Here is a 57,671-nt window from a genome sequence, read left to right as displayed (position 1 = left end):
TGAGCAGCTTAAACTACGGTAGTTGGGGAGGAAGTTTTATTTTCCTTGGTTCAACACGACCACTGCAATGGTATGACACAGCCTCAAGCCTACGTGGACAGGTAAACCAAGATTTCGCATTCATTTGTCCGCCGAATGGTTCTATTTACAAAGTATGGGGCACTGACGTTTATACGGACGATTCCTCAATTTGCAATGCCGCTGTACATGCTGGACTAATCACAACTAGAAATGGCGGACAAGTGACAATTAGAATTCGTCCGGGAGCAGGGGCTTACAATGGAACGACTCGTAATGGAGTGAGCAGCTTAAACTACGGTAGTTGGGGAGGAAGTTTTATTTTTATTAGATGATGACTATCAGTAATTCACTGGAAAATTACTGTGGCAGACAACGGCTTTGCCTTGGAACATAAAAATCAAGTTGTTGAGTAGTTCCTGAACAGATGCCAGAGAATTTACGCTAGCACTAATACCAACTAAGCTGATGTGCAGCTAAATTTCATAACACGAAAACGCAAAATTATTGTAGTGTGGGCATCTTGCCCGCTTCCAATATACAAATTAAATAGGCAACAGCTAAGTATTGCAAGGCGTAATTCCAAATTCATAATTCCCGGAATACTACGATCGCTGCGATCGCACAACCTCTTTTCTACCAGAGGCTACGCCAACAAGTTACTCTTCCTCTAAATCCCCTTCTCAAATAGCCAATAACTGATACACTATATTGTAAGAGGTATCTGAAGTGTAATACTTAGTAATATCACAAGATAGTCTTTGCATCATTAACACGTTTTAACGTGTATAACCCATGAAAACTACTTCAGATTTAATTCCAGAATTTGAAAAACTATTCAGACAAAAATTACAACTAAATAATTGTAAACTCAGAAAGAAAAGACAAGAGAATAATTATGAAATTATTACTCCAGCTAAAGACATTTTTTTGATGTATTGGTCTGAATTCCCAGAAATTAGTTTAATATATCAGGCTGTAGGGGTACGCAATCAACAGACTGGAGTTTATGAACGAGCTATCCGTTCCCACATTAGTTCCTGTTTGACTAGTATACAGGAAAATCCTACCTCTGAATCACCATTACTGGTGAAATAACTAATAATTTACTAAACTCTCGCCATTTTTGTCATCTAACTGACGAGAGTTTCTCAGCAAAAATCTGTTGATCAAGAGATAAAAATGGAATCCGAAAAAAATCCAGATCAGCCAGATTATAAAACTTTGTTAGCCAATGCCAAGCAAGCCTTAAAACTTGAATACCATAAATCAACAGCTTTAGCTTCCCAACTGCAAGCCATAAAAACTCAGTTAGAGCAAGTTCAGGCTGAAAATAAAACTTTAAGGGAAAGTGCTTATGAAGATGTAATTAAGCACTTTGAGGCGCGGACTCAAGCAGCAGAAGCATTAGCACTAAAAACAGAAGTGCGCCAAAGATTCCTTGAAGCCAATGGTTGCAATGATGATCAGAGCTTCGATAATCTATGGGATAGCATTAAAAGTAAGATCCAGATCCAAGACGGTGAAGTGAGAATCGTTGCTCAAAATGGCACTCCTAAATTCACCTTAACAGGCAACATGATGACTTTGAGAGATTTTATTCAATCCCTCAAACAAGACCCAATCGCTGGAAAATTTTTCTTGAACTAGAGAGCCAAATTAAAATAAGCTGTTCCACAAATAACCTTGCATAATTAGGGCGCTCATGTTGCCCACCCCACAAGAGTTATATTAATTTTCAATATGCAAACTAGATGTGGTTTAGCTTAATTCGTAATCCGTAATGAAAGTATCTCGCTAGAAGCCGAATAAGGATTATAGCAGAAAGCTATTCATCTTCGTCTCCTGGTGGTCGTTCACTCTCGCTTTGTTGGGCATTCCACTCCAAAACAATGCGCTCCAACATCTCAGATTGCGTACAGTTATTAACATCAGCGTACATTTGAATCAACTGCCTCACCTTTGGGCTAATGTGGCAAATCTCTAGTTGGTTACTTTGTACCATGTCCATTAACTTTTAGTGTGTACTAAATATGTTGAACTATGAAAATCGCTTAACCTGGCGGGGCTGGTTCTTCAAAGGGACGGATAATCGCAGGGGCTGGTGTAACCTCCGGTTTAAAGATTCCCTGTAATGCTTGTTCTAAGGTTTGTGCCATGACAATCCGGTTTTCGTAAGCTACCACTACCCTGACTAAAGTCGGTAGGCTATTCTGTGTAGCTTCTAGATAGATTGGCTCGACATACAGTAGCGATTGCTCAATAGGAATTACTAGTAGATTGCCTTGAATGGCTCTCGACCCTTGGCGATTCCACAGGGAAATCTGCTGGGAAATTACTGGGTCTTGGTTAATTCGCGCCTCGATTTGCTCTGGGCCGTAAACCAGGCGTTCTTTAGGAAAGACATATAGAAACAGCCTACCATAGTTATTCCCATCTGATCGCGCCGCTAACCAAGCGATTAAATTAGTCCGTTGTTTGGGAGTGTAGGGCAAAAGTAGGATAAATTCTTCTCTCCGAGAGGCTTCTCTTTCAGAGACGCGATCGCGATCGCCAACAAAGGATACCGTGGGTAGACTAGTAATTAAATAATACGGCTCTACCGGACGGGCTTCACTGCCATAGATTTCGTTGGGGATTTGCCACTGGTCTTCCCGATTATAAAATACTTGGGGATCGGTCATGTGGTAGGTCATCAACCGCTCCGATTGAATTTTGAAAAAGTCTACTGGATACCGAGTATGACTGCGGAGATTCACTGGCATTGTACTGAGCGCTTTGAACATTTGGGGAAATATCGCTGACCAAGTGGCAATGATCGGATCGCTCTGATCGGCAATATAAAATTTAACAGTGCCGTGATAGGCATCAATCACTACTTTGATAGAATTGCGAATGTAGTTAATACCATCGCTACCAGTGTCAGAGTAGGGATAGCGATCGCTCGTTGTGTAGGCATCAACAATCCAGTACAGATAACTGGGATTACTGGGGAAATCTTGATTAGCAGCAGCAGCTACTAAATAGGGATCGCTGTCAAACTTGAGGAAAGGTGCGATTGCTTGAATTCTTTCCTTGACATTTCGCCGGAGTAGCACCTTTGTATCTGGCAAAAAGTCCCGCGTCAGCAACATCTGCCAATCTTTCAAATACAGCGCAAATAGCCAGCGCCGCCATGTTGAACCGATTTCAACGCCACCCAGACCATCGTAAGAGTTGTAAACATTGTCACTACCACTTGGGTAGTCTAGCTCTCTAACTCTTGTGCCAGTCATGACATAATTATTCGTAATTTCACCGTAATAAATTCGGGGTTGTCCAATAGGAATACTTTGCCGAATGGCTTCGCTAAAAGTTGTGAGGGCGCTAGTATCACCGCTAATATCTTTGACAAAATATTCTGGTAGTCCACCCGGGCCAACGGTATTAACTGGGCTAACAGTAAACCCAAAACCGTGGGTATAAATTAAACGCCGGTTAATCCATGTTTGAGCTTCCTGTGGTACTGCACTGTAGTCTAATTCTCGTGCCGCAATCAATACCTGTCGCCGTTCTGTTGGTTCAACTGATTCTGGTGGCTTTTGGGTGGCAGATGGTCTGCGGGAAGTGACATCTTTTACTAGAGTATATCGATCAATATCGGCGTCGGGGAACCGATAATACGGGCGAATTTGTTGCAGTTGACGGTTGGTTTGTAATAGTGGTTGCTGATCCCAAAGGCGAATATTCCGAATTGTCAAGTCATTCTTTTGAATATCAGCTTCAGTCAACGTTCCTTGCGGGTTGAAAGTTCTGGCATCGATCGCTTCTAAATCGAATGCTTGGCGAGTCAAGGCGATAGTACGCTGAATGTAGGGTTGCTCTCGTTGCAACTCATTAGGTTGGACAATTAAATATTGCACCACAACAGGTAGAACAACGTTAGCAGCTACAACCATTACTAGATAAACCGCCAACCCGTAAAATACCAAGGGATGATACTGAGATTTGGGTTTCCAGAAAAGCGTTCGCCAAAGTAGGTAAAAGGCGATCGCAACTGCCAGGATGCACAAGATGGTATAAGCTGGCAACTGAACTGTCACATCCGTATAACTGGCACCATAACTTACTCCCCGGCTAGAATACACCAGTTCATAGCGACTCAGCCAATAACTCAGAGCCACCACCAGCATCAACAAGCCACCCATACCGTATAAATGACGCTGCTGCTGAGGCGAAAAACCGGGAAAAATTCCCTGACTCAAACTATTCCCTGACAGGAGATAAGTGAGAATAACGGCGACGAAGCCATATAAACATAATCCCATCAGCCAGAATTCTAGGAGTTCACAAAATGGTAGTGAAAATACGTAAAAGCTGATATCTCGACCAAATAAAGGCTCAGTGCTGTTGAAAAGGGTAGGGTGGAAATATTGCAGCACCTTTGGCCAATGTTGGAAGAGGATGAAGGCAAAAATGGGACTGAAGAGAATTGCGATCGCAGTTAATAAAAATTGGGGATAGATTAAAATTGCGATCGCTCCTCCCCCAATTAAACCGAGATACCAGACTTGAGAGACAATTTGCCTCAAAAGTTGCCAGATTGTCTCCGGTCGGAAGAGGCCGGGAATGGGTAGAATACCCTTATTAACTGGAGAATGCCAGTAATAAAGAGCAATTTGACCATAGTGAGCCAGCATTAACCCGATCAACAAACTCAGTACTAGAGTTAGGGGTAATAACCACCGCAATTTTAATGATTGAAAGCCTTGCGGCGCAAATATAAGGGTTTCGTTGCCTCTTGGATAATTAGCACTGAGAAAATTTGTTAATTCACTGCTTTGTTGTGCGTTGTCAATCTTCAAAGACTGCGGATATTTTAACCGTTGTGCTAGAGCCAGATTTAGCAGTAGATAGACAGAAGTTATCCCAGCTACCACCACCCACAAAACCCCACGAGTCACTATCCTCAACAAAAATACTTTGAGGTAGCCGACTTCCTGGAACCAAAAAATCTCTGCTCCCAGGCGGGAACCCAGATCCAACAGTAGCCACAGCCCCAATAATCCGATTAATAGTCTAAAGCCCCATTTCCAATACATTCCGTGGCAGCCAAACTATCTGCAAAGCAAACCTTACTGCATTAAGGAAAGTATTTGATACTTTTCCAAAAATTATTACTTTATTACTACTTTCCACAATAGCTGAATTCAGCAACGCTGTGGGTTGGCAGACTCAATGAAATTTTCCTCCATTTTCAGACAGAGGGCAGCCTAAACCTAGACTTTCCTCAGTCAATATACTTATCCCTACCTCATTTGATAATTTCATTTAGGGACTGACAAGAAATAAATTACCCAAATAAACGTAGACGCAAAGCGGCTTGCCGCAGGCTACCACTCCAGACACAGAGAAGCCAGTGCTGACCAGACTTGTACCCCTTTGGGGATCTTGCTACGCGCAGCGTCTCCCCCTGGGAGAAGCAACTGGTGCAACACAGAGGAATAAGGAGGAGAGAGTTTTTTCGCCAGTTTTTTGAGTATTTTTTTATTTGTCAGTCCCTTACCTAAGAAGCGAGCTTTTTTTTACAAAGTTATTTTGTTGCTCAAAACCCTTGCCATTGATTCACTTCGCTTCATGTACCCAACTCTTGGAGACGCTACACCGACGGGAACACCAGGGGCGAACACAATGACATACTGATAAATTTTCTCGCCTACCTACTTAATATCCGTAATCTTCATCTTTCCTTAAAGAAAGCAAGAATAAAAATACAGTTTCTTTATGTAAAGTATCTCTTCTCACGAAAATTTCATAATTGGTTGTAAAGCATAGACATTATCTTCATTTTTCTGTCAGTATAAGTGACTTGTTTAACCTGAAACCTTTTTAAAAAGCTACTCAACCTACTTTTTTGAGCATTAAGCATAAATCTAGTGATTTTACCATGTCATTTAGTAGTAAATGAATCACATACTTACTGAAGAAGGAAGAAAAAACTGCAACTACTACAAGAATTATGTTTTTCAAGAAAATTGCCTTAATCGCTGCTCTCTCTACAATTGCTTCTGTTAGTTATGGTGCTTCAGCAGATGCTTTCTCATTTACATACGAGCCTGGATCTTACCGCCAAGCTACAGATGTAAATGAAGGTGTTTTTTCTGATAATGTTAATATCAATGGTTATACAACCTTTGACTTTAATAATGGGGGAACACCAGGCAATCAACTAGTAAAATATTCTTTTTCTCAAGGTAGCTATTCCACAACAGCTTATTCTGGTCAAACTGGTATTTACTCAGATGTTTGGGCACCTTCTGGAGCTAGCGCAGAAATCAATAAAAGTGATTACTTAGCAGTTTTCTCTAATAGTAATGTCACTATTCAAGCTCAGGGCAATAATACTTTTACTTATTTCGGTTTTGACGCAGGCGCTCTCAGCGTAGGCAATACTTTGCAATTTTTCAACGGAACCACTTTAGTCAAAGAGTTAACATATAATGTATTAAACTCAATGGCTACTGTTGAAGCTTTCCAACATGGTGAGCAAAAGAATGGCTTCTTTCAGTTTTTCTCAGAGGGTACGAATGATACCTTTAATAAAATTGTAATTTCTCAGACAGATGGTGGCGGCTTTGAAAGTGACAACCATACATTTCGTGTTGAAACTGTGCCTGAACCAAGTCTTACTTTTGGTATGCTAGCTTTAGCTGGGTTATTTATGTACAAACGTCAGAATAAAAAATTGCAAAACGCCAAGAAATCTGCCTAAACAAAAGTTTAGTTTAGGTGATTTAATCAAACTTTGTCTAAAACAGTTCTTATATTCTTAGATATAGTATGTAGCGAAGGATCTCTAAAATCCTTCGCTTTGTATTTACGTTAACTTTTGCTCAGGTTACGGTTGATATTTTGGTCAATTAATGGGTAAAAGCACACTGATTAAGATGACCAAACAAGCTGGTGAGTATGAATTAGGATTAGGACTTGCAAGTGCGATCGCCAGAATCAAGGTAGTATTCAAGTACAAAGTCAGCTGGCAGTACCTTTACACTCATGCTGACTCTGCAAGACTAAGCCGGTTACCCGAAAAAGCTTGTCAGCGATCGATACATACTGTATATATCTATCTTTAGGCATAGGAAAATTTTATGCTGATTTCATCTTTTTGTGAAACGCTATGGATAGGGTGAACGGTAAGACATTTCAGACATTTATATACCTTCATTGATGACAAGTGATTGCTAAAAATATGTTAGCCAGGGGTAAAATTCTGTGGTTGAGGCTTTCCCGTCAGATGCTTCGACCCAGACGCTTGGCTTTCGTGGAAGCTTGCCTGATTGGTCTAGTTTCTGGGCTAGCGGCAGTTCTGTTAGGACAGGCGGTGGATTGGGCTGGTGCATGGCGAGTGCGTGTTTCTTACCTTTGGCCTGCATACTTGGTGCTACCAGGTATTGGGTTAGTAGGAGGAATCTTAGCTGGTTGGCTAGTAGAACGCTTTGCACCAGAAGCATCAGGTAGTGGGATGTCGGAAGTGAAAGCGGTATTGGCTCGCGTGCCGATGCCCTTAAATCTGCGGATTGCTTTGGTCAAGTTGATCAGCGCTACGCTAGTGCTGGGTTCGGGAATGCCTTTGGGACGGGAAGGACCAACTGTCCAAATTGGTGCAGCTTTGGCAAATCAACTTAGTAACTGGGTACCGACTTCACCAGAGCATCGTCGCCAACTGATCGCCGCCGGAGCCGGGGCTGGGTTAGCTGCGGCTTTTAATGCACCTATTGCCGGTGTCCTTTTTGTAGTTGAAGAATTACTGCAAGATGTGTCAGGTATCACCCTTGGCACTGCGATTTTGGCTTCCTTCATCGCTTCAGTGATCTCCCGGCTCTATGGTAGTCACAGCCTGGATCTAAACCAGACTTTAGCATTTTCACATACAACTTTCTTTGCTCAAGAAATCCCTTTCTACTTAATTTTGGGACTGCTGGCAGGACTTCTAGGCATTCTGTTCAATAAAAGTGTGCTTGCGAGTCTGGCATTTAACCGTCGTTTGGTAAGCTTGAGTTTACCCTGGCGAATTGGAATTGTTGGGTTAATCAGTGGTTTGGCGATCGCTTTATTACCTGTTGCCTTTCGCGATCATGCTGGGCTGAGAGACATTTTACTTGTAGGCAGTGCTGACTGGTCATTTGCAGCGATCGCTTTTTTGGTTCAGTTTGCCCTAATTATTTTAACCTACGGCTCTGGAGCGCCAGGAGGTTTACTAGTTCCCACTCTGGGCTTAGGAGCTGCCCTTGGCTACTTAGTAGGCGCTACCGAACATAGCTTGCTGGGAATGAGTGCTGCAACAACTTATGCTCATGTGGGCATGGCTGCCTTTTTTAGCGCCGTCTCTAAGGTCCCAATTACAGCAGTGATCATTGTGTTTGAGATGACAACAGATTTTAATCTGGTGCTACCGCTAATGATTGCGTCTGTGGTTGCGTATTTAGTAGCGGAAAAAATTGACCATCGATCGCTCTACGACCTTTTACTAGAGTGGAAAGGGATTCACATCACCAAAGAGCCAAGTACAGAAGGCATTCTAGCACAACTGAGTGCGGCAGATGTCATGCAACGACGTGTCGAAACTCTCTCCAGTCAAATGAGTACTGATGAAGCTGTACAGGCATTTTCTGACTCTCACCATCGCAACTTCCCAGTTTTAGAAAATGGTAAAGTTGTTGGCATTGTGACTCAGAAAGATTTAGTTAATATTGCTTCGCAACAGTTAGGTGGAGATACGAGTATCAGTGAGATTATGACGCCAGAGCCAGTAACAGTAGGTATTACGGCTACACTGGCTTATGTACTGCACATCCTCAATCGTTATAACCTGAGCTGCTTACCTGTTACAGAAGGTCGCAAGTTAATCGGAATTATTACCCGCAGTGATATTATCCGCGTAGAAGCAGAGAGACTGAGTGGCAATACCCAACAGGTGGAACCGAAATCAGAACCTTCTTATGTGATTTACCAAACTCGCGCTCCGGCTACAGGCAAAGGACGGTTACTCATACCACTTTCACATCCAGAGACAGCCGAGACTTTACTCAAAATGGCATTTGCGATCGCCAAAGATCGCAATTACGAAATAGAATGCCTACAAGTGATTATTATTCCCTCTAGCCGCATCCCATCGGAAACACCAGTGCAAATCAGCAAAAGTCTGCAACTTTTGCAACGGGCAATAGTGTTAGGAGAGAATTCGCGGATTCCAGTTCACACCCAGATCCGAGTTGCCCATAATGTTGCTGGGACAATTTTGGAGACTGTGAAAGAGCGGCATATTGACTTGGTACTGATGGGTTGGAAAGGCACTACCTTAACTCCTGGTAGAGTTTTCAGCCGAGTGGTGGATACCGTAATTCGACAGGCAGGTTGTGATGTTATCTTGGCTAAATTAGATGATAAAAGAGCTTTTGATCGTTGGTTGTTGCCAATGGCAGGCGGCCCTAACTCCAGCCAAGCAATTCAGTTATTACCTGCTCTGGCTTCTTTAAGTACATCACCCCAAATCAAGCTATGTCAGGTTTTCCAGCCGAATAACTCCATTACTGACACAACATTGCTAGATAAATCTGTCCACTTTCTCCAACGCCGAGTTAGTGGTAAAGTGATCGCTACTCCAGTTCGTGCCAATTCTGTTTCTGAGGCTATTCTTAAGTGTGCAGAACTTGATAATAGTGATGTGATTGTGCTGGGAGCTAGCCGTGAAAGTCTCCTGCAACAAGTGATTCAAGGAAATATTGCCGAGAATATTTCTCGAAAAAGTAATTGTACAGTTATCATGATCAAAACTTAATTACCCAAGGGTCTGGTTTCGCTTTCGATAGTTGGAAAAAAGCGATCGCTATTCCCACAATTAAACCGAGATACCATTTATTACTGAACTAGTAGGAGTTGGCTAAACTCCTTTGCCGGTATGGCGTGACTTGATGGTTCCGTCTACAACAAACCGACGAACCGTGATTGGACTGCACCAGATTTCATGATGGAGGGACAATTTTGTTGAGGATGAGCAGCAAGGTGTAAGGGCACGGCAGTGCCGTGCCCCTACGGGTGTACCTCACGTAAACGAGAACCGCTATACCCAAACTTCTGCGTCTGAATCCCAAAATGCTTCAACCTTAAATGTGATTTGTGCCATCATTGAGTGCTTACAACGTAGTTCCAATTTAGAACATCTGAGTCATTGTAGGGGCACGGCAATGCCGTGCCCTTATCATGTGTTGCATCCCAACGCGAATTGATATTTATGACATAACACAGGGTTTGAAATCAAAAAGGGATGTCAAACAAGAAATCTCCATCGTCAAAATTACAGCACTTACGGCAGCTATGAGGTACATCCTCAAAGCTGAAAGCTATGCTAAAAGAGGGGCAAGGAGAAAACTGTATTGCATAATAGCGGGAAGCGCTGTATGTTGCGGGTTTTCTGGATCATCTGCCCAACGCTGAGGATTATTTAAAATATATTCTCGGATATTATCTATAGATTTTTGCTCTCTTCCAATGTGTTCATAAAAATTGCGTTGCCAGATTGATTGTCCTTTGGTCTGCCAAATTATATTAATGCGTTTGGTGACAACACCTTTATAGCTACGAATAACTGTAGAAATTGAACCATGTACAGGTTTAACGAATTTTTATCTGTTGCAATCAAGATGTTGATTGAAGGCACAAAATTGTTGTTCCCCAGCGTGTTTGTCAGTCATGATTAGGATGCCATGTAGATGGTTAGGCATGACTACAAAGGTATCTAATTCAATATGGGGAAAATGATCGGGTATTGTTTGCCAGTAGTTGAAGGCAATATGACCCAAACAATTTAACTGCATTTCGCTCTTAACCACATTACCAAATAAACATTGCCGCGCTTTGGTGCAAATGGTGATGAAATATGCGCCAGGTTGGGTGTAATCGTACCCTTTCAAGCGAATAGAATGGCGATGATGTATTTGTGGATCATAAGCCATGAATTTTTATATTTAGTTATTAGCAATATGTGTTTATTTTAATCGATGATTTTTATTTGCACCCATATACACAACGTAGGGGCACGGCAATGCCGTGCCCTCGAACCCATTTGGCATCTCAACGATAAACAATATTGTTTTGCACGATGCATATTAAATTTGAATAATACTAATTCCTTTACGGGAAATTACAAATAAATTCTTGGCTGGGGTGAACAGTTCTATCAGGGCACAACATTGTTGTGCCCCTACGCAAGATATTTGTGGTAGCTTTAGTTTGCAGGTTTGTAAAGATGGAATAATAAGGAAAATATTCGCCTTTGAATTACCAGCATTTACCTTTGGATCTCGGTTGTTGCAGTTCAGAGGTCGAAGTTCCGAGTTCAAAGGTCTAAATTCCGAGTTCAGAGGTCGAAGTTTCGAGTTCAGAGCTCGAAGTTTCGAGTGCGGAGGTTGAAGTTCCGAGTTCGGAGGTCGAAGTTTTGAGTTCAAAGGTCGGAGTTCCGAGTTCTGAAGGTGAAAACTGGAGTTCTGAGCCTAAATGGTGGAGATAATAAGTACAGACCATTGTAAGGGCACGGCATTGCCGTGCCCCTACCCATGTTCTTTACTCCAAACATATTTACGGCAGACTTCGCAGGCGGCTTTTGCTTCCTCAGTTTGCGGATTGGTGAAGATGGGATGGTAACGCAACCTGTTGCAACAGACTTGCAACCATGCACGCCAACCACCGCGCCACAACCGCACCGTGGTGTCACCACCGCCACTGACAATTTTCTGCCCATACTGGCTAAAGGCAACTGCATAGACATCACCCCTTTACTCACCTACATTAACTGCTTTAATCGGCAGATTAACAATAAATGTCGCCCCCTGTCCTTCTCCTAGACTTTCACCAGAAACACTACCACCGTGCAATTGTACCAATTGGCGCACGATTGCTAACCCCAATCCCAGGCCACCATACCTCCTTGGATTGGAACTGTATTCTGGACGAAATTGCTCGAAGATGTAGGGTAGAAAATCAGGTCTGATACCCATACCTGTGTCCTTCACGGTAATTGCAACATGGGAATCAATATTCTGTAAGCTAATTTGAACACGCCCACCCTGGGAAGTAAATTTAATAGCATTAGATAGTAAATTCCAAATTACCTGCTGCAAACGTGCTGAATCGCCCAACACTGCATCCGGATTTGGGTCAAGCATAACCTGGATTTGAATGTTCTTTGCCTCAGCAGCTAGGCGTACAGTATCTATTGCAGCCTCAATAATAGATACCAGATCGCAAGTACCGACATTGAGAAGCATCTGTCCTCTTGTGATTCTTGATATATCCATCAGGTCTTCTATTAGTTGCGCTTGAAGTTTAGCATTGCGTTCAATAGTTTCCAGGGCTTTTGTTGTCTGAGTTTCGCTAAAATTGCGAGATTGTAGCAATTTTGACCAGCCCAGGATGGCATTGATTGGAGTTTTTAACTCATGGGAGAGAACACCTAAGAACTGATCTTTCATACGACTGGCTTTTTCTGCCTCAGAACGTAGCATCTGATTATGGGTTCGCTCTGCGTCGATGCTTTCTTGGCAGAAAATTACCACAGTGGGAGATATATTTAGTTTTAGTTCTTGCCATTGTTTCCGCACTTGATACAGTAATCGCCCCATCATTAAATTTTCATCTTGCGGATTTTTTATCCATTCCTGAAAAGCATCTTCAACTAAGTTAATCAGTCGTCGCAATGGTCGGTTTTCCTTCCGCCATTCAGCAAACTGCTCCCAAGCTTCCATTAAAGCTTCATGGGCTAAATCAATCCAAGCTTCTCCCTTTTCATCTTTCCCTGTAACCAACAAGCGTCCTTTAACTAATCCCGCTTCCCCATCTATTAATTCACTCAGTTGTTGCTGTTGATTGGGGTCATTACCTGCAATATTTAATATTGTCGCTTTTGCTTGGCGCTGTCTGGTGTCTTTTTCTGCTTCTCCAGTCCGCAATAAGCGTAAAAAAATCAGCCTAATCCATTCTTCCTCCTGCTGAGTGCGTTGTTGAGTAGGCGATTCCTCTTCAAAATCTTGGTAGTTATAAACCTTTTGGGCATGGAGATTCAACGCCCCAGCTAATCCCTCTAATTTTTCATATTGTTCTAGGGTAAGTTGATGTTTTTCTTGGTCGCGTTTCTCCCAGAGTTTAGTTAAAGCAAACTCCAACAGAGGCAAAAACCCTGGTTCTTGTTTCACATCTTCAAAAATCTTCAGTATTAGCCGTTCTTCAACAGTATGACCTTGAAGTTTGGCTGGTTCGGCGATCGTGTCCTTTAAATCAACTCCGGTTAAAGGTGGCATATAAACAGCCTGGGTTTGAATTAACTGAGTCAGGGAGGGATATTGCAAACAGAGTTCGAGAAAATCCGCTCGCATGGTAATCACAACTGCTAACCGCGAATCGGTAATCTCTACTACCTGAGTCAGTAAGTCAATAAATCTCTGCTTTTCTTGCTGACTAGCACCGCCAGTAAATACTTCCTCAAACTGATCCACTACCAATAAAAGTTTTACTGAACTAGGGAGATTTTCGAGAATTGCAGATAACCCATTCTGCTCATTGTCAATTAAATCCTTCAGTTGCTTCTCTTTTCTAGCCCCTGGAAAAAATTGTTGAAAAGCTCCACGTAACTTAATTAAAGGTTCAAATCCTGGTTTAATTGGTTCTAAGACTTGCCACTCACTATCATCTAATTGTGGAATCAAACCCGCCCGCACTACTGAAGATTTGCCACTCCCCGATGCGCCAATGATCGGGACAAAATTAGCCAAGTCGAGTTTCTGTTGAATATCGTTAACTACTTTTTTACGACCAAAAAAGAATTTTGCGTGTTGCTTGTCAAAAGCTTCTAAGCCCCGATAGGGACATTCGTCAAGTACTTTTGTAATAACTACTAAATTCTTGGGTGGATACCAAACCAAAGGAATTGACCTACCACCGCCCATGTAAATAGGTTCTTGTCCACTCTGTTTGAGTTCTCGTGAAATGAAGCTGATCAAGTCATTGACATTAATTTCTCCGGTAGCTTCATCAGCTTTATCCTCAGCAAGTCCTTTAAGAATTGCTTTGGTGAAAATTCCACCTTCGGTATCTTCACGCGCCCTTTCAAAGGCACGAGAGGCTGTAATTAAGCTGTAGTCTTGTTTGCTGTTGAAAACGGAGAAACCAGATTTGATAAAACTCTTCTCTAGAAAAGACCCCGCATAGCAGCAATCCAGCAATACTACTAAGCTGCTGAGTTGAGATTTAGCAATTAAAGTGTTGAGATCATCAAAGGCGATCGCATTCTGTCCATCAACTTTATGACAATCCGAAGTTGCCAAAAACCCTTCCGGTTCACCTGTGAGGCTGAGTGCTTCAAAGCCATGTCCGGCAAAATAAATCAGTGCCTCGCTACCTTTCGCTTTCTCCAACAGAAATGTTCTCAGTGTTTGACCGAGTTCTTTACCAGTTAACTTTTTATCCGGTGTCACTTGCCAGCGATTTTCACTCTCGATTAGCTTACCTGGTAACGGCTGAACATCAAACCTACCATGTTCACGCAGCAGCTCTGCTATTTTTTCTGCATCGTTGACAGCTTTTGGTAGGTTTGTAAAATTATCATACTTAGCAATGCCAATCACCAGGGCATATCGAGGCATAGCGTCTAATCAGGTATCTGTTTTTACGTAATATTACAAGAGTAACAACTCAAACATTAACTGAGGCTACTAATGTCACAAGTGCAACGCCTGATTGTCAAAGAAGATGATCAAGAGTACGAAATCTATGTGGAATCAAACACAGCCGCAGACGTTCCAGAAGAAGAGGAACCGGGATACCGTGATGGTTTACCTACGGTTAATATCAGAGAATTTCAAAACAAAATTCGTGATTATGCCAAGTTAGCAGTTGGGGCATTTAAGAATTTACCTGACGCTGAGGAGATAACAGTTAAATTTGGCATCAAGCTGGGTGGTAAAACCGGCATTCCCTTTTTAACTGAGGGTTCGGCTGAGAGTAACTTTGAGATTGAGGTTAAGTATAACTTGGCGCAGAAAAAACCATAATTTGACGCATTCTACATATTGATTATGAGGGCACGGCAATGCCGTGCCCCTACAATGTGTTGCGTCTCAGTGCGAATTGATATTTATAACCAAGCACATGATTTTTGATTAAAAAGGGATATCGAAAATGTAATTTAGAGCGTCAGAATTAGATGTTGTGTTTTCTGGATCGTCTGCCCAACGCTGGGGATTATTGACAATATATTCTCGGATGTTATCTATAGATTTTTCTTCTCTGCCAATGTGTTCATAAAAATTGCGTTGCCAGATTGATTGTCCTTTAGTCTGCCAAATTATATTAATGCGTTTGCTGACAACGCTTTTATAACTACCAATAACTCTAGATATAGAACCGCGTACAGGTTTACCGAATTTTTCTGTGTTGCGTTCGGGATGTTGATTAAGGGCAAGGCAATGCCTTGCCCCTACAGGGTTGTCGGTGATGATTAAGATGCCGTGTATATGGTTAGGCATAATCACAAAGGTATCTAATTCAATGTGAGAAAAATGAGCGGGTATTGTTTGCCAGCAATTTAAGGCAATATTACCTAAAAAATTTAATTGCATTTTGCCATTAACCACATTAACAAATAAACATTGCCGTCCTCTAGTGCAGATGGTGATGAAATATGCACCATGTTGGGTGTAATCGTGTCCTTTTAAGCGGATAGAATGCCGATGATGTTTTTGTGGATTATAAGGCATAATTTCCTATATTTATTTATGATAATTTTTTATTTATTTTAATGTTGATTTTTACGTTCACCCCATAAAAATAACGTAGGGGCAAGGCAATGCCTTGCCCTCCAAGAAATTTCGCATCTCAACGATAAATAATATTTTTCCATCCAGCACCTATTACATTTAAATAATGCTAATTCCTCTATAATAAATTACAAATAAATTCTTGGCGGTGGTGAACATTTCTATGAGGGCACGGCAATGCCGTGCCCCTACGTCAGATATTTGTGGTGGCTTGATTTTTTAGGTTTATCAAGAGAGAATATTAAGGAAAAAATTCGCCTTTTATTCACCATCATTTACCTTTGGATCTCGGATGTTGCTGTTCAAAGGACGAGCGATCGCCTTTTATTCACCATCATTCACCTTTGGATCTCGGATGTTGCTGTTGTAAGCATGAAGTTCCGAGTTCTGATCTCGAAATTCCGAGTTCAGAACTCGGAACGTCGAGCAATTTACTCCAACATCCGAGTTCTGAACCTCAACATTGCACCTTAGAAGTGCGATCGCCGAGCTATTTTCTACAACGCTGCTGCTTGAGGCTTGACTTTCCGAGATTTACGGGCGAACCTTTGCCCCATTTCTTCAACTACTGTATCTAAACCAGCGCCTTGTCCACTAGCTTTGGCATAGTTATACACCTGCAACGCGGCTGCATAAGCTTCACTACCCACAGCTAGCGAAGTATCATCCACCAACTCTTGTAATTGTGTCAAAGACAGCAATACTGGATACAAAGCTTCAAATAATTTTACGTCTTTCCGCATCTCATCGAGGTCAAACGATCGCGGTAAAAACTCTGGGTTCTGTGTCGCCACCTCTAATGCTTTGCTTACAAAGGCGCGGCTTTTATCTCCCATCTTGGGTAAAGCTTTCCGCTCCTCGTTACTTAAATCAATCAAAAATGGTAGTTTTTCTTTTATTGTAGCGATCGCTTGCAACACAGCATCTCTCTCTGATTGCGCTAGTGTTGCACTAATTGGGGCTGTGGACATAGAAATTAGTCTCCAGTATGTTGATTAACTTTAGAGTGCCCACATATACAATTTGAATTTCAATGACACAAATAAAAATTCCCAGTTCAAAGGATGAGCGATGTCTACGACAAGCCGCTTCTTTACGCCACACTTTTAACAATCAAAATTCTTCTTCCTCGTCAACTTCCTCGCCTATCAGTGGAGCTTGCGAGCTATGACGTACATGAAGCACAAAAACAGTATCTTCCCGAATAGCAAACAAAATTCGGTACTTATTTCTTGACTTACCGTAAATAAGTTGACGGATTTCTTCAATAAGTGCATCATTTTCTGTAGCTAGAGCGCAACGTAGAGGCTTTTCTTGCAGAGTCGCAATAGTATCCATCAACTCCCGAAACCATTTATCTGCATAAATTGGGTTACGCTCTCTCAACCAAGAGTAAGCAGTATCTATTTCAGCTTTTGCAGTCTGAGTCACCCTAACTTGAAATGCCATACTTTTGCTGCATTTCTTGCTCAAACTCCCTAAGAGTATTGGTTCTACCAGCCTCTACATCTTCAAGTCCCTGCTTAATTCCGGCGATTGCTTCCAATCTTTCCAATGCATCCAGCAGTTTTTGGTAAGACTCTGCATCCTGAACCACAAGTTCGGCTTTGCCATTAACTGTCAGCACTACGGGTTTTCCTGTCTGCTTCATCTGCTGTAGGAATTCCAACGTATTGCGTTTAAAGCTAGAGAGTGAATGGATGTCTCGACTAATATTTAGCATAGGGTTGATCATGCATTACAATTGCACTCAATTTAATGCTATCTCAATAGCTTCCGTCCAGTACAAAGTTAATTGTTACGCCAGTACCGCGTTTTACTTGAGAAAAATCACACATCGCGCTAGTCTTCATTGACGTAACTGCACAATGTAACATTAAGCGATGACAAATCAACTCTCTCCGAAAATTCCCTCTTGCAGTTGGAGCCGTCCCATCGGCTTAGGCTGGGACAAACCTTATACTGTCCGCTACCCAAGTAATATCGATGATGGTCCTTGGCATGGCATGCCTTTGGGTGGCTTTGGTGCAGGTTGCATCGGTCGTTCTTCACGGGGAGACTTTAACCTGTGGCACATCGATGGCGGTGAACATACCTTCAAAAACGTTCCCGCTTGTCAATTCAGTGTGTTTGAATCCAATAGCACATCTTCCCAAGCCTACGCTTTGTCTACCCAACCACCCGATGATGGCACTCTCAAAGCTTGGCAATGGTATCCAACAACTCCCAGTACAGAGGGAACAGGGACTTATCACGCGCTATACCCACGTAGCTGGTTTGTATATGAAAATGTCTTTCAAGCACAGTTGACTTGTGAGCAGTTTTCCCCAGTCTGGGCAGGGAATTATCAAGAAACTAGCTACCCTGTGGCAATATTCCTCTGGAATGCTCACAACCCCACAGATGCACCGATTACGCTGGGCATTATGCTGACTTGGCAAAATATGGTGGGCTGGTTTACAAACGCTCTCAAATCTCCCGAAGTGCGGGTGCGCGATGATGGTAGTCCGGTTTATGAATACCAACCGCGCTGGGGCGAAAGTCAAGGAAACTATAACCAGATAGTTGAAAATACACAACAGTTTGGCTGTGTTTTCGGTCGAGTTAGTAGTGATGAACCTTTGCAAGAAGGTGACGGAACTTGGTGTATTGCCACGCTGAAGCATCCTCAAGTGGAAGTATTTCACCACAGTCGATGGAATCCTGAAGGAACGGGTGATGAGGTGTGGCAAAGCTTTGCTAAAGATGGTTCTTTACCTAATTATATAGATGCAAATCCAGTAGCAGAAGGTGAACAATTAGGGGCTGCGATGGCTACGCCGGCCGCAGGCATCGCAATCCGTTTCACTCTCCAACCAGGGGAAACTCTCGAAATCCCCTTTGTCCTCGCTTGGGATTTACCCATCACAGAATTTGCTACCGGAGTTAACTATTACCGCAGATATACAGATTTTTTTGATAAAAGTGGTAACAATGCTTGGGCGATCGCATCTACTGCTTTAGAAGAATACCAAAGTTGGCGATCGCAAATTCAAACTTGGCAAAAACCGATTCTCGATCGCGAAGATTTACCCAACTGGTTTAAAATGGCTCTATTTAATGAGCTTTATGATCTCACCAGTGGCGGTACTCTCTGGAGTGCAGCATCAGAACTTTATCCCATCGGTCAGTTTGCGGTGTTGGAATGCCTAGATTACCGTTGGTATGAAAGTCTAGATGTGCGGTTGTATGGCTCTTTTGCCCTGCTGATGCTATTTCCAGAATTAGAAAAATCAGTGATTCGGGCATTTGCACGGGCGATTCCTCAAGGTGATGATACTCCCCGAATCATTGGCTATTATATGACAATTAAGGCAGAAAGCCCGGTTGCCGTTCGCAAAGTTGTAGGTGCAACACCGCACGATTTAGGCGCACCCAATGAACACGTTTGGGAGAAAACCAACTACACCAGCTATCAAGACTGCAATTTGTGGAAAGATTTAGGTAGTGATTTTGTCTTGCAAGTATACCGAGATTTTCTGCTCACGGGTGCTGACGATGTAGAATTCTTAGCAGATTGCTGGCCTGCGATCGTTCAAACCCTCGACTACCTGAAAACCTTTGACCTTGATGGCGATGGGATTCCTGAAAATTCTGGTGCGCCCGATCAAACCTTTGATGATTGGCGGTTACAGGGTGTAAGCGCCTATTGTGGTGGGTTATGGATGGCGGCGTTGGAGGCTGCGATCGCCATCAGCGATATCTTATTAACTTACCACACAGGTAACACAGCAGAGTTGGCGGCGCAAAAATTTATCTATGAAACTTGGTTACAACAATCTCTGCCTATTTACCAAGAAAAACTCTGGAATGGGCAATATTACAAACTTGATAGTGAAAGTGGTTCCGATGTGGTAATGGCAGATCAACTGTGCGGACAATTTTATGCTCGTCTGCTGGACTTACCAGATATTGTACCGAGCGATCGCGCCCTTTCTGCCCTGAAAACTGTTTATGATGCCTGCTTTTTGAAATTCTGCAATAGTAAGTTTGGTGCTGCTAATGGTGTTCGTCCTGACGGTTCACCAGAAAACCCCAAAGCGACTCATCCCCTAGAAGTTTGGACAGGGATAAACTTTGGGTTAGCGGCTTTTCTCGTGCAGATGGGAATGAAGGATGAAGCCTTGAGGTTAACGCAAGCTGTGGTGCAGCAAATTTATGACAATGGTCTGCAATTTCGCACACCTGAAGCCATCACCGCAACTGGTACTTTTCGCGCTAGCACTTACCTACGGCCAATGGCGATTTGGGGAATTTACTTAGTTATTAATTGATTGGCTATCAAAGCGGTTCTCATTTTTATCCAACACACGTAGGGGTATACAGCTACCCATTGGTGTCAACTTAGGGTGAAAGTCAGCCTAGAACAAGCTTTTAGAGATGATCTCATTTCCAGCCAGAGGCTGGAAACGAGGTTTTAAAGGGGTTTTATCTTAATTTGACACCAATGACAGCTACCCTTACCAAACAGTGATATTTAACGTCTAGTATGGGCGTTGCCAAACTTAGCCCGTCTTAATCTGAGAAAGCAGAGGCTAGATTTGTGATTTTATTTTCCGACTGTTTCCGGAAGCGAAGGAAAATTTCAGTAATGGTAAGAGTTGAAGGATTGAGAATTCAAGACTACTGTTTCAAAAAATGCAAATATTACTAGCTTTAGCTATAAATATTGCTAATATTTCCCACATTACGTTCACAATCAAAAGCTAGGTTATGACGTGGTTATTCCTTTATTCAACAGCAAAGGTCATCAGATTGCAGCGCTCCGTCTTTGGCAATGATTAACCAATACTGGGGCTTATGCTTAAACCTCTACAATTTGCCTAACTTCAGATACAGGTGCATCTTTCCAGGTTTTAGCAGGAGCAGCCCAAACTTCGGGATTATGAAGCGCTATCAGTGAGGGCAGTCTTAGTAAGCTGGACTCATATTATAACCCATCGATAGCTTATTGGCAAGTAATCCATTATCTAGTTGTTTGGAGAGTTAAAGGCGATCGCATATCGCAGTATTGATTTCTGATCCAGACTTATGCAAAGTGTGGCTTTCGCGTCCAGAGTTTAAAACTAGCTGCACAGCTTATCACCTACTTTTAGACCCTACGGAAAACTTGCTAACACTGCATTTTTAATTTCAACTTTATATATCTGCTATAGAATTACTATTTGATTGGGTTTAGTGCCGTACTCTGCCAGATATTTTTTAGTCAAAGCATCCATTCATGGTTGTTTTACTTTACTTAGTTGATGATCATTAAAACTATATATATAGGAATCCTAAATGAGTTGTGAAAATGTGCGATGTCCAGATACCCGACTTCTTCGAGAAGTCGGGTATCTAATTTTCTAGGAATGATTTAGGATTGCTGTATTAATAGCACCGCTAACCAGTAATTTTATTTCATAACTGGGCTATCTATGATTACTGACTGATAATCATGAAATATTCACGCTCAGTTGACGGCGATTTAATTTAGATACGCTGAAGCTGTATTTCTGGCAAATCAAGAAATACAAGGCTAATAAATATAATTATCTAATTTAACTTACCTAAAAAGTAGGTTCAACACTATGGCTGTGAACGTTTTCGCTCTCTATTTTTTATTATTTTTAGAAGTTGTTTTACATTATAGTTAATGGTAATATTTTCTAGTGACTAGACAATAATAAAGGTTTTAAATTGATGCCGGGTGAGGGGTAAGACCCCTCATAAATTAGTAAAGAGGGGACAAAACTAAAAGTTGCACAATCCGCACGTAAGTATAGGAATGCTTCAGTAAATTTCACTTATAAATCTACTAATTTAGTAGATGACATTAAAGACAAAAAATAGTATAAATACGAATGGCACTGTTAACACTCAAAGATAAATAAATTTTCTATCCTAGCCCAAAAAAATATGCGAACTTCCCGGAAAATGCCTAATTCAACAGTAGTAAGAAATACAAGCGCGTGAACAGATAGCAATTATTGAATTAGGAGTTGAGAAAGTTTAAAAAGACAAAACTGTATCTACCAAGATCCACGCCAAGACTTTTGTCCTATCAGTTATATGACAAGACAAAAGATAAACTTTTACCTTTTACTTACTAACAAGCTATAAGCAAAGTTTCCTCCATTCATCGGAGTGAATCTTGACAATGAGGACTGAGCCGCTAACAAACTTGATTGCTTTTAATCAAAGGTCAGTTCGTGGAAAGAATTATCAGGTCATCAATTAAAAGACCAACAATCGCAGAAATTGAACTAGTTTACTTCATCCAAGATAACTAAACACTATGATGAACCAAGACATTGCTGGTATTAGTAGCAACTTAGATAACACAGTAAAGGCTCAACAATTTGACAAAGTAGTTGAAGCAATTCTGGCTGGAAAGTATTCCTGGGCATGTGTTTTAATGCTGCGATTTGGTGGTTATAATCCTCTACATTACATTCCATACCGCACCTACAATCGATTGCTCAAAGAAAACTCTCAAGCCAACAGGACAAAACAACAGCAAAGTGAAAATCTCAAAATGCTGAATGATTCCAGGTCTGATAGTAATATGTCATCAAACTGCTTAAGCAAAATTAAAGACCGAGCTTATCTGGAAGTAGTTGGAAAGCAAAAAACAGAAATCCGTGGGAGTAGTTTAGACCAGAGATTGGCACACCAAATTAACGAACATCAATCAAGCAAATCGTCATTAAAGCCAGAAAAGTCTCAAGATATTTCCTTGAAATCTTGTGGATTCAATTAAAACGTATTTTGAATCAAGAGCTTCTGCACTACAGTTGATTGAATCTCTGAGAACCTGCTCTGCTAATTTAAAATAGCATGGCAGGTTTTCTATAGCAGTAACTAATTTGATAAGTTTTTGCAAAAATCTGCCAGAATGGCAAATATATACTGACAGTATTGGTAAACTAATAACAACTACAACTTAAGCCCAAATAGAGGTGATTGCCAAGCAAGCTAAGTTTAAAAAATAAAATCAATGATTAGTTCTGACTATGAAATAAATCAAACTGATTACAAAAGTAGTCAGTATTTCATGGAGTAAACAACTCCTACACCAAGACCGATGGATGATGCAACCGTTGCTACTGGTGGTTCTATTTTTGAGGAAGTCTGAGCAAAGAGAATTTGGGGAGGTGGATTCCCCCAATCCAAATTTTACACAGCTTTTACCAACTGCAGACGGTAAAAGTAATGCTTATAAAACTTCTTGTGCTGTGATTGGTGTTGCTTTAGTTAAATATTGCAAACGCTTAACATCAATCCCAGGAACGGAAATAGAAAAGTTACGGTGAAATCTTTGTCATGGCTGGTAGAACTAGTAGCTGAGATGCTTCTCTTTCCACTATTGTAATCCTAGTCCTCCCAACCGGGATTATCTCTAGTTTCTAAATTTTCAATTTATATACAGCAGATTGCGCTCTAATCGAATACAGGTAGAGACGTAGCACTGCTACGTCTCTACAAGGTTTTAGGTTTTATATATGTACTTCATTTACCTGAAATCTGCTGTATTAATTACTGGAAGTTCAAAACTTGAAGAGCTTCCAGTTTTTTTATGTGTAAATAAAAATAAGGTAGGCAAATTGCCCACCCTACTTTTTGTGGAGAATAGTTAATCCAAAAATGAATTAAACCTTGGCTAATTCTGGGGTAGGACGCTTGCTGTTGCGAATTGCTGTAATAGCTTCAGCATAATCCTTAGTGTTAAACACAGCTGAACCGGCGACGATCGCATTTGCTCCCGCTTCTAAAACTTGCCAGGTATTATTTGCTTTCAGTCCCCCATCCACTTCAATCCAAGGATCAAGACCGCGTTCATCACACATTTGGCGCAGCTTGCGGATTTTGGGTAACACACCAGGGATAAAGCTTTGACCACCAAAACCAGGGTTGACGCTCATAATCAGTACTAAATCGCACAAATCTAGAACGTACTCAATTAGCTCTAGAGGGCTACCAGGATTCAGCACAACTCCAGCTTTCTTACCAAGCTCTTTAATTTGCCCCAAGGTGCGGTGCAGGTGCGGGGAAGCATTATGCTCACAGTGTACGGAGATAATATCGGCACCCGCTTTAGCAAATGCCTCTACATACTTTTCCGGCTCTACAATCATCAAGTGGACATCAAGTGGCTTGGTTGTAACGGGACGAATCGCCTCCACAATCAGAGGGCCTATCGTAATATTAGGTACAAAGCGACCATCCATTACATCAACGTGAATCCAATCCGCTCCAGCTGCGTCTATGGCGCGAATTTCGTCACCCAGACGACTAAAATCGGCTGATAGTATAGATGGAGAAATTACAATGGGCTTTTGAGATAGGTTTTGGGTCATGGCTAGTGGGTTTTAAGCGTCCTCGTCTGTATGCATTGTAACAAAACATTGAGCAAGACTCATAATTTTGATCCCGGCTTTTTTGGGAATGGGGAGTGGGGACTGGGGACACTTCGACAAGCTCAGTGCATCGCTGGGGACTGGGGACTGGGGACAAGGAGAATAACCAGTGACTAATGACTAATGACTAATGACTAATTAACTAATGACTAAAAAACTAACCTGGATAATTTGGGGATTAAGCGCTTCTTGTCTGAGTGCGCCGGTAATTGCTTCAGCTTTAGAATCTGCACTAGGAACTAACGGTATTGATGCCCTGAAGCTACACCAAGCTCCTTATAATTTAATCGGTCGTAAGATTGCTATTGGTCAAGTGGAAATTGGCCGACCGGGAATGTTTGGGTGGGATAAGGCGGTGTCTAAAAACCGTGCCATATCTTTAGCGGCGGTGTTCTTACGCAATGGGCCAGCTAGGTCTAATAGCGGTGTTGACCCCCACGCCTACAATGTGGCTGGTGTGATGGTGAGTCAAAACAAAGCCTTACCGGGAGTTGCTCCAGGAGCGCGGCTGTATTCGTCTGCGGTGGGTTCGACTAAAAACATGGGTCAGCCAGAAGAGTGCTTATCGGCACAACATATAGCGCTACAAAATGGTGGCGATGTGCGTGCAATTAACTTTAGCTTTGGTGAACCTCTGAGCCGCGATCCTAGACCAGATGCGGCTTTAGATGGCAATGCTTTACTAACTTTATGTGTTGATTGGTCTAGTCGCGTCCATGATGTTTTGTATGCGATCGCAGGCAACCAGGGTAAGGGCGGTATTCCTATTCCTACAGATAATTTTAACGGAGTTAACGTTGCTTTTTCATCTAGCCGAGGGGGAGTTTTTAACAAAGTAGACGTGGCTAATCTGGCTGCTGCTAATCAAGGAGTGAGTGGAAGGCTAGCTGGAAGGGAATTTGATCTTGGTGGGCGACGCGCTATTAGTTTAGTTGCTCCTGGAAATAACATTCCTTTGCTCAATCCAGATGGCAAATTCAACAAGGTTACAGGCACAAGTTTTGCAGCGCCTCAAGTTACGGCTACTGTTGCTCTGTTGCAGGAACTTGCTGACCGACAGATGCGGACAAAACAACCCCACTGGAGCATCGATGCTCGGCATCATCAAGTGATGAAAGCAGTATTGCTGAATTCCGCAGACAAAATTCAAGATAGCGGTGATGGCTTGCGGTTGGGAATGACTAGGACGTTAATTGATAAACAAAATAAAAACTGGCTAGATTCTGATGCTTATAAAGATCCAAAGATTCCCTTAGATGCCCAAATGGGAGCGGGTCATTTGAACGTATTTCGCGCTTATCAGCAATTTAGTGCTGGTCAATGGCATTCATCATCTGTGGTTCCGGCTATTGGTTGGGATTATCGCACAGTTGATGTTGGAGCATCTGTTGACTATATATTAGCAAAACCGTTAAAGCCGGGAAGTTTTGTTGCGATCACCCTGACTTGGGATCGATTGGTGGAACTCAATGATAAAAATAAAAACCAGCAATATGATGTAGGCGAAAATTTTAGCGATCGCGGTTTGAATAATCTCGACCTATACTTAGTAAAAGCCGATGCACAAAATTCAGATACTGGTGCTGTTTGCTCTTCAATCAGCCAAATCGATAGTGTAGAACATATTTTCTGCCCCGTTGCTGCTACTGGCAATTACAAAATCCGTGTCCAGTTTCGTCAAAAGGTCAATGAAGCGACTCAACCCTATAGTTTAGCTTGGTGGAGTGTACCTATCAATTGAAATAGGGTAAGCCGTTAGTCCCTACAAAAGTTCTATATTTAGTGCAACTGAGAAACCTTATAGCACTTCTCGGTCAAGTCCAATACAGACCTAACCCCCAGCCCCTTCCCTTCAAGGGAAGGGGAGTAAGATTCAAAGTCTCTCTCATTTTAGGAGAGAGTAATGGAAGTGAGGTCAGAGTGTATTCCATACAAACGAGCGACACCGATAGCGTTCGCGTAGCGTCTCCAAGAGTTGCGTTAGCGAGTCCGCGTACCCTTACAGGGAAGCAAGCTACGCTTTTAGCGTCTCGTAGAGAGCGTCATAGCCCGTCGTAGACATCGCTATATTTTATCTATCAAACTCCAACAGAAGTGGTTATTTTGTGACTACGTAGCTTACAATACTTTTATATATAAATAGGAAAATTCCTAGAAATCAAAACTTTTCATAAATCGTCTGTATAGCTGCCTAAATCAGGAATTGGCAACTATCACAAGTTGTCTTTAGTTCTTCTGAACTACTAACTGGCTGTTACCGTTTCTGTAACAGTCTTATTATTTTATTGGAGCAAATGCAATAGTTAATCATTGACACAGTATCTGCGTCAACTCTAAGCACAGATCGGGAATCTTTGGCAAGTGAGGTAGCAGAATGAATCGGCAGAAACTTAGTGATGCAAAAGAAAATTTCCTGCAAAGACGTTATGGTGTGAGTCTGGGCAGACGTTATGCTCTGGCGGCTGCAAGTGTTGTTCTATTTAGTGTATTAGGGTGTTCTCAAGTCGATAGTAATAAAAGTGTCCTTGCCCAATCTAGTTTACCTCAACCAGAAACTCCATTGCAAAAAAAAACACTCAAGACTGATAAAAAAATCGTTGAGTCTAGCAATAAATTTGGTTTCAAACTGTTTTCAGAAGTTCTGAAAAATGATCGGGGTGAGAAGAATGTTTTTATCTCACCTTCGAGTGTGGCGATCGCTCTGGCTATGACCTACAACGGCGCTAGCGGCACGACTCAACAAGCAATGGCAAAAACCCTAGAATTACAGGGATTGAATCTACTAGAAATCAACTCTTCTTATGCGGCAACATTAAAGCACCTTGTAGACAATGCCGATGCGAAAGTGCAACTGAATATTGCTAACTCTCTTTGGGCAAATCAAGATTTTAGCTTTCAGCCAGACTTCCTTCAGAGAACACAGTATTTCTATAAAGCCAAGGTTAGCAATTTAAACTTTCAAGATGCCGCAGCACCTAGTATTATCAATAACTGGGTCAAAGAAAATACTAACGGCAAAATCAATAAGATAGTTGACACAATTCAACCAAATCAAGTGTTGTTTCTGATTAATGCCATATATTTTAAAGGTAATTGGAGTAAGGAATTTGACAAAAATAAAACCGCTCAATACCCTTTCTACATTACATCTGCTAGGCGAAAACAACAGCCAATGATGTCACAGAGCGGTGACTATAGATACTACGAAAACAACCAATTTCAGGCAGTTAGTTTAGCTTACGGTAAAGATGGTAAGTTCAGTTTTTATATATTCCTACCCAAACAAAACTCTAACCTCAAAGCCTTCTATCAAAATTTGAATGTTGAAAACTGGGAAAGATGGATGACTCAATTCAGCAAACAAAAAGGGTTTATTCGCCTACCCCGTTTCAAAACAGACTATGAAGTTACACTCAATGATGCTTTAAAAAGTTTAGGCATGGAAGAGGCTTTCAGCAACAAAGCTAATTTTTCCGGTATGGGTAAAAATTTTGCCATTAGCGAAGTTAAACATAAAACTTTTGTGGAAGTGAACGAAGAAGGCACCGAAGCAGCTGCGGCTACTTCAGTAGGAATAGTAGCAACATCTTTGAGACAAGAACCAGAACCATTCCGAATGATTGTTGATCGTCCCTTCTTCAGTGCCATCAGGGATAATCAGACGGGAAGTGTTTTGTTTATGGGTTCGATCATTGATCCACAGTAAAAAATTAAAAATTTCTTCATTTTGAATTGAGTTCTAGGGTAATGTCGCTTCAGAAATACTCAAAGTGTTTTTAGCGTCAGCTTTTGGAGACTCGTTTGCTGCAACAGGTGCAGTTGTCTCCCCAATGGTGCTGTCGTTGATCTGGCTACCAGGACGCAAGGCGCTTAAAGCAGTCTTAATTACAACAGCTGTGGGTACTGCCACAATTACACCCAATAGTCCGCCAATTCTTGCCCCTGTTAAGACTGAAATTAAAATCCAAACTGGATTTAAGCCAGTAAAGCTGCCTAAAATTCGGGGGGCAATTAGGTTTTCGAGAATTTGCTGGACAATTACTGCTGCGATCAAAACTCTTACACCCATTGAGAAATCTTGCAAGGCTACCAATAATGTAGTCAGAGCGATGCCTACAGAACCACCAAAGGGGACGAGAGCCATCAGCCCAATGGTTAGTCCGAATAGCAGGCCAAATGGTACTTTCAGCCACAAAAAGGTAGGAATCAGGGCTGAAGCCATACAAGTAGATAAAATCAACTGGGTGATGAAGAAATTTTGGAAGCTGAGGCGGACTGTTTTGGAGAAAGGATCGCGGAATTTAGCGGGTAGCCATTCCACTAAACTTTGCCAGAGTTCAGCCCCATGCTGTAAAAGATAGAAAGTCAAAACTATCGTCAAGAGAATATCTAGCAGACTAGTGACTGTGAGGACAGCCAGATTTAAAACTTGTCCAGCGATCGCTTGCAATTGTCCCTTGACGCGATCGTTGATTTGTACTACCAGAGCATCAAGGTTAATCGGTAAGCCAAAAATCTCAGCTTTTTCGTTTAAGATCATTAACTGAGAGCGTCCAGAGTCGATTAACTCTGGCAAACGAGCCACCAGTTGTTGAGCTTGGGTAAGGGCCAGGGGAAAAAGTGTCACACCCAACGCCAATAAAATCGATAAAGCCAAGAGAAATACTAAAATAGCGACTTGCTCTCGCCTCGCGCCATGATGCTCCATCCAACTTACGGGGTAGTTGAGCAGAAATGCTAATACTGAGGCTCCGACTAAAATGACTATGAGAGAATGGAAATAATTAAAAAATACCGAAATTGCCCAACCATTGATAACTAGCAACGGAGCGAATAGCGCGATCGCCCCGATTCGCGCTATTGGAGTGAATGTTTGCCACCAGTCGAGTAGCTTGCGTGTCTGCATTTTGAGCTGATTGCGGGATAGAACTAAGTTAAATCTTTCTTTACAGCTTATTATCTCTAACTATATGAGTCTTATTCATCCTTCTAGTTTAGGAGTTGGACTAACCCCAATGGATAATTTTGAATCGAAAGAGAGTGGGAAGTGGGGAGTGGGGGGAGAAGAGGGAGAAGGGGGACAAGGAAGAATTATTGAAGAAGTCTCTCCTTTGTCTCCTCCCAACCCCCAATCCCCAGTCCCCAGTACCCAGTATCTTTTACATTTAGTTCCGATTATCGGCTTTTTTCCATCCTTGTGGACTCTCTATCGGGGCCAGGGTAGTCGGGAACAACTTGCTATTAGTCGTCTGTCTATAACTTTGGCACTTACTTGGCTGTTGGGTTATTTATTATTAACTACCGGAGCAGCAACTTCAGATTATTTTCCGCTACGTCTATTTATCCTGAATAGCTTTCTCACATCAGGTTACTTTTTAGTCAGTGTTTGGTTGATTTTGCGCCTGACGCAGGGCAAATCTGGGCGTTTAACAGGGTTTAGTACTTTAGCAGAACGAGTACTTGGCAAGTATTTATCTTAATTTTTTCAGGTGATGATTTGTCAGTACTTTTACTTATTTCCTAAAAATTTACAGTTGATTTATCCATATATCTAGTCAAATCCAGTTTATTATTGCCATACTTCAATAAAACATCTCTAGGTTGGCCCAAAAGAAAGAGAAATGCTGCTATAAATGTTGTGGTTGACACTACATTAAAAAAGTTAGCACTGATAATTAAGAGTTAGCTATTATGGGTTGATTTGTTTGGATGTTTTTAGTCTGCAAATTTACCGAATTTGATTAGTGAGTAAGTGTGAGGAAGTCTGTGACCATTCAAAGAAGTTCGGCGGAAGAAAACCAGTCGGGAAAAGCCTCAAAGTCCAGTAAACAACAAATTTCCCAGAACTCGAAATCAGGACGTTGGCTGTGGTTTTGGGTAGGTATGAGTGGGATTGCGATGGTGTCAGCAACAGCAGGGGCGCTTTTGGCAGTGTCTTTAACCAGCACGCCTTTGCAACAAGCCCAGCTAAGTCCAAAGGATGAGGCGGCCTTTGATGGCGATCGCATTTCTGGAGGTGTGCTGCGATTTTCAGAATTAACTCGCCCGGTAAATCTCTTGGTAATGGGGATGAGTGTACTTCCCCCAGATATCCAAAACCCTCCCCCAGAAACTAAAAACCTCAAATACCAGCCCCAGGTAAACTCCTTTGATGGTCTTTCGGATGTGATGCTCTTGCTCAAATTTGATCCAGAGACTAAAAAAATAATCATGCTGTCTATTCCCAGAGATACCCGCACAGAAATAGAGGGGTATGGGGTGAAAAAAATTAATGCTGCCAACGTTGATGGTGGACCAGCTTTGACTGCCAGAACCGTCAGTAATCTCTTAGGCGGCGCGGGAATTGATCGCTATATCCGAATTAACGTTTTGGGAGTTGCCAAGCTGATTGATGCTTTGGGTGGCGTGAGTGTTTATGTCCCCAAAAATATGAAATACCAAGATGATTCTCAGCATTTGTACATCAATTTGAAGGCTGGTAAGCAGCATCTAAATGGCGATCAGGCACTACAATTGCTGCGTTTTCGCCATGACGAACTCGGTGATATTGGTCGGATTCAGCGCCAGCAAATGGTGATTCGCGCTTTGATGGATCAAACACTCAACCCAGGAACTGTTGCTCAATTACCTAAAGTTCTTGATGTAGTGAAAGACCACATCGATACCAATTTGACGGTTGAAGAGTTAGTAGCACTCATGGGTTTTGGGGTGCGGACAAATCGCTCTAATATGCAAATGTTAATGCTGCCAGGTCGCTTTAGCGAGAAAGGCGAGTTTGATGCTAGCTATTGGTTGCCCAACAAAGATGGTATTGCTAAACTGATGGCTCAACACTTTGGTTTGGACTCAGAACAGGAACAGCTAGCAACTACGACTAACCCACACTCTTTGCGGATAGCAATTCAAGATAGTACAGGTGGCGATCGCTCTAACCTCCAACCATTAATTAGAGCCTTGGAAAAATCTGGATATCGCAACGTCTATATAGCCAAGGCATGGGGTGAGCCTTTAGATGTAACTCACGTTGTCGCCCAACAAGGAGATGGTGACAGTGCCGAATCAATTCGCAACACTTTGGGATTTGGAGAAGTGCGCGTGGAAAGTACTGGCAACCTTGGCTCAGATATCAGTATCCAAGTCGGTCAGGATTGGTTGCAACAAAAATCTATTTTGGAGAAGTCGAAATAATTTGTAATTCGTAATACTTCGGCTACGCTCAGTACAAGTTCGTAATTCGTAATTAAGTATCTAGGCATAAATAAATTTAAAGTTTGTAGTAAGGACTTTAGTCCTGATAATCCTTGCTCTGAGCGATAAATCGCTCACTACAAACTAGGAGTTTATTTTATATTTAATTATGTCTACCTACTTACGCTCGTTCCTCTTAACGCTGCGCTATCGCTAACGTAATTCGTAATCTGTCTTTAATTACACTGGCAGAAATGCTGATGACACTGAATTTACTACCTGGCTCAGTTCTTGGAGTTTAGCTGCTACCACACCATTGGTTAATAATTCTTCTGCTTTAGCTAAACCCTCTGACATATCTAGACAAATACCACTGCGCCATAGATAAAACCCGCCATTCCACAAGGCTGTTTGCATTAGTTCACCTGGTTTACCTGCTAAAACCTCCTGAATCTCCCCCACCAGTTCTTCAGTAGTTCCCAAGGCTACGTTTTTGGTAGTAAAGCCGTAATCACGGGGTACGAGGTGCAATCTTTCTACCTCTTGGGATGCTACAGATGAAGATAAGCTGATAATCGCAGTGCGATCGCGCGGTAAGTCACAACTACCTTCCAATCCTTTGACAAATGTAAATTTTGTGATTCCCCGCAATCCCAGAGCTATCTGAAACATCCCTTCTGTCGGCGGATGGACAAACCCAGCAATTACGTGAGCATCCCCAGCATAAGGACACCAAATTAGCTCCATTGTCGCCAAAGGCGGACGTTTGCCCAGTTGATCGCGGTACTCCCAAATGCTTCTAGTTAAGGGAAAATGCTGAGGTAGATAAATAAAGCCGATTCCCGTTTGCTCAAACACTTGCTGAGTTTTTGCTAGTGTTAGGGTAGTCCAATTTACTCCTAAACCCTGCCAAATATCTATCAGAGGTAAGCCGTATTTTGTTGGTAGGCGATCGCCTCCATGCATTACCACTGGTTGTCCCACTGCGGCGAGTAGTAAAGCTGTTACCGGACTAATTGGTGCTGTGCGGGTTCTCCCATCATAGGGGATGCCAAGAGCGATCGCTGGTCGCCCAGAGGCTATTGGTTGCAGTTTTGGCCCCAATTCATAATATGCATCCAACATTCCCGCTAACTCTTCCCCCGTGGGACGCTTGATCCGATGAGCAATCAAAAACGCTCCAATTTGGGCTGGTGTAGCTTCACCCAGCAGCATCATTTTAGTAGCGGTGGCTGCTTCAATCCGAGTTAAATTCTCAGATGTATGGTTTCCGCTACCTACCTTTTGCAGGAATTCCCGAAATACATTGCTCATTTAGTCATTGGTCAATTCTCAAAAAATACTTTTACTACACAACATATATAGTGAAATTAACTAGGTTATCCTGACCGAATCGCAGTAAATCACCGTTAAGTAGGCGATATTGCATACCAGGAGTTAGAGGATTGTTGTTTAAAAAAATACCATTTGTACTCATATCAACAATCATGTATGAATTTTGCGACCAGTCCCAATCGATTCGCGCATGACGACGAGAGACTATTCCCTCACTGGGGATGCCAGTCAAGTCAATTTCTGGCGGCGCTATTCCTGGACTCTGACTGCGGCGACCAATATAACCACCTTCTCCAACCAGGTGAAATTCTCTTCCAGTGCTATGAATCAGCTTTAAGGCTGGCGCTCTTTGAGGCGGGGGAGTATAAGCAGGCGGTGTTGGTGGATAAGAAACCCGTGGCTGATAGACTGTTGAATAATCAATAGGGGCTTGTTGGGGAACCTGATAGTTAGGTTGTTCTGTTGCTGGCCGCTGATACGGAATAGGTGGTTGTTGACTGGCTGGTGGTTGACTGGGTTGCTGTTGAATAGGTGGTTGTGGTGTAGTGGAAACTACATTACCAATCGGAGTGGAACACCAGGGACAAACCTTAGCATTGTTAGGCAGGGCGCGGTTAAAATATTCGCAACTGGGATTAGGGCACCGATTTGCAGGCATAGGAATTTATCACATCAGGCGGCATAGGTTGTAAAGCTACAAGGCCTACTTTACTAAGTAAACATTGGCCTTGCTGAGTAGTTAGCATCGCAGCAAATTTAGAACCACCCGGCAAGCGGCTGGTGTCTCTAGGGTACACTACAAAAATAGGGTATCCTAAGGGGTAGCTTTTGAAAGTTGGAACATCAACATAATAACTATTATCATGCTGACAGAAGTCATCTGAGAGAGTAATTGAGCGGTGATAGCGCAGCTGGAATAGAGGTTGACTAGCTGGCTTGTTGCCATCCACTATAGCTAGGGGATAGCCAGCACACTGTTTCCAAGTTTTACTGATAATACCAAAACTGATAATACCAGACCCTTCTAAAGTCTCGCTGCGTATCTTGATCTGGGTGTCTCCTGTCCTCATCTTTTTAACAGTATTATCAAATATAGCTTTGTCCTGAGGGTCATCTTGGAGAACTATTTCTTGAAATTTAATGATTGCTTCCGGTTCAGTTGGGGCAAAAGGTTGGATTTTAAGAGATGGAAGTTTAGAATTAATCTGCTGCCAATTAGTAATTTTACCTGTGTAAATTTTACGCAATTGATCAAGACTTATTTGCCCGCCAATATCATTGGCAAGACTTGAGCCGCTCTGATTAAATGCGACATAAACAAATAAGCCATCATAAGCAAATTGTTTTTTATCAAGTTTATCTGTAATATTATTTACCAAACTAGTAATTGCAAAGTCTTTTTTACTTGTTTGGAATTCTTCTACACTTTTAATCGGATTATTTGCATCTGATGACACAACAGGTTTATAGTTAAATGTTGCGGCTGCATCTGGCTTTGGTATGGTCAATAATTCTCCTAAACTACTCTTGTCCACTTTTAGGCTCAAAAGATAACTCCAGGTACTCTCTGTTTCTCCTGTGTAAGTAAATTGTCCAGAAGGAACGTTGGGGACTTCTGAGAAATTCCGCAAAAGTTTAGACCATTCTATATATTGATTAGGGTTATCTGTTTTCCTACCCAAAAGCCAATACCAAATTCCCCCACCAAGTAGTAATAAGGCCAGAATTCCTAGCAAAAGAAAAGGCATTGGGAAACGCTTTTCTGATTCTTGAGAAGCTATCGATCGCACTGAACTATTGCTATGATCTTCTTTGGGAAGTTGTAGCAGTGCTTGACGGGCTGCTTCTGCATTCTCGAAAGAGGTTTCCAGCCCAATTAGTCGATAAATAAACTGTTTTAAATGGCTATCTGTATCTGGCCATTGTTGATTATCTCTAGGATCGAGAGGCTGATTGGAGGATAAATCAGTTGTCCGTCCTACCCATAAATAAAAGGCTACCAATCCTAATGATTCTAAATCTTGTTCAGGTCTGACGGGTGCCGGTTGAGGAATAATGGGTGGAATAAATAAGTTTTCCCAGATAGCTAAATCACAAAAGTATATAGAAAACTTTTGATTATTTTCTACTTTAATTAAAGTACTATCTAAACTGATGTTGCCGTGAGTGATACCCAGTTGGATTTGATTTGAGGGAAAACGCAGCTTTTGGGTATGGAGAAACTGGAGAGTTTGGAGACTTTGATTTAGTACCTCACGCACATCAGTAGATGTCATTGCTCCCTTCTCTATGAGATACTTACCTAAAGTTTGGGATGAATCTATTCCTTTAGTGATTAAATAACAGCGTTCTCCTTTATCATCCGCGATCGCTTCTTTACTTTCCACCAGACGGAAGTTTTGAATTCTACTATCGGCTAAACTTACCCCACCCACCCGTTTGAAGGTGTCTTTCCGCTTCTGAGTTTCGCTTTCATTAAAACAACGATTGGGTAGCAGGTATTCTTTGATGATTACAGGCTGTTTGTCTTTGAGTTGGATACCTGAGTATAAGCGGCCTAAACCCCGCACACCGAGAAAACTAGCTATTTGATAAGTACCCTGATTTCCTTTAATCTCAGCCTCCTGCGGTAAAGTGGCGGGAAAACCACATTCCAAGCAAAACTTAGCGCCCTTAATTTGTTGCGCCGTTTGGAAGGGGCGATCGCAACTTAAGGGAGAATTGTACGAGCAGGGGTATTCTTGATAAAAAGATTCAAATGAAGGCATATACAAAGAGTTTCATTAATTGCGCCGATTACTTCTGTCGCGCTCAAGCGTGAACTAATCCTAACTTGAGGGCAGCCACAATAGCTTGAGTCCGACTAGTAACCTTCAATTTTTCAAAAATACTTGTGAGATGCGCCTTAACAGTAGCAACTGTTACATATAAACGTTTAGCTATTTCTTCATTAGAAGCACCTTGAGTTAACCAGTACAAAACTTCTTGCTCTCTTTCGGTTAAATGTACCCTATGACATGCTTTCACACAAGAGTCTGAATAAGCCTGAAAAAACCGGAAAAATCGACTAGCAACCTCCGAAGGTAGATAAATTTCCGATCTGGTAACAGTATCAATCGCTTCACACAGTTGCGTAGCCAAACGATTTTTAAACACATAACCGGCGGCTCCCGCCTGCATTGCTCTAAAAATCCAGTCGTCTTCTTGATGAGCCGACAATACTAAAACCTTACCAGTGTACGCAGTTTCTTTGAGACGTGCCAAAACTGTAATTCCATCACATCCTTTCAATTGCATATCCAGCAAAATTAAATCTGGACACTTCTGGGTTGTAAACTTTAAAACCTGCTCAACCGAATCTGCATCACCGATAACTTCTACAGGTAATGCAGAATTAATACTATAAAAATTCAATAGAGTACGTAAACCTTGACGGAAGCGTTCTTCGTCATCTACCAGTAAAACTGAAAGTGTTTTATTATCATTAGTCATCTTTTTAATTACAAATTACGAATTACGAATTACAAATTAATTATCCACTCCTTGGTCGAGGCAAAATTACAGAAAATTGCGCTCCACTTTCTGATAAAACTTGTGCCCAGACACTTCCTTGATGATCCAGAATAATTTTTTTAGCAATAGTTAAACCTAGTCCTGTACCTCCTTTACGCCGGGAATAAAATGGAGTAAATACTTTTTGTAAATCCTCTTGAGATAGCCCTGGGCCTTGATCAGAAATTTTAATTAAAACTTCATCTTGAAAAATTTGCCAACTACAGGTGATAGTTCCTGAATTAGGACTGAAATGAGCAGCATTACTGAGTATATTATCAAATACTTGTTTCATTTGTAATCTGTCTATCTTCAGTAGTGTCGATGTATCAGGAATCGATATATTAAGTTTTTTCTGATTAATCAAAGGTTGTAAATTTTTGATACTTTCAACTACTAAACTTCTTAAATCTTGAAGTGTTACCCTTAACTTTGCACTTTGTCCACAATCAATAAGTTCGTTTAAATTAGTATCTAAATCTTGTATACCTTCGCCGATGATTGTTGCTTGCTCTTGCCAAGGACTATCCTGTAAACCTAAACATAAGTTATGTGCATACAATCCGATAAGTCCTAGAGAGTTACGCAATTGATGACCGACTCGATGCAGAATATCTTCTAAGAGTTGAATTTCAGTTTTTTGTCTTCCATAGTCTAAGTAAATATCCGCATACTTACTCAGAAGCATAGCAGAGCGTTTTATATATAATTCCAAACTCGATGATAGAGGTTCATGAGTAATGATTTGAATATATTCAGGTTTTTGATTTCTATAGGATATAGGGCAAATATAAGAAATGGATGAAAAACCTTTCAGTCTAACTTTATACAACGTCAATACCTGTGGAAAATCTGTCAACCATAATTCTGACCGCAAATAAGCTAAAGTTTTCTGGGAAAAAGGAGCTTGGTCTTGACCATAATTTATAACCTCCTGATTAGCTCTCAATGATGAATCGTGATAGACAATCCGAGCGAAAAAAATTGGATATTGACTAGTTAACTGCTCGGATTCAAGCTGACAAAAGCTCTGAATATCTGAGGAATTCAAATAATTAGAGTTTTTGTCTAGTTTTTGTACAGAAAAGCCTAGTGTCATAGCTATCACTCGCTTTTTGCAACTAAATGTTTTTACTCTTCTGCTGAACAGTATAAATTTATGCAGCCTAAATAATCTTTATTTTTTTGTTAAGTTATCTTGCTAGATAATTTATACAAAGAATTATTAAGTTGGCATTCACACGGATATCTCACCTGCCTAAGTATACGTTGGTGCTTATACAGTATTATTTACAACATCTTAATGAATAAGTTTGTAGTGAACACGGAAGCGCTCAAGGTAAGGACTTTAGTCCTTACTACGAACTTATTCATCTATCAAAGTTGCTTTGGTGGGAGTAAAGCGGGCTTTTCGTCCCACCGCACAAGAAAAAAATCTAGTGCATCCAATGATCAGAACTGCTCTAGACTAATCTACAAACTGAAGTTACTGCTTTTCGGATTCTTGAAAAGCTAATATTTTCCAGCCTTCTCAATCATTATTTTGGGGAGATGGGGAGTTTGAAGTTAGGAGTTAGGAGTTAGGAGTGAGAAAGAGTTTTTCCAATGCCCAATACCCAATACTTCTCTACGAGAGGCTGCGCCAACGACTTCGCTCAGTACAAGTGCCCAATGCCCCATCCTAAAATATCGACAAAAGTCTAATTACCTTTAGAAGACTGATACATATACTCTAGATGCATCTGGATTAGCTACCAGCACTAACACCTTGATGCTTATCTTCGTTCTTCAAACTTTAGCCGAAATTCTAGCTGGAGGAACCTCACTTACCAGTACAGAGCAAATTGACTTTAGCCATCCTGGTAATCGAAGGGAAGAGGGAGCAGGTCCAACTCTCAATTTATACATTTTTGATATACGTGAGAGTAAGCAGGTACAACATTCTGGTAGGCAAGTTGAACGCAAGCTAACACGCGCTCTACAACCTGCCACTGTAAATTGGGCACCGGCTTGGTTTGATGTTTCACTGCTATTAACAGCCTGGGATAGAACAGCTTTAGGTGAGCATCACTTTATTAGTGAGGCGCTGACTGTGTTGTTACGCCATCGCACTTTGGAAGAGGGGTTTTTGGTTCCTGAATTACGGGGCTATGGTAATTTGAACATGACAGTTGCCCTAGAGCCGCCAATTGAGATTGGCTCTTTGTGGAGCGCTCTCAATGTGCCATTGCGTTCAGCCTTATATTTGACAGTTACAATACCCTTCGAGCCACAACCTACTCCAGTACCTTTGGTTTGGGAGCGAATTTTCGATTTGCGAAATCAATTGTCTCGGGATAGTGACAGTTTAGTATTAACCAGGCGAGTTGCGATCGCGGGTATTGTCAAAAGTACAGTCACAAATCTGCCGTTGGTAGCGACAGAAGTGGCTGTGAGGGGCACTGAAAAGTCCGTATTAACCACTAAAGAAGGGCTGTTCTTCTTTGAAGACCTTCATTTAGGTAATTATGTTTTGACTTTGAATCATCCTGGCTATTTACCCCAGAACGTCAATGCATTGGTAGATAACCAAAGTAATACTTTCAAAGAAATATTTCTAACTCCTGAATAATTAGATTTTTACTGACTTGGAGAGACTTTCATGGCTAGACTTGATTACTTTGCTCCCGGTGTCTATATTGAAGAAATTGACCGGGGTAGCCGACCAATTGAAGGTGTTAGCACGGCAGTTGCCGGATTTGTCGGCTTTACTGAAGATGTTCGTGGTGGGGCTGAATTATACAAGCCCATGCTAGTAACCACTTGGACGCAATTTCTCAACTACTTTGCCCGTCTTAACTCTGATGGGTTCACCGATTTCAACGCCTATTTACCCTTTTCAGTTTACGGCTACTTTATGAATGGTGGCGGTCGCTGCTGGGTGACGAGCATTGGTACTCAGTTACCAGGCGCACCCAGACCGGCAACTCCAGAACCGGCTGCTCTCAGAATAAACTCTAGAGGTAATCGTCCAGCCCTCCGATTTACTTTGCGTGCGGAACAAGCAGCAGGCGGATTAGTAAATATTGTAATTATTGATGGTTCGCCTCGCGCCTTACCTGAAGGTACTGAAGGAGAAGCGCCTCCAAATACAGGTGAATATTTCACAGTTCAAATTCGTCGCGGAGATGAACTTCTAGAGCAATACGAGAATTTGACAATGAACCGCGAACCGGCTGGTCAAACAGCAACTTATGCGCTGGCGGCATTGAGAAGTTCGATGTATATCACTGTAGAAGACATCACTCAAAGTGGACAGCCTTTAGCTCGTCGTCCGGTGAATGGTCAATATGAACTAGCACCGCCCATTGTTGCTACCCCACCCGATAGATTTTCGCAAAATTTAGAAGGGGTTCGAGACGATCGCACCGGGGTACGCGGTATGTTTGAAATTGATGAAATCACCATGCTAGCCTGTCCTGATGTGATGCGGGCTTATCAAGAGCAGGTACTTAATTTAGATCAAGTCCACGGCATCATCGAACTGATGATTAGTATGTGTGAGGGTTCTGCCAGTGGCGATATTCCCAATCCGCCCAACCGCATGGTTGTACTTGATGCCCCACCGGAAGCCGTCAAACCTCAACAAGTTGTGGAGTGGTTGAATAGGTTTAATCGCCGTTCGATGTTTGCGGCCCTTTATTATCCTTGGATCAAAGTACCCAATCCACGCGATCGCGGTAATCCAATTTTAGTACCTCCTTGTGGTCATGTGATGGGCGTTTGGGCCCGCACTGACGAAACCAGAGGAGTTTACAAAGCCCCTGCCAATGAAGTTCCCAGAGGCGTAATTGGTTTGGGCTATGATACAAATTTCCGCGAACAAGAACTATTAAACCCTCTGGGAATAAATTGCATTCGCAGCTTCCCCAACCGAGGTATCCGCATTTGGGGGGCACGCACTTTAGTTGAGCCAGATAAAACAGAGTGGCGTTACATCAGTGTCCGTAGACTAATTAGCTATATCGAAAAATCCCTAGAATTGGGGACTCAGTGGGTAGTTTTTGAACCGAACGACCAAGATTTATGGGCACGTGTAACCCGCACCGTCAGTAATTTCTTAGAGCGTATCTGGCGTGAAGGTGCTTTATTTGGGGCATCTCCAGCCCAAGCATTCTATGTCAAGTGCGACGAAGAATTGAACCCACCAGAAACCAGAATTTTAGGACGTTTATACATCGAAGTTGGAGTTTGCCCAGTCAGACCAGCAGAATTTGTTGTTTTCCGCATCAGCCAATGGAATGGTATTGAAGATAGCTAAAAGCGTGGGGAGTAGGGAGTGGGGAGTAGGGAGTAGGGGGAAAGACTTCTTCTATTCAGCCATTCCCCATTCCCCATTCCCCATTCCCCATTCCCCATTCCCCATTCCCCATTCCCCATTCCCGAATTAATTCACAAAGGAGTCTAAAAGTATGGCAGGCGAATTTTTAACCTCTTGTAAATTTTACTTTGAGGCTGATGGAATTACGGATAAATTCATCAAAGAGATTAGTGGATTAGGCGTTGAAAATACCCCAGCCCAAGAAGTCCACGGCTCATCTAAAAACGCCAAACTGATGCGCCAAGCTACACCAACTGTTGTTAAATTTACTAACATCACAGTAAAAGTCATTGCCACTGATGATATAGACCTTTATACTTGGTATCAAAAGTGTAACGAAGATATGGGAGACCCTCGCCAGTGGTCACAAAATCGTAAAACTGGTTCGGTAGTTGCTTACGACCAACAAGGTTCTGAAAAGGCACGGTGGAACATTGTCAACTGTTATCCCTGTAAATATACTGGGCCTACCTTAACTGCCTCTGGTGGTGATATGGCTAATGAAACCATTGAATTGGTTCACGAAGGAATTAAACGGATTAAATAATTAGTTTATGCAGTAATTAACAGTGGTACAATCTCCGGCTCAACTTCAAGATGAAATTCTTACGGCTCATCGGTTCTACTTAGGACTCACACTAGAAGGTCAAAACGATGCCAATTGCTTTTTTTTGGAGTGTCAAGGCTTCAAAAGAACACAAGAAGTAATTGAAATTTCTGAAGTCACTTCTCAAACCTGGGGTACAAAAGGGCAGTCAAAAGGTCAGGTAGTGAGAACTAAGCTTCCTAGCAATCCTAAGAGTGGTAATCTCATTCTGCGTAGAGGTACTACCAAATCTATGGATTTTTGGAATTGGTTTGAAAAAGTCCAACAGGGTAAGTGGTCCGAACAACGTAGACTTGTGGCTTTGTCTATTTATAATCAGGCAAATCAAGAAGTAGCTAGATTTGAATTAGCCGGTGCTTGGCCTGCAAGTTATAAAATTGCCGATGTCAACGCCCGCAGCCATGATATCGAAATTGAGGAGGTGGAGGTTGCTTTTGAGGAATTTAAACGTGTGAAATAATCAGGAGAACTATGTTTCCAACAGAGTTTGAATTTATACTGCCAAAGGGATATCTAGACTCTGAAGGCAACCTCCACCGTAAAGGTGTAATGCGGTTATCAACGGCGATAGACGAGATTGCACCCTTGCGCGACCCACGCGTTAAAGCTAATCCCGTTTATGCCACAATTATTATCTTGTCGAGAGTGATTACCCACTTGGGGGCTTTATCGGAAGTGACTCCTGCAATAGTGGAAAACTTTTTTGCCCAAGATTTAAATTACCTCCAAGATTTTTACCGTCGAATCAATGGATTGGAAGGTGAAACTTCTATACCAGAAGATGCAATAAATTCCCCCGAAGCAATTCTTCATAATTGAATGGGGAATGGGGTATGGGGTATGGGGCATGGGGAATGGGGAGTTAGGAGTTAGAAGTTAGAAGTTAGGAGTTAGAAGTTATAAGACTTCTTTCCCCAATTCTCAATACCCACTTGCCCTGAGCGAAGCCGAAGGGATGCCCAATGCCCAATTCCCAATCCCCAGTCCCTAATCCCCAGTCCCCAAAATACCTATGCGCCGTAAGAAAGATACTCTCTGCACAGAATTTGCCTTCACTCTTCCTAGAGGGTTTAGTGATGGTGAACACCGAGTACATCGTCATGGGGTGATGCGTTTAGCCACCGCCAAAGATGAAATTTTGGTGCAACAAGAGCGCAGGGTTCAGGAAAATCCAGCTTACGGTGTTTTGGTTATGCTTGCACGGGTTATTACTCGCTTGGGGAGTTTCAACTCTGTTAGTCCTGATTTACTCGAAGGACTGCTTTTACATGACATTGCATATCTACGAGAATTTTACAATCGCATCAATCAGCAAGGTAATGTACACATTCCGACACAATGCCCCCACTGCAATACTCAATTTTCAGTGGAGCTGGAACTAGCGGGGGAGTCGTAAGCTACCCCTCTGATACTTTGTATGAGGAGGTAGCTTTTATTGCTTATCATTTTCATTGGTCACAAGATGATATTTTAAATTTAGAACATACTACCCGTCAGCGCTGGGTAGCAGAAATCAATAAAATTAACCAAAAATTAATATGAAAGTAAAAGTTAGCTACTCACCAACTTTAAGTGAACTCAACGAACTTGACCTTACCATAGAATCTACAACGAAGGGAGAATGGCTAATAGGTCGCTCTCCTGATTCTGATTTACTCCTAGACAGCCCTGATATCAGTCGGGTACACGCTAAGTTTTTTCTTAAAGGTGGAAATTACTACTTCTGCGACCTTGGCAGTAGAAATGGCTCAATATTTAATGGGAAAGAGACTGAAAAAGATCGACCATATTCTTTGACCGATGGAGATGTGATTCGGATTGCAGATTATGTTTTGATCTTAGAAGCAGTTGCTCCGGCCTATGAGCAACCAGAGACAGTCTTTAGAATTATAGACCCTTCAATGTTTTCTCGGCCGCGATCGTCTGAAAATGTCAGCACTCCCAACGCTGCGAATCCAGCCCCAGAGGTTGTAAATAAAGTAGAAACACCTGAAATTAATCCTCCTCATCCAGAAATCAGCGAAATCTCAGAAGTTGTTTCTACTCAACCTGATGATGTTATCGCCGTTGCTGAGGTAATCACCCCTGAAAATATCATTCAAACTCCTGAAGCTGTCAGCGAAGTTACACACGATGTTCGTGATGAAATTGTGGATTTGCGTACATTAGTTACACCAGAAGTCAACGCAGATGCTGAAGAAGTAGAGGTTCCAGAAATCAGCGAATCTTTGACTGAGCCTGATGACGCAATAACTGCACCGGAAAACATCATTGAAACTCCTGAAGAGGAAAGTACAATTCCAGAAGCCACTCACGAGGAGGTTGCAAACTCGGAAGTGCCAGTGGCGGCAGAATCTACCTTTGTACAACCCCGTGATACAAGTGCCATTCCCGAAGCTACGGAGGATGAGGATGCCGAGTTTGAAGCAGCACTAGCAGCAGAAGTCACCTTCGTACAGCCTCGTGATATTTTCCACCCAGTTCCTGTACAGAGTGCCGTTCCCGAAGCTACCGAGGATGCCGAGTTTGAAGCAGCACTGGAAGCAGAAGTCACCTTCGTACAGCCTCGTGATATTTTCCACCAAGTTCCTGTACCGAGCGCCGTTCCAGAAGCTGCTGATAATGAAGTCGTAAATTTAGATACACCAGTCAGTGAAGAGGTTGATTCAGATTCTGGCGATTTTGTCAATGAAGTTGCTGAAGACGCGGAAATTCATCACCAAGAACCATTGAGCCAAGTACCAGAGGAGGAAAACCAAGTTACACATCATGTCAGTGATGAAGTAGTAAATTTAGATAGGTCAGTGACAGCAGAAGATAGTGCAGATGTTGATGAAGTAGAACCTAGTTCTACTGTTGATGAAACAGTAAGGGAAGTTTCTGAAGCATCGACTGCACCTGATGATAATGTCCCGGAAGTTTTCAGCAATCAATACATTGATTTGAGTAATACAAGTACAGAAGAAGTCAGTGTAAATGTTGATGATGTTTCTCCACAAGTAAGTGAAGTTTCCTCTTCAGCTGATATTCAATCTTTGCAAACAACAGAAAGTGAAGCTGCTGAGAACGTCAGTCAAACTGTTGAAGAAGTTTCTGAACCAGAAGCAACTCAATCTGATGAAATTCCAGAAGAAACAAATGTAAGTGAGCCTGCTCAAATGATCGTTGAAAGAAATATAGTACTCATTGCTCACGAAAGTAAGAAATCAGAACTTGCTGAATTTGTTTCTCAGCATCAAGAATTTTTCTCACAGAGCTTTACAATTACCTGGCCATCTGTTAGCGAAGTCTTGCATCAAAAGACAGGTATAACTATTAGTCAACAAACTCCTGCACCAACTTCTGGAGGATATCAAACAATTGCTTCATTGGTTGGAACGGGAGACATTTTAGCAGTGATTTTCTTGAGAGATTTGCTACAACCTCAGCCTGGTCAAGCAAATGAAGAAGCGCTGCTAAGGTTGTGTAATATTAATCAAGTTTTGCTGGCAACTAATTTGCCAACAGCAGAGGCGATCGTGCATTATCTTAAACAGATATAGCAATTGTAAATGAGTTACGAACAAAAAGATCCCCGGCTTCGTAAACAAGTCGTGGATCTTAGCGTTTTGGTATTTGTAAGTAAAATATGATTGCTATATTTTTTGAAAAGTTGCAAATTGCATAGAATAATTTCGATATTAAAAATTAATCTAAAAATATAGGTATATTTTAAAGTAAAACCGATTAAAAAATGGTTGTGAATTTTAAAAGTTTATTTAGACAGCCAGTTATTCTTTCAAGTGCGATCGCTACACTTCTCTTAGTAGGCATTCAAAAACTGGGGGTTTTCGAGCCTCTGGAAATGAAAGTCTACGACCAAATGATCCAATTACGTGGCGACCCAGGCCCAGACTCTCGTCTATTGATTGTTGCTTTAAGTGAAAAAGATATTCAAAAATGGAATTGGCCTTTATCTGGTGAACTTCTAGACCGGCTGTTAGGCAAACTTGAAGAATATCAACCGCGAGCCATTGGTCTAGATATTTTTCGTGACTTACCAGTACAGCCTGGTCATGATAAGCTGCTGCAACGGTTACAACAGAGCGATATCATCATTCCTATTTGCAAACACTCTGGTTCTAACAATCCGGGAATAGCACCGCCAAAGAGCATTGAAGCCGAGCGAGTCGGATTTAATGATGTGGTAGAAGATACTGATGCCACAATTCGCCGCAACCTATTATTGGTAAGTGCAGAGAAGTCTGATTCCTGTCAAAGTACCTATTCTTTTAGCTTACAGCTAGCACTCAAATATTTAGAAGTCGGAGGCATCCAACTAGAATTTACCCCAAAAAAGGAACTACGACTACGCAATACTATATTTAAACCCCTAGAAAGTAACGCTGGCGGTTATGAGAAAGCGGATACTAATGGCTACCAAATCCTGCTTAATTACCATTCTGGTCATCACGTCGCCCAGCAGGTAACTATTACAGAAGTACTTGAAAATCAAGTTAAACCAGATTTGGTGAAAGACCGCATCGTTTTAATTGGTTCAACAGCTAATAGTTTAAATGATATTTTTAATACGCCATTTGCTAGTGGTAAATCAGATAATTCCGGCAAAATGGCAGGAATTGAAATTCATGCCCACAGCGTTAGTCAAATTCTTAGTGCTGTTCTGAACAAACAGCCTCTATTTTGGTTTTTACCTGAGTGGGGTAAAGTTCTTTGGATATGGGGATGGACTGTAGTTGGTGGGTTGCTGGTATGGCGAATTCAGCATCCACTAGGCTTAGGATTGGCAGCAGCCACAGCCCTTGCTGTGTTATTTGGAGGCAATTTTGTTATTTTTACCCAAGCTGGATGGTTCCCAGTCATACCTCCGGCGTTGGGGTTAGTATTTACCGCCGGAAGTGTCCTGGCCTATAGTGCTTATCAAAGCAAGCAAGAGCAAAAAGAAATTACCCAACGCGTTCAAGAACATCAACAATTAATTGGGGAATTGCAAGGTCTTTTACGGCAGCGTGGCAATGCCTCAAATGAAGCATCAACAATAATTATTGATTCCATCGGGCAAGAAATTGCACTAGGGACGCTACTAAACAATCGCTATCAAATTACTGAACGGTTGGGTTCTGGAGGATTTAGTAATACTTATGTGGCTAACGATATTCAGCGCCCTGGGAATCCGCAGTGTGTGGTTAAACAATTGCGACCTCCTCGCCAAGATGCGGAATATTTAAATGTTGTTAGACGCTTATTCGACGCGGAAGCAGAAATTTTAGAAACTTTGGGTAAGCATCCACAAATTCCCCAACTGTTAGCTTTTTTTGAAGAAAATCAACAATTTTCTTTAGTGCAAGAATTTGTTCGAGGGCACGCTATGGACAAAGAGCTAACCTCTGGGAGGCGACTAAAACAAGCTGAAGTTGTAGAGATGCTCAAAGAAGTTTTAAACGTGCTTGTTTTTGTTCATAGCTATGGCGTAATCCATCGAGATATCAAACCTGGTAACTTGATTAGGCGAGAATCAGATCAGCACATTGTTTTAATTGACTTTGGCGCTGTGAAGCAGATTCAACCTCAGCAACAAGAAGCTCAGACCATTGCAATTGGTACTCCTAGTTATGCACCTTCAGAACAAATGAGCGGGTTGCCAAAACTCAACAGTGATATTTATGCGTTGGGAATTATGGGAATACAAGGTTTAACTGGGGTAGATCCCAGAGAATTTCGTAGAGACACAAATATTGGTGAAATAATTATCCAGAGTACATCTGATCCTAATATTTGGCAACATTGGCGCGAACTAACTGACGCTACAAACGAGTTAGTTATTATTTTAAATAGAATGGTACATTTCGACTTCACTCAACGATATCAGTCAGCAACAGAGGTGCTTAAAACTCTCGAAAGTCTTTAGTAAAAGAAAGCAGGAGGCAAGGGACTGACAAATAAAAAAATACTCAACTACTTCTTGTGGGGTGGGCAACATGAGCGCCCATAGGCAAAGGCGCTCATGTTGCCCACCCCACAGGATTGGAGAATTTATTTGTTGTCAGTCCCTAAGTACAAGACTAGGGATAGACCTTAGTCGATATCTGTAGGTTGGGTTGAGGAACGGAAACCCAAGATTTTATCCTTGTTGATGTTGGGTTTTACTGCCGTTCAACCCAACCTACATTGACAATATTTTATTATCAGCGATCGCCCGGACTTGATATTATTTACCTGTGAGCTTCACCAGTCCAACACCACCGAAGTAAAGGGCTAAAACTGCTCCCGCTAAGAGACTTTGAGTTAGGGGGTCAGTAGAAGGTGTAAGGACGGCTCCTAAAACCACTGCTCCCATAATCACGTAACGCCAACCAGAAACCATCCGTTCAGACGAGACAATGTTCAAATTACCGAGCAACAGTTGGATGATGGGAATTTGAAATGCTAAACCAGTGCTGAATAACAATAGGAGGACAAATTCAAAATATTTATCAATTGACCAAAGTTGTTCAACTACATCTGCTCCGTAGCTGATGAAAAATTTCAAGGCTGCGGGGATAAGGAGTAAATAGGCAAATACTAACCCCCCAGCAAACAGCACACTCGAACCCAAAACCACAGGCCCCAGTAAACGGCGTTCGCGGCGAGTCAGTCCTGGAATCACAAACTGGATAATCTGGTAAAGAATGAATGGACTAGTAAGTACGATGCCAGTGTAGGCTGCAACTTTGAAGGAGACAAAGAAATATTCTCCGGGTGCAAGTTGGAGAAATTTTACTCCTTGTGCTGGAACTTCAAGTAGCTGGACAATTGGCTTAACGGCAAAGAAACAGCCGATAATGCCTACTGATACGGCAATCAGCGAATAGAAAATCCGTTGTCGCAACTCTTCTAGATGGTCGAAAAGGGACATTTCGATTTCACCTGGCAACTCATCAAGAGGATCAGTATCTGAGTTGCCATATCCTTCTGTGTCGATGTTGGGAACGTTTACAGTATCTACGTCTTGTGAAGGGGTCATGAGTCAGCTAGTAGGCAACATTTGTTAACTATTTTATCCGGGGAATGGAGCTACCAAGATATGTTTTTGGGTGCTGTAGGTTTTTTCTCCTGTTTTTTCGGTTTGCATCTGCATAAGTTAGTAGGAAGCCATCTTGTAGGCAATGCCTAACCTAAAATAGGGTGGAACCGATAATGTAGAAATTACGTCTCTGCGGCTAGTACTTGGTCAAGCTAATTTTGATGGTTTGTAGTCAGGATTTTAATGTTTAGAAAATAAGGACTAAAGTCCTGACTACGAACTTGCTTACCCATCAATTTAAACTTGATAGACTACTACTGCTGAGTAAATTTACACAACATCAACATATAATACTCAGTTTTAAAAATCCGGTTCATCAAGGTGGCATCTATACATAGTGTAATCGGAAATTTTTAGCTGAGGTTGGGTATGAACCGGAGAATTTGCATTGCTTTAATGGCATTGCCTGTTTATTTATGCAATGTTGATCTGGGCAATACTTGTAGTAGTGATGTGACAATTGTCAAATATCAGTTTCCCACAATAGCGGCTCTAATTGCTTACAGTACAAATGCTCAGTCACGTATACTGCCGTGGCAAATATCGGCTAGAGATGACCAAACCGAAGATTGCCTTCGGGCTGGCACTTGCAAAGATTGATACTAATTGGTAACTCATAATTACGTCAGCCCCATTATCAGAGAAAATTAATGGTTGTAGAAAATCAAGGTACAGTAGTGGTTACAGGAGCCTCAACAGGAATTGGTCAGGCGTGTGCTTTGCTTTTAGACCACTTGGGCTTCTCTGTTTTTGCTGGGGTGCGTCAAGATATTGATGCTCAAACACTTAAACAGAAAGGATCACAAAGGCTGATTCCGATTTTTTTAGATGTTACTGATGCTGAGTCGATCGCAGCTGCGGTTGATCTGGTAACAGATGCAGTCGGTGGGGCGGGGATTTTAGGTTTAGTGAATAATGCCGGCATTGCTGTTCCTGGGCCTTTGGAATTATTAACGATCGCGGAATTTCAACAACAAATGCTCGTTAATGTCACTGGACAATTAGCAGTGACACAAGGGTTTCTTGGTCTATTACGCCAGAGTCGAGGCCGAATTGTCAATATGGGTTCCATTTCTGGTAGAAGTCCAACGCCGTTCTTAGGAGCTTACAATGCGTCCAAATTTGCCCTGGTTGCACTCAATGATGTAATGCGGATGGAATTACGTCCTTGGGGAATCTCCGTTTCGATTATCGAACCTGGAGCGATCGCAACTCCAATTTGGGAAAAGTCCCTAAGTCAATCGGAAATAGCACAGCACGGCTTACCCCAATCGGCACAAAATCTCTACGGACAGGGGATGAATATTGTCCGCAAGAAAATGCAGATTCTCGCATCTGGGGGAATTTCTGCGGATCTTGTCGCTCAGGTTGTTGTCCAGGCGCTGACTGCAAAGCAACCAAAGACACGCTATCTCGTTGGACAAGATGCCAAAATTGGAGCGTTGCTGAAGCATATTTTACCCGATCATCTCCACGACCGGATAATTTTATACGCAATGGGTTTGTAGATTACCAAAATCATGATTTTCATCAACAAACTCATGATTTTCATCAACAAAATCATGATTTTCATCAACAAAATCATGACTTTCATCAATAAAATCATGACTTTCATCAATAAAATCATGACTTTCATCAATAAAATTATGACTTTCGTCACCAATATTATGCTGATTTAGGAATGAGATATAGAATTTAGGTGAACTACTTATGCTTGTCTACGGACTAAGAATAAGCTTCTGTAATCTTGAACAGTACAAAATTGTACTTAAGAGTACCTTTTTTTCTGTTGGATATTTTTAATATTCATAAGAGTACTTTATTGGATCTTTAAGACATTTGTATTTGTACTTATACTAGTATTTCTGCTTACTTTAACTCCAATATCAGCATTGCCATGTGCTATATCAAACGTAGATATGAAAAATTATCTTGAATGCTGCTAGTTTAGTTAGTAGTTTGATTGAAATGTACTGAAATTAAGCAATAAATTCCCTAAAATCAATATATTTATCGGGAAAGGCAGAGGGCAGGAGGCAGAAGGCAGAAGGGAATTCTGATTCTTGCCCTCTGCTACGACCGCAGGGAGTAAGGGTTTAAGATCCCCACCAAATTGAAAATTTGGTGGCTCTTGTTCAGGAGGGGTCTGAATCCCCAACTGAGGTAAAACCTTCTGCCCTCTGCCTTCTGCCTTCTTCAATTTGTCATCCCTATTCCTGAGTGAACTCGATTAGTTATGCTCCTAGATTTAGAAAGATTTTATCAGGCTTGCAATCCCAGCAGACCTCTAATTATAGGAAATGCCAGCGATCGCAGGTACTATATCGATTTTGCTGCGGTGCGGGGTGGCAAAATCATTGAAGCTTTGCAGCGCACCATCGCTCGCATCTCGCCGGATGCTCCAACTTGTCAGCTATTTACTGGACATCTCGGCTGTGGAAAATCAACGGAGTTGTTGCGACTCCAAGCTGAGTTAGAGGAGCAGCAATTTCAGGTAGTTTACTTCGAGTCTACCCACGTCTTGGAAATGGCCGATGTGGATGTGACTGATATTTTATTGGCGATCGCTGGCCAGGTGAGTGAAAGCCTAGAAGCCATGAAAATTAGGTTCAAACCTAGCTACTTTAGCAAGTTATTTGGTGAACTTGTGGATTTTTTACATACGCCAATTGAACTTGGGGTAGAAGCAGAGTTATCTGTGGGAATTGCCAAAATTACAACTAAGGCTAAAGAAAGTCCCCAATTGCGGCGACGGTTAAGGGATTATCTCGAACCGCGAACAGCAAATATTTTACAGTCAATTAATCAGGAATTACTAGAACCTGCCATCAAGCAACTGAAAGCCAAGGGTAAAAAAGGACTGGTGGTGATTGTTGATAACCTGGATCGAGTTGCAATTCGGCCTTTACCATCGGGGCGATCGCTGCCAGAATATTTATTTATTGAGCGTGGTGAACAGTTACGCAAACTAAATTGTCATGTAGTTTACACTATTCCCTTAGCCCTGACTTTCTCTAACGATAGCGCCGAACTTCAGCATCGTTTGGGCGGAGGAGTCGCCCCAAAAGTCTTACCGATGATACCTGTGCGTCTGCGCTCTGGCGAGATTTTTCCTCAAGGGTTAACAATGTTACGGCAAATGGTGCTGGCTAGAGCTTTTCCAGACATTTTGCCTAACGATCGGTTAGGCTTAATTACAGAAGTGTTTGATAGTCTAGAAACCTTAGATCGATTGTGCCTGATTAGTGGTGGTCATGTACGCGACTTGCTAGGTTTACTATTTGACTGTCTGCGGGAACAAGATCCACCTTTTGATCGGGAGTGTGTCGAACTGGTGATTAGAAGACAGCGCGATTACCGAGCCAACGCCATCGATCCCCATGAGTGGGAATTAATTTTTCAGGTGGTGCAACAGCAGAGGGTCAGAGGTGATATAGAATACCACACCCTCTTGCGAAGTTTATTTGTATTTGAATACCGCGATCATCAAGGAGCTTGGTTTGCCGTCAACCCAGTTTTAGCAGAGACGGAAAAATTTAAAGAGTGGCAGAAGTCCCCACCTTCAATGTACTCATAAGGTGGGGATTGTGAGCGGGGGATGAACACGAACAGCGTCACGTTCCCGTAGCGTCTCGTTAGAGAAGTGAGGATTACATCTGGAATTGATTTTTTACTTGGTAAAAACAAATTCGCTTATGGATGACGAAGCGCAAAGTGCGGTCTTGGGGTCTCCCCAAGAGGAGCAACTTTGCAAGAGATCCCCAGGATTTTCTGGTAAGATAGTTACTGTCTTGACCATCAATGCCACAAGCGAAAACCAAGCTAATAGGTATATGTTGCAAGAGAAATATTTGGGTCTTGGGAACCAGGACTCCTGCCCTTGGAGGGAATGTCAGACCAAAAAAACTACGGAGTTTTTAAGGCTATTCCCGATGAATTGGGGAGCTACGACTTCAGCCTTAGGCAAGTCAGAGTAGTTCACATCATGGTTGAACGACACCCACAAGCAGATATAAGAGCAGCTAACGAGCTTGCTCTACGGAATTTGGGGAGAGCAATTACCCTTTCTAGCGGTCAATTCTCCCTGGTTTTGGTGTGCTGCAATTATCGAGTTTTGCAAGAGCAAATGCTGCAACGACTCGAAGAACTCTCTTCAGGAGTACATCAAATTCAGAAGGTAGTTCTGCCCCATAATGCTAGAAGTCTTTACACAAGTATTCATTTACAACTGGTAACTGAAGATAATCCGCCATCGGCGTTGATGATTTTGGGTTTAGAGTCAGTAGATGGACTCGATGATTTACTGAGGTCTATCAATCATATTCGGGATGAGTTTCGCAAACGCCACCCATTTCCGATGATTTTATGGGTGAATGAGGAAGTATTGCAAAAGGTAGTGCGTTTAGCACCAGATTTTGCTAGTTGGGCGGCTACACCGATTCAGTTTGAAATGACAACTCAATCACTGCTGCAATTTCTGCAACAGGAAACTGACTCTTTATTTGCTACGGTGTTACTAACCGATGGTGGACAACACCAACCTCCTCAAGTTACAAAGCATTATTCTACTGTGGAGCAAGTCTGGGAACATAGCTATGAACTCCACTTTGCCATTAGAGAGTTACATAATCGTGGTATTACCTTAGAGCCAGCATTACACGCTAGTTTAGAATTTGTTTTTGGTTTAGATAATTATATTAGCGATCGCATCAATACAGCTTTAAACCATTTTCAGCAAAGCTTGCAGGTTTGGCAAAAGTTGGTGGAGATAGGGGATGAGGGGGAAGTAGAGGAAGTAGGAGAAGCAGGGGGAGTGTTTTCTTACCCTGCGCCTCCTAATCGCCCATCTCCACTGCTTCTGCGACAGGGAATTTTATTGTTTTATATTGGGCTGTGTTATTGCCGTTTTGCAGAGCAAAATCAAATAGAAAACCGCCGTCAGTGGTATACGGCTAAATCTTATTTTCAGCAATGCTTGAATATCTTGCAGGTGGCTGGGCGTTTAGATATAGTTGCTGGATTTATTGGTCAACTTGCAGCAGTTTTGCAATATCTGCAAGAGTGGGAAGAATTGCAGACTGTTGCTCAAAAGTCTTTGGAGTTACATCAAACTTATGGTAGTCAAATCCAATTAGCTTGTGACTACGGTTTTTTGGCGCAAGTGGCTGTGCAGCAGTCGCGGTGGGTGCAAGCGAGTATATTAGCACACGTATCACTGCTAAAGTTAGGTGAGGCGCAAAAGCAAAACGACCCTTATAACTGCTTGTTTCCCTTATTATTGGGGCAAATTTACTATTTAGTGTTGGCGAAAGCACAGCGAAATTTAGGTGAGTTAGGAGTCGCTCGTGAATATTTAGAAAAGGCGACAAAAGAACTACCAGCAGCCTTAGAAAATAGCACCCATCAATACGATGCCCATCGTTATATTCGCTTGTTGCGGACACTGCGATCGCTATATTTTGAAGAAGGGCGCTATCTAGAAGCCTATTACATTCGCCAGAAACGCCGTTCTGTTGAGCAGCAGTATGGTTTTCGGGCTTTTATCGGTGCTGGGCGCTTACAACCCCAAAGACAGGCGACAAACCCAGCATTGATGTCACCTTCTGGAAGTAGCAGCGTTGCTTTAGAAATTGCGGCTTCGGGTCGAGAGCGTGATATTAATAACTTAATTGGCAGAATTAGCCGCGCCGATCAAAAGTTGACGGTGATTCACGGTCAATCAGGAGTGGGTAAGAGTTCTACCGTCACGGCGGGTTTAGTTCCAGCCCTGCAAAATCGAGCCATTGGCGATCAAATAGCCGTGCCTGTGGTACTGCAAGTTTATACCGATTGGGCGCGGGAATTAGGAAAATCTTTAAGTGAGGCGATGTCTAATGACGCATCCCTGGCTATCTATGCTGATCTGAAGCCAGAAGCAGACATTGAACCGGAAGCTTTGCCTTACCCTGGCACATCCATCACCATTGGGAGAATTTTACAACAACTTCAAGAAAATGCTGACCACCATTTGATCACAGTTTTAATTTTTGACCAGTTTGAAGAATTTTTCTTTGGTTATAGCGATCGCAATCAAAAGCAAGAGTTTGATAAATTTATTAGCGATTGCCTGAATATACCCTTTGTCAAGGTTATCCTTTCCTTGCGAGAAGATTATTTACATCGGTTATTAGACTTTAAACATCTTTCGGCGCTAGAAGCAATTAATAATAATATTCTCGACAAGCATATTCGTTACCAGTTGAATAATTTTTCGCCAGAATATGCCAAAGCAATCATCCGAAAATTGACAGAGCGATCGCAGTTTAATTTAGAACCCGCTTTGATTGATGCCTTGGTTGAAGATTTATCAACAGAATTTGGAGAAGTCCGCCCCATTGAATTACAAGTTGTGGGAGCGCAAATTCAAGACGAGCGCATTACTACACTAGAAGAATATCAGCCCTATAGACCCAATAAACTCATTGAGCGCTATATTAAAGAACTGATTAAAGACTGCGGCCCAGAAAATGAACGAGCCGCCTTACTTGTCTTATACTTATTAACAGATGAAAGTAACAACCGACCTTTTAAAACTCGTGCTGAATTAGCAGCGCAGCTAGCAGAGTTAGAAGATGCTGGCAAATTAGAGTTAGTCTTGGATATTTTAGTTAGCTCTGGTTTAGTGGTACTATTCCCTGATGTCCCAGAACGCTATCAACTGATTCATGATTATTTAGTAGACTTGATTCGCTACCTGCAACAACAAGAATCAAGCTTTCAGGTACAACTAAATAAATTGCGCTACAAAGTAGAACAAAGTAAAGCAGAGATTGAGCGACTTAAGAGCGAACTTAGCCAAAATAAGCAGCGTTCCAAATTTGTAAATACTCATCCCCAACAGGGGTTAGACCTCTTAACAGAATTGCGAGAATTACATAAACGAGAAGAATTGAGTCAGTTAGAAATTGAGCATTTGCGAGCCGAACTCAAAGAAAAAGAGTTAACAGCTAAACTCGCAGAAAGTCAAAAGAAACAAAGGCTCAGTGAAGCTCAATTAAATCGTTCGTTGAAAATTGCATTGACTGCTTCTGTTCTCGCCATATTCGGATTAAGTGTCTCCATAGTCACAGCAGTCGATAGCGAGATAAAAACCCTGAGTGTATCCAGTGAAGCCCTCTTTGCCTCACAAAAAGGTATTGATGCCTTAAAGGAAGGTTTAAAGGCGGGGAAAAAATTACAACAAACAGTCTGGGTAGATTCCTATACAAGAGAAGAAGTTTTAACGGCACTTTATCAAGCAGTATCCGGGGTAAGAGAGTATAACCGCTTAGAAGGGCATATATCTGGGGTAAATAGTGTGATGTTTAGTGGCGATCGCTCTTTAATAGCCTCAGCTAGTGCAGATAATACCATCAAACTCTGGCATCCCGATGGTAGCTTGGTTAAAACCTTGTCGGGACACGGGGATGTAGTTAATAGCGTCAGCTTTAGCCCCGATAGTCAAATCCTTGCTTCCGCCAGTCAAGACAAGACAGTGAAACTGTGGAGTCGAGACGGTCAACTGCTTGCTACTCTGTTAGGGCATCAAGCTGTGGTGAATAGTGTCAGTTTTAGCCCAGATGGTCAGCTTATCGCCTCGGCGAGTTCCGACAAAACGGTGAAACTGTGGAGTCGAGACGGTAAATTACTCAAAACCTTGCAGGGACATAATGGTGCCGTTTTGGGTGTCGCTTGGTCGCCCGATGGTCAAACCATTGCTTCTGGGAGTGCTGACAAGACGGTGAAATTGTGGAGTCGGGATGGTAAACTGCTCACAACCTTTCAGGGACATGATGATGCAGTCATAAGTGTCGCTTGGTCGCCCGATGGTCAAACTATTGCTTCTGCTAGTTTAGACCAAACGATCAAACTGTGGAATCTGAAGGGCAAACTACAGCGAACCTTATCAGGGCATAGTGCTGGAGTTACCAGCGTCAGTTTTAGCCCCGATGGTAAAACCATCGCTTCCGCAAGTACCGACGAGACAATCAAACTTTGGAGTTCTGAAGGTATGTTGCTAGGAACCCTGAAGGGACATAATAATTGGGTGAATAGCGTCAGTTTTAGCCCTGATGGTCGCACCCTTGCTTCCGCCAGTCGAGACAAAACGATTAAACTTTGGCATTGGGACGATGTGTTATTGCGGAAGCCCAAAGCTGATAACGATGACTGGGTAACTAGCATCAGTTTTAGCCCAGACGATCGCACCTTAGCAGCAGCAAGCCGAGATAAAACTGTAAAACTTCTCAGTCGTGATGGTAAACTTCTCCGTACATTCACAGGGCATAAAGGGCAAGTTTGGGGCGTGAGTTTCAGCCCCGATGGTCAAGTAATTGCTTCAGCGAGTAAAGATAAAACGGTGAAAGTGTGGAGCCAGGAAGGTCAACTACTCAACACCTTGCAAGGTCATAATGATACGGTCTTGAGTGTTGCTTGGTCGCCTGATGGTCAAATAATTGCCTCAGCTAGTAAAGATAAAACGGTGAAGCTTTGGAGTCGCAACGGTAAACTACTTAACACCTTGCAGGGACATCAAGATGCAGTAAATTGGGTCAGCTTTAGTCCTGATGGCAAGTTGCTAGCCTCAGCCAGTGATGATAAGACCGTGAAAATCTGGAGTGTAGAAGGTAAATTACTATACACACTAACTGATCATAGCCGCCGGGTAAATGGAGTTGCTTGGACACCTGATAGTCAGGCGATCGCTTCAGCTAGTATTGATAGCACAGTCAAAATTTGGAGCCGAGATGGTGAGTTGCTAAATAATCTTACGGGCGATGGCGATAGTTTCATCAGTGTGAGTTTTAGCCCCGATGGGAAGACTTTGGTAGCTAGCAGTGATGACAATCTGAGACTTTGGAACCGAGAAGGGACATTGCTGATTGCTTTGAAAGGTTATAAAGATGAGTTAACCAGCGTCACTTTCAGCCATGACGGGAAAACTTTGGCTGCGGGAAGTGCTAATGGTAAAGTTATTTTACAGAATTTGGCAGATATCCAACTAGAAAAACTGCTGGCGCATGGTTGCCATTTGCTACATGATTATTTGCAGACTAATCAAAAGATAATGAACAGCGAACGCGCCTTGTGTTCTGGTAGATGATGGATAAGATTAAGCTTCTCAGGTCTGAAAACACTGAGATTTCTGAAGAGTAATGAGTAATGAGTAATGAGTAATGAGTAATGAGTAATGAGTAATGAGTAATGAGTAATGAGTAATGAGTAATGAGTAATGAGTAATGAG

Annotated in this window: 43 protein-coding genes and 1 pseudogene (1 of these 44 running past the window's edge); 27 read left to right on the top strand and 17 right to left on the bottom strand. The window is 42.1% G+C overall.

Features of this window, described 5'->3' with window-relative positions; translation table 11 throughout:
- The 3 genes from V7K50_RS04360 to V7K50_RS04350 all read left to right on the top strand — a co-directional run.
- On the top strand, window positions 1-353 hold the end of the coding sequence (locus tag V7K50_RS04360; protein ID WP_334957618.1) for an LCCL domain-containing protein. The gene continues 682 nt to the left of window position 1, outside the view; only the last 353 of its 1,035 coding nucleotides appear in the window; its start codon lies beyond the left edge, outside the window; it ends in the stop codon at window positions 351-353.
- A 460-nt stretch (window positions 354-813) separates the two neighbouring features.
- On the top strand, window positions 814-1,116 hold the full coding sequence (locus V7K50_RS04355) for a hypothetical protein (RefSeq protein ID WP_334957616.1): 303 nt from the start codon (window positions 814-816) through the stop codon (window positions 1,114-1,116).
- An 84-nt stretch (window positions 1,117-1,200) separates the two neighbouring features.
- A complete protein-coding gene (locus V7K50_RS04350; protein WP_334957614.1) occupies window positions 1,201-1,668 on the top strand; it encodes a hypothetical protein in 468 nt (155 codons plus the stop codon).
- A 178-nt stretch (window positions 1,669-1,846) separates the two neighbouring features.
- Here the strand turns inward: V7K50_RS04350 and V7K50_RS04345 are convergent, their stop codons facing one another.
- Complete coding sequence (locus tag V7K50_RS04345; protein ID WP_334957612.1) at window positions 1,847-2,029, bottom strand: hypothetical protein; 183 nt, start codon at window positions 2,027-2,029, stop codon at window positions 1,847-1,849.
- 43 nt (window positions 2,030-2,072) lie between these two features.
- Window positions 2,073-5,099: a UPF0182 family protein gene (locus V7K50_RS04340; RefSeq protein ID WP_334957610.1), complete on the bottom strand. Its 3,027-nt coding sequence runs from the start codon at window positions 5,097-5,099 to the stop codon at window positions 2,073-2,075.
- 917 nt (window positions 5,100-6,016) lie between these two features.
- On the opposite strand from V7K50_RS04340, the gene V7K50_RS04335 reads away from it, so the two are divergent.
- The 3 genes from V7K50_RS04335 (at window position 6,017) to V7K50_RS04325 (ending at window position 9,838) form a co-directional block, all read left to right on the top strand.
- Window positions 6,017-6,769 carry an Npun_F0296 family exosortase-dependent surface protein gene (locus V7K50_RS04335; protein ID WP_334957608.1) on the top strand — a complete coding sequence of 251 codons (753 nt, stop codon included), beginning with the start codon at window positions 6,017-6,019 and terminating at the stop codon, window positions 6,767-6,769.
- Window positions 6,770-6,944: 175 nt separating this feature from the next.
- Window positions 6,945-7,133 (top strand): hypothetical protein, encoded by a 189-nt coding sequence (locus V7K50_RS04330; RefSeq protein ID WP_334957606.1) that lies wholly within the window; start codon window positions 6,945-6,947, stop codon window positions 7,131-7,133.
- Between the two features lie 116 nt (window positions 7,134-7,249).
- Entirely contained in the window at window positions 7,250-9,838 is a 2,589-nt protein-coding gene (locus V7K50_RS04325) for a chloride channel protein (protein ID WP_334957645.1), read from the top strand.
- 844 nt (window positions 9,839-10,682) lie between these two features.
- Here V7K50_RS04325 and V7K50_RS04315 read toward each other — a convergent pair.
- From V7K50_RS04315 to V7K50_RS04305, 3 genes and pseudogenes are all read right to left on the bottom strand, one after another.
- Entirely contained in the window at window positions 10,683-11,012 is a 330-nt protein-coding gene (locus V7K50_RS04315) for a hypothetical protein (protein WP_334957604.1), read from the bottom strand.
- Between the two features lie 594 nt (window positions 11,013-11,606).
- Window positions 11,607-11,792 (bottom strand): annotated as a pseudogene (locus V7K50_RS04310) (hypothetical protein); the annotation flags it as partial.
- A gap of 39 nt (window positions 11,793-11,831) precedes the next feature.
- Window positions 11,832-14,693, bottom strand: coding sequence for an nSTAND1 domain-containing NTPase (locus V7K50_RS04305; RefSeq protein WP_334957602.1), 2,862 nt, complete (start codon window positions 14,691-14,693; stop codon window positions 11,832-11,834).
- A 72-nt stretch (window positions 14,694-14,765) separates the two neighbouring features.
- Between V7K50_RS04305 and V7K50_RS04300 the strand changes: the two genes are divergently transcribed.
- Window positions 14,766-15,101, top strand: coding sequence for a CU044_2847 family protein (locus V7K50_RS04300; protein WP_334778324.1), 336 nt, complete (start codon window positions 14,766-14,768; stop codon window positions 15,099-15,101).
- Between the two features lie 108 nt (window positions 15,102-15,209).
- Here the strand turns inward: V7K50_RS04300 and V7K50_RS04295 are convergent, their stop codons facing one another.
- Window positions 15,210-15,806, bottom strand: coding sequence for a transposase (locus V7K50_RS04295; protein WP_334957600.1), 597 nt, complete (start codon window positions 15,804-15,806; stop codon window positions 15,210-15,212).
- Window positions 15,807-16,043: 237 nt separating this feature from the next.
- Between V7K50_RS04295 and V7K50_RS04290 the strand changes: the two genes are divergently transcribed.
- On the top strand, window positions 16,044-16,340 hold the full coding sequence (locus tag V7K50_RS04290; RefSeq protein ID WP_334957598.1) for a hypothetical protein: 297 nt from the start codon (window positions 16,044-16,046) through the stop codon (window positions 16,338-16,340).
- Window positions 16,341-16,363: 23 nt separating this feature from the next.
- Here V7K50_RS04290 and V7K50_RS04285 read toward each other — a convergent pair whose 3' ends face one another.
- The 3 genes from V7K50_RS04285 to V7K50_RS04275 form a co-directional block, all read right to left on the bottom strand.
- Complete coding sequence (locus tag V7K50_RS04285; protein ID WP_334957596.1) at window positions 16,364-16,837, bottom strand: hypothetical protein; 474 nt, start codon at window positions 16,835-16,837, stop codon at window positions 16,364-16,366.
- Between the two features lie 142 nt (window positions 16,838-16,979).
- Window positions 16,980-17,315, bottom strand: a complete 336-nt coding sequence (locus V7K50_RS04280; RefSeq protein ID WP_334957594.1) for a type II toxin-antitoxin system RelE/ParE family toxin — start codon at window positions 17,313-17,315, stop codon at window positions 16,980-16,982.
- Window positions 17,299-17,589, bottom strand: coding sequence for a type II toxin-antitoxin system Phd/YefM family antitoxin (locus V7K50_RS04275; RefSeq protein WP_334957592.1), 291 nt, complete (start codon window positions 17,587-17,589; stop codon window positions 17,299-17,301). The genes V7K50_RS04280 and V7K50_RS04275 overlap by 17 nt, the downstream gene beginning before the upstream one ends.
- 160 nt (window positions 17,590-17,749) lie before the next feature.
- Between V7K50_RS04275 and V7K50_RS04270 the strand changes: the two genes are divergently transcribed.
- Both V7K50_RS04270 and V7K50_RS04265 read left to right on the top strand, forming a co-directional pair.
- Window positions 17,750-20,179, top strand: a complete 2,430-nt coding sequence (locus V7K50_RS04270) for a GH116 family glycosyl hydrolase (RefSeq protein WP_334957590.1) — start codon at window positions 17,750-17,752, stop codon at window positions 20,177-20,179.
- A gap of 2,006 nt (window positions 20,180-22,185) precedes the next feature.
- Window positions 22,186-22,647 carry a HetP family heterocyst commitment protein gene (locus V7K50_RS04265; protein ID WP_334957641.1) on the top strand — a complete coding sequence of 154 codons (462 nt, stop codon included), beginning with the start codon at window positions 22,186-22,188 and terminating at the stop codon, window positions 22,645-22,647.
- Window positions 22,648-23,536: 889 nt separating this feature from the next.
- On the opposite strand, the gene rpe is transcribed toward V7K50_RS04265, so the two are convergent.
- Window positions 23,537-24,244 carry a ribulose-phosphate 3-epimerase gene (rpe, locus tag V7K50_RS04260; RefSeq protein ID WP_334957588.1) on the bottom strand — a complete coding sequence of 236 codons (708 nt, stop codon included), beginning with the start codon at window positions 24,242-24,244 and terminating at the stop codon, window positions 23,537-23,539.
- A 205-nt stretch (window positions 24,245-24,449) separates the two neighbouring features.
- On the opposite strand from rpe, the gene V7K50_RS04255 reads away from it, so the two are divergent.
- Entirely contained in the window at window positions 24,450-26,045 is a 1,596-nt protein-coding gene (locus V7K50_RS04255; protein ID WP_334957586.1) for a S8 family serine peptidase, read from the top strand.
- Between the two features lie 633 nt (window positions 26,046-26,678).
- Window positions 26,679-28,010: a serpin family protein gene (locus V7K50_RS04250; protein ID WP_334957584.1), complete on the top strand. Its 1,332-nt coding sequence runs from the start codon at window positions 26,679-26,681 to the stop codon at window positions 28,008-28,010.
- 33 nt (window positions 28,011-28,043) lie between these two features.
- Here V7K50_RS04250 and V7K50_RS04245 read toward each other — a convergent pair whose 3' ends face one another.
- Window positions 28,044-29,210, bottom strand: coding sequence for an AI-2E family transporter (locus tag V7K50_RS04245; RefSeq protein WP_334957582.1), 1,167 nt, complete (start codon window positions 29,208-29,210; stop codon window positions 28,044-28,046).
- 109 nt (window positions 29,211-29,319) lie between these two features.
- On the opposite strand from V7K50_RS04245, the gene V7K50_RS04240 reads away from it, so the two are divergent.
- Both V7K50_RS04240 and V7K50_RS04235 read left to right on the top strand, forming a co-directional pair.
- Window positions 29,320-29,784 (top strand): hypothetical protein, encoded by a 465-nt coding sequence (locus tag V7K50_RS04240; protein WP_334957580.1) that lies wholly within the window; start codon window positions 29,320-29,322, stop codon window positions 29,782-29,784.
- 286 nt (window positions 29,785-30,070) lie between these two features.
- Entirely contained in the window at window positions 30,071-31,492 is a 1,422-nt protein-coding gene (locus V7K50_RS04235) for an LCP family protein (protein WP_334957578.1), read from the top strand.
- A gap of 240 nt (window positions 31,493-31,732) precedes the next feature.
- Here the strand turns inward: V7K50_RS04235 and V7K50_RS04230 are convergent, their stop codons facing one another.
- Genes V7K50_RS04230 through V7K50_RS04210 form a run of 5 tightly spaced genes read right to left on the bottom strand, consistent with a single transcriptional unit; the run spans window position 31,733 to window position 37,478 of the window.
- Complete coding sequence (locus V7K50_RS04230) at window positions 31,733-32,806, bottom strand: anthranilate phosphoribosyltransferase family protein (protein ID WP_334957577.1); 1,074 nt, start codon at window positions 32,804-32,806, stop codon at window positions 31,733-31,735.
- A 34-nt stretch (window positions 32,807-32,840) separates the two neighbouring features.
- A complete protein-coding gene (locus V7K50_RS04225) occupies window positions 32,841-33,485 on the bottom strand; it encodes an FHA domain-containing protein (protein ID WP_334957575.1) in 645 nt (214 codons plus the stop codon).
- Window positions 33,463-35,595, bottom strand: a complete 2,133-nt coding sequence (locus V7K50_RS04220; RefSeq protein WP_334957573.1) for a substrate-binding domain-containing protein — start codon at window positions 35,593-35,595, stop codon at window positions 33,463-33,465. The genes V7K50_RS04225 and V7K50_RS04220 overlap by 23 nt, the downstream gene beginning before the upstream one ends.
- Window positions 35,596-35,638: 43 nt before the next feature.
- A complete protein-coding gene (locus V7K50_RS04215) occupies window positions 35,639-36,319 on the bottom strand; it encodes a response regulator transcription factor (protein WP_334957572.1) in 681 nt (226 codons plus the stop codon).
- 40 nt (window positions 36,320-36,359) lie between these two features.
- Window positions 36,360-37,478 carry a sensor histidine kinase gene (locus V7K50_RS04210; protein WP_334957571.1) on the bottom strand — a complete coding sequence of 373 codons (1,119 nt, stop codon included), beginning with the start codon at window positions 37,476-37,478 and terminating at the stop codon, window positions 36,360-36,362.
- Between the two features lie 672 nt (window positions 37,479-38,150).
- Between V7K50_RS04210 and V7K50_RS04205 the strand changes: the two genes are divergently transcribed.
- From V7K50_RS04205 to V7K50_RS04165, 9 genes are all read left to right on the top strand, one after another.
- Window positions 38,151-38,990, top strand: coding sequence for a Pvc16 family protein (locus V7K50_RS04205; protein WP_334957570.1), 840 nt, complete (start codon window positions 38,151-38,153; stop codon window positions 38,988-38,990).
- 30 nt (window positions 38,991-39,020) lie between these two features.
- Window positions 39,021-40,679, top strand: coding sequence for a phage tail sheath family protein (locus V7K50_RS04200; protein WP_334957568.1), 1,659 nt, complete (start codon window positions 39,021-39,023; stop codon window positions 40,677-40,679).
- A 151-nt stretch (window positions 40,680-40,830) separates the two neighbouring features.
- On the top strand, window positions 40,831-41,286 hold the full coding sequence (locus tag V7K50_RS04195; protein WP_334957566.1) for a phage tail protein: 456 nt from the start codon (window positions 40,831-40,833) through the stop codon (window positions 41,284-41,286).
- A 22-nt stretch (window positions 41,287-41,308) separates the two neighbouring features.
- Window positions 41,309-41,806: a phage tail protein gene (locus V7K50_RS04190; RefSeq protein WP_334957564.1), complete on the top strand. Its 498-nt coding sequence runs from the start codon at window positions 41,309-41,311 to the stop codon at window positions 41,804-41,806.
- Between the two features lie 11 nt (window positions 41,807-41,817).
- Window positions 41,818-42,165, top strand: coding sequence for a hypothetical protein (locus V7K50_RS04185; RefSeq protein ID WP_334801092.1), 348 nt, complete (start codon window positions 41,818-41,820; stop codon window positions 42,163-42,165).
- A gap of 193 nt (window positions 42,166-42,358) precedes the next feature.
- On the top strand, window positions 42,359-42,742 hold the full coding sequence (locus tag V7K50_RS04180; RefSeq protein ID WP_334957562.1) for a phage tail assembly protein: 384 nt from the start codon (window positions 42,359-42,361) through the stop codon (window positions 42,740-42,742).
- Window positions 42,685-42,888, top strand: coding sequence for a DUF6760 family protein (locus V7K50_RS04175; RefSeq protein ID WP_334957560.1), 204 nt, complete (start codon window positions 42,685-42,687; stop codon window positions 42,886-42,888). The genes V7K50_RS04180 and V7K50_RS04175 overlap by 58 nt, the downstream gene beginning before the upstream one ends.
- Window positions 42,885-44,888, top strand: coding sequence for an FHA domain-containing protein (locus V7K50_RS04170; RefSeq protein WP_334957558.1), 2,004 nt, complete (start codon window positions 42,885-42,887; stop codon window positions 44,886-44,888). The genes V7K50_RS04175 and V7K50_RS04170 overlap by 4 nt, the downstream gene beginning before the upstream one ends.
- Window positions 44,889-45,079: 191 nt before the next feature.
- Window positions 45,080-47,254, top strand: coding sequence for a CHASE2 domain-containing serine/threonine-protein kinase (locus tag V7K50_RS04165; RefSeq protein WP_334957556.1), 2,175 nt, complete (start codon window positions 45,080-45,082; stop codon window positions 47,252-47,254).
- Between the two features lie 300 nt (window positions 47,255-47,554).
- Here the strand turns inward: V7K50_RS04165 and tatC are convergent, their stop codons facing one another.
- Window positions 47,555-48,349 (bottom strand): twin-arginine translocase subunit TatC, encoded by a 795-nt coding sequence (tatC, locus tag V7K50_RS04160; protein WP_334957554.1) that lies wholly within the window; start codon window positions 48,347-48,349, stop codon window positions 47,555-47,557.
- 429 nt (window positions 48,350-48,778) lie between these two features.
- Here tatC and V7K50_RS04155 point away from each other — a divergent pair, with 429 nt between their 5' ends.
- From V7K50_RS04155 to V7K50_RS04140, 4 genes are all read left to right on the top strand, one after another.
- A complete protein-coding gene (locus tag V7K50_RS04155; protein ID WP_334957552.1) occupies window positions 48,779-49,009 on the top strand; it encodes a hypothetical protein in 231 nt (76 codons plus the stop codon).
- A 50-nt stretch (window positions 49,010-49,059) separates the two neighbouring features.
- Complete coding sequence (locus V7K50_RS04150) at window positions 49,060-49,917, top strand: SDR family NAD(P)-dependent oxidoreductase (protein ID WP_334957550.1); 858 nt, start codon at window positions 49,060-49,062, stop codon at window positions 49,915-49,917.
- A gap of 728 nt (window positions 49,918-50,645) precedes the next feature.
- Entirely contained in the window at window positions 50,646-51,986 is a 1,341-nt protein-coding gene (locus tag V7K50_RS04145) for a P-loop NTPase fold protein (RefSeq protein WP_334957548.1), read from the top strand.
- A 408-nt stretch (window positions 51,987-52,394) separates the two neighbouring features.
- On the top strand, window positions 52,395-57,530 hold the full coding sequence (locus tag V7K50_RS04140) for an nSTAND1 domain-containing NTPase (protein WP_334957639.1): 5,136 nt from the start codon (window positions 52,395-52,397) through the stop codon (window positions 57,528-57,530).
- Window positions 57,531-57,671: the final 141 nt, after the last annotated feature.

This window comes from Nostoc sp. (assembly GCF_036917135.1).
Lineage (GTDB): Bacteria > Cyanobacteriota > Cyanobacteriia > Cyanobacteriales > Nostocaceae > Nostoc.
This window is presented reverse-complemented; position numbering and strand designations above follow the sequence as displayed.

Excerpts from the sequence above, each read along its gene's own strand:
- V7K50_RS04345 (WP_334957612.1), bottom strand. The coding sequence starts at position 2,029 with ATGGACATGGTACAAAGTAACCAACTAGAGATTTGCCACATTAGCCCA.
- V7K50_RS04305 (WP_334957602.1), bottom strand. The coding sequence starts at position 14,693 with ATGCCTCGATATGCCCTGGTGATTGGCATTGCTAAGTATGATAATTTT.
- V7K50_RS04140 (WP_334957639.1), top strand. The coding sequence starts at position 52,395 with ATGGTTGAACGACACCCACAAGCAGATATAAGAGCAGCTAACGAGCTT.
- V7K50_RS04245 (WP_334957582.1), bottom strand. The coding sequence starts at position 29,210 with ATGCAGACACGCAAGCTACTCGACTGGTGGCAAACATTCACTCCAATA.
- V7K50_RS04330 (WP_334957606.1), top strand. The coding sequence starts at position 6,945 with ATGACCAAACAAGCTGGTGAGTATGAATTAGGATTAGGACTTGCAAGT.
- tatC (WP_334957554.1), bottom strand. The coding sequence starts at position 48,349 with ATGACCCCTTCACAAGACGTAGATACTGTAAACGTTCCCAACATCGAC.
- V7K50_RS04195 (WP_334957566.1), top strand. The coding sequence starts at position 40,831 with ATGGCAGGCGAATTTTTAACCTCTTGTAAATTTTACTTTGAGGCTGAT.
- V7K50_RS04275 (WP_334957592.1), bottom strand. The coding sequence starts at position 17,589 with ATGCTAAATATTAGTCGAGACATCCATTCACTCTCTAGCTTTAAACGC.
- V7K50_RS04340 (WP_334957610.1), bottom strand. The coding sequence starts at position 5,099 with ATGTATTGGAAATGGGGCTTTAGACTATTAATCGGATTATTGGGGCTG.
- V7K50_RS04255 (WP_334957586.1), top strand. The coding sequence starts at position 24,450 with ATGACTAAAAAACTAACCTGGATAATTTGGGGATTAAGCGCTTCTTGT.
- V7K50_RS04325 (WP_334957645.1), top strand. The coding sequence starts at position 7,250 with ATGTTAGCCAGGGGTAAAATTCTGTGGTTGAGGCTTTCCCGTCAGATG.
- V7K50_RS04180 (WP_334957562.1), top strand. The coding sequence starts at position 42,359 with ATGCGCCGTAAGAAAGATACTCTCTGCACAGAATTTGCCTTCACTCTT.
- V7K50_RS04200 (WP_334957568.1), top strand. The coding sequence starts at position 39,021 with ATGGCTAGACTTGATTACTTTGCTCCCGGTGTCTATATTGAAGAAATT.
- V7K50_RS04225 (WP_334957575.1), bottom strand. The coding sequence starts at position 33,485 with ATGCCTGCAAATCGGTGCCCTAATCCCAGTTGCGAATATTTTAACCGC.
- V7K50_RS04285 (WP_334957596.1), bottom strand. The coding sequence starts at position 16,837 with ATGTCCACAGCCCCAATTAGTGCAACACTAGCGCAATCAGAGAGAGAT.
- V7K50_RS04240 (WP_334957580.1), top strand. The coding sequence starts at position 29,320 with ATGGATAATTTTGAATCGAAAGAGAGTGGGAAGTGGGGAGTGGGGGGA.
- V7K50_RS04155 (WP_334957552.1), top strand. The coding sequence starts at position 48,779 with ATGAACCGGAGAATTTGCATTGCTTTAATGGCATTGCCTGTTTATTTA.
- V7K50_RS04185 (WP_334801092.1), top strand. The coding sequence starts at position 41,818 with ATGTTTCCAACAGAGTTTGAATTTATACTGCCAAAGGGATATCTAGAC.
- V7K50_RS04150 (WP_334957550.1), top strand. The coding sequence starts at position 49,060 with ATGGTTGTAGAAAATCAAGGTACAGTAGTGGTTACAGGAGCCTCAACA.
- V7K50_RS04170 (WP_334957558.1), top strand. The coding sequence starts at position 42,885 with ATGAAAGTAAAAGTTAGCTACTCACCAACTTTAAGTGAACTCAACGAA.
- rpe (WP_334957588.1), bottom strand. The coding sequence starts at position 24,244 with ATGACCCAAAACCTATCTCAAAAGCCCATTGTAATTTCTCCATCTATA.
- V7K50_RS04145 (WP_334957548.1), top strand. The coding sequence starts at position 50,646 with ATGCTCCTAGATTTAGAAAGATTTTATCAGGCTTGCAATCCCAGCAGA.
- V7K50_RS04215 (WP_334957572.1), bottom strand. The coding sequence starts at position 36,319 with ATGACTAATGATAATAAAACACTTTCAGTTTTACTGGTAGATGACGAA.
- V7K50_RS04335 (WP_334957608.1), top strand. The coding sequence starts at position 6,017 with ATGTTTTTCAAGAAAATTGCCTTAATCGCTGCTCTCTCTACAATTGCT.
- V7K50_RS04295 (WP_334957600.1), bottom strand. The coding sequence starts at position 15,806 with ATGCCTTATAATCCACAAAAACATCATCGGCATTCTATCCGCTTAAAA.
- V7K50_RS04350 (WP_334957614.1), top strand. The coding sequence starts at position 1,201 with ATGGAATCCGAAAAAAATCCAGATCAGCCAGATTATAAAACTTTGTTA.
- V7K50_RS04265 (WP_334957641.1), top strand. The coding sequence starts at position 22,186 with ATGAACCAAGACATTGCTGGTATTAGTAGCAACTTAGATAACACAGTA.
- V7K50_RS04165 (WP_334957556.1), top strand. The coding sequence starts at position 45,080 with ATGGTTGTGAATTTTAAAAGTTTATTTAGACAGCCAGTTATTCTTTCA.
- V7K50_RS04290 (WP_334957598.1), top strand. The coding sequence starts at position 16,044 with ATGCCGTGCCCCTACGTCAGATATTTGTGGTGGCTTGATTTTTTAGGT.
- V7K50_RS04270 (WP_334957590.1), top strand. The coding sequence starts at position 17,750 with ATGACAAATCAACTCTCTCCGAAAATTCCCTCTTGCAGTTGGAGCCGT.
- V7K50_RS04205 (WP_334957570.1), top strand. The coding sequence starts at position 38,151 with ATGCTTATCTTCGTTCTTCAAACTTTAGCCGAAATTCTAGCTGGAGGA.
- V7K50_RS04220 (WP_334957573.1), bottom strand. The coding sequence starts at position 35,595 with ATGCCTTCATTTGAATCTTTTTATCAAGAATACCCCTGCTCGTACAAT.
- V7K50_RS04300 (WP_334778324.1), top strand. The coding sequence starts at position 14,766 with ATGTCACAAGTGCAACGCCTGATTGTCAAAGAAGATGATCAAGAGTAC.
- V7K50_RS04230 (WP_334957577.1), bottom strand. The coding sequence starts at position 32,806 with ATGAGCAATGTATTTCGGGAATTCCTGCAAAAGGTAGGTAGCGGAAAC.
- V7K50_RS04280 (WP_334957594.1), bottom strand. The coding sequence starts at position 17,315 with ATGGCATTTCAAGTTAGGGTGACTCAGACTGCAAAAGCTGAAATAGAT.
- V7K50_RS04250 (WP_334957584.1), top strand. The coding sequence starts at position 26,679 with ATGAATCGGCAGAAACTTAGTGATGCAAAAGAAAATTTCCTGCAAAGA.
- V7K50_RS04210 (WP_334957571.1), bottom strand. The coding sequence starts at position 37,478 with ATGACACTAGGCTTTTCTGTACAAAAACTAGACAAAAACTCTAATTAT.
- V7K50_RS04315 (WP_334957604.1), bottom strand. The coding sequence starts at position 11,012 with ATGGCTTATGATCCACAAATACATCATCGCCATTCTATTCGCTTGAAA.
- V7K50_RS04355 (WP_334957616.1), top strand. The coding sequence starts at position 814 with ATGAAAACTACTTCAGATTTAATTCCAGAATTTGAAAAACTATTCAGA.
- V7K50_RS04175 (WP_334957560.1), top strand. The coding sequence starts at position 42,685 with ATGCCCCCACTGCAATACTCAATTTTCAGTGGAGCTGGAACTAGCGGG.